We start from the raw sequence: 57,160 nt of genomic DNA, 5'->3' as shown, positions 1-57,160 counted from the left end.
CAGCAATTGCAGGCCGAGATCGAGCGCCGCCGCGCCGAGTTCCAGCAGCGCCTTCAGGAAGAGCAGGAACGCGCCAAGCAGGGCGGCGAATAGCCGCCCCCTGCCCGCCTCAGGCCGCCTTCTTCTGCGCGTCGGCGAGATCGGCCAGCCGCGTCATCAACACGGCCCCGCCGGCCAGCCGCTTGTCGGGCGTCGGCCAGTTGCGCGAGAAAACCACCGACTGGTCGGGCCGGATCCTGGCCAGATCGCCCTGCTCGCCGATCCAGCGCACCAGCCCCGCCGGGTCGGCGAACTCCTTGTTGCGGAACTGCACCACAGCGCCCTTCGGCCCGGCGTCGAGCTTTTCGACATTGGCCCTGCGGCACAGCGCCTTGATGTAGACGATCTTCAGAAGGTGCTCGACCTCCTTGGGCAACGGCCCGAAACGGTCGATCATTTCGGCGCCGAAGGCGTCGATCTCGGCGACGTCCTCCAGCCCGCCGAGCCGGCGATACAGCGATAGGCGCAGCGACAGATCGGCGACATAGCTCTCCGGGATCATCACCGGCGTGCCGACGGTGATCTGCGGCGACCATTCGCCATGGTCGGCATCGTCCTCGCCCTTGAGTTCGGCGACCGCCTCCTCGAGCATCTGCTGGTAGAGCTCGAACCCCACTTCCTTGATGTGGCCGGACTGCTCCTCGCCCAGAAGGTTGCCGGCGCCGCGAATGTCCAGATCGTGGCTGGCGAGCTGGAAGCCCGCACCGAGCGTGTCGAGCGACTGCAGCACCTTGAGCCGCCGCTCGGCGGTCGCGGTCAGCGGCTTGTTGGCCGGCAGGGTGAACAGCGCATAAGCGCGCAGCTTGGACCGGCCCACCCGGCCGCGCAGCTGGTAGAGCTGGGCAAGGCCGAACATGTCGGCGCGGTGCACGATCAGCGTGTTGGCGGTCGGGATATCGAGCCCGCTCTCGACGATCGTCGTCGACAGCAGCACATCGTAGGAGCCCTCATAGAACGCGTTCATGATGTCTTCGAGTTCGCCGGGCGCCATCTGCCCGTGGGCCACGGCGACCTTCAGCTCCGGCACGTTGTCGTCGAGATAGGCCTTGACATCGGCCAGGTCGGAAATGCGCGGCACGACATAAAAGCTCTGCCCGCCCCTGTACCGCTCGCGCAGCAGCGTCTCGCGGATGACCAGCGGGTCGAAGGGCGAAACGAAGGTGCGCACAGCCAGCCGGTCAACGGGCGGCGTGGTGATCAGCGACAACTCGCGCACGCCGGTCAGCGCCAGTTGCAGCGTGCGCGGGATCGGCGTCGCCGAAAGCGTCAGCACATGCACGTCGGATTTCAGCTCCTTGAGGCGCTCCTTGTGCTTGACGCCGAAATGCTGCTCCTCGTCGACGATCAGAAGGCCCAGATCGGCGAACTTGACGCCTTGGCCCAGCAGCGCGTGCGTGCCGACCACGATGTCGACATGGCCGTCCGCCACGCCCTTCTTGGCCGCCGCCAGCGCCTTGGGTCCGGCGAGCCGCGAGGCATGGGCGATGTTGATCGGCAGGCCGGCAAAGCGCTCGGTGAAAGACTTGTAGTGCTGGCGCGCAAGCAGCGTCGTCGGCACGACAACGGCCACCTGCACACCGTTCATCGCCGCAAGGAACGCCGCGCGCAGGGCGATTTCGGTCTTGCCGAAGCCGACATCGCCGCAGATCAGCCGGTCCATCGGCCGGCCCTTGCCCAGATCCTCCTCGACCGCCTCGATCGCGCCGAGCTGGTCGTCGGTCTCCTCATAGGCAAAGCGCGCGGCGAACTCGTCGTAAAGGCCCTCGGGCGCGCGCAGTTCGGGCGCGGTGCGCATCTGCCGTTCGGCGGCGATGCGGATCAGATCGCCCGCCATCTCCAGCAGGCGCTTCTTCAGCCTGGCCTTGCGCGCCTGCCAGGCGCCGCCGCCGAGCCGGTCGAGCTGCGCCTCGGCCGCGTCCGACCCGTAACGGGACAAAAGCTCGATGTTCTCGACCGGCAGGAACAGCCGGTCATCGCCGTGATAGCGGATTTCCAGGCAGTCATGCGGTGCGCCCGCCGCCTCGATGGTCTTCAGCCCCGCGAACCGGCCGATGCCGTGATCGACATGGACGACCAGGTCGTCGACATTGAGCGAGGCCGCATCCGAAAGCACATCGGCCGACCGCTTCGGGCGTCGCCGCCGCACCAGCCGGTCGCCGAGGATGTCCTGCTCGCCGATGACGAGCGTGTCGCCCCAGGCAAAGCCGTGCTCAATGTTCAGGATCGCCGTGCCGATGACCGAGCGCGGCAAGCCGGCGAGCGCGTCCGCATCGGGCGCAATGCCCGAAAAGCCCTCAAGGCCGTGTTCTTCGAGAATCTGCGTGAGCCGGGTCAGCGAGCCTTCCGACCAGCCCGCAAGGACCGCGCGCGCCCCCTCGGCGCGGCTGTCGGCGATATGGCGCGCGGCGATCTCGAAGACGTTGACGTCCTTTTGCGCCCGTTCGGCGGCGAAGTTGCGCCCGGCGCGACCGCCAAGCGCGATCACCGCGCCGGCGCCCTCGGGCTGGTCGAAGGGCGAAAGCTGCACATGGGTGCGCGCTGCGAGCGCCGCGTCGAGCTCGCCCGGCGCCAGATAGAGCGCCTCGGGCGGCACCGGCTTGTAGGGGGCTGCTTCGCCCGCCGCCTTGCCCTCCAGCTGGTCGAGCCGCGCCCGGTAGTATTCGTCGATCTGCTCGAAACGTTCGGCGGTGGCGTTGCGCGTCAGGTTCTCGAGCACGACCGGCGCGCCGGGCAGCGCGTCGAACAGCGTGACGAGTTCTTCGGCGAAAAGCGGCAGCCAGTGCTCCATGCCGGCGAAGCGATGGCCGGCGACGATCGCCGCATAGAGCGCGTCATCGCGCGCCGGCGCGCCGAAGCGCTCGATGTAGCGCGTGCGAAACCGGGCGACCGAGGCCGGGTCGAGCGGCACCTCGCTCATCGGTCGCATCACGAAGCCCTTGCGCTGGGTGGTGGTGCGCTGGCTGGCCGGATCGAAGCCGCGAATCGTCTCCAGCGTGTCGCCGAAGAAGTCGAGCCGCACCGGTTCGGCCGCGCCGGGCGCGAACAGATCGACGATGCCGCCGCGCACCGCGAACTCGCCCACCTCGCGCACGGTCGGCACGCGTGAGAAGCCCTGGCCGGCAAGCCGGCCGGTCAATGCGTCCATCGCCACCACCTGGCCCGGCCTGAGGCTGAGCGACTGGGCGGCGACCGAGCCCGGTGGCACGATGCGCTGCACCAGCGCATTGGCCGTGGTCAGGATGACGGCGGGCGCGCCGGTCTGGGCAAGCTCGGCGATGCGCGCGAGCGCGTCCAGGCGCTGGGCGACGACCTCGGCGCCGGGGGAGACGCGGTCATAGGGCAGGCAGTCCCAGGCCGGCAGGCTGACCAGGTCGAGTTCGGGCGCGGCAAAGCCGATCACCTGGGCGATATCGGCGGCGCGCGGAGCGTCGCGCGCCACATGGATCACCGGTCGCGCCATGTCGCGCGCCAGATGGGCCAGCACGAAGCCTTCCATGCCGTCGGCGACGCCGGTCAGAACGACCGCGCCGGCATCATCGGGCACGTGCGGCACATCAAAGAGCGTTTCGGCCATGGTCAGGTCAGTTCGATCCGGTGGTGCGCGCATATGGCGCGGAACAGGGCGGTGTCATGGGCGGCCGGGACCGGGCTCTCTCCGGTGAACCATTTGACCAGATCGCGGTCGAGGATCTCCATCAGCGCCTCGAACTCGGCCAGGGCTTGCGCATCCATCGCCGCCACATGCGCATCGGCATAGCCGCCAAGGATCAGGTCCATCTCCTTCATGCCGCGATGCCAGGCGCGGAAGCGCGCGCGGCGGCGGCGGTGGTCGAGACTTGATGGTGCGGTCATCTCAATATGGGCGGACGCTGCATGAAATTGTAGTGCCCGGCGGCACACCGCGCCGCATATAGCGTCGGCACGCCGCGCTGTCAGCCTTGATCTTGGAACGCCGCCCCAACATAACCGGTGCATGCGCCCTTCGGTCCTCGATCCGCTGTTTGCGCCGGTCACCTCGCTCGACGGCGTGGGCTCCAAGCTTGCCGCGCTGATCGGCCAGGTGACGGCCTATGGCGGCGAGCGCGACGTGCCCCATATCGGCGCGCTGTTGTTCCACCTGCCCCATTCGGTGATCGACCGCAGCCACCGGCCGACCATCATGGGCGCGACGCCGGGCACCATCGTCACGCTCGACCTGCATGTCGACCGCTTCCAGCCAGCCCCGTCCGGCAAGTCGAACACGCCGGCGCGTGTCTTCGCCCACGACGCATCCGGCGAGATCGCGCTGACCTTCTTTCACGCCCGGCGAAGCTGGCTCGAACGCGCCCTGCCCGTGGGCGCCGATGTCATCGTTTCGGGCAAGGTGGAGTGGTTCAACGGCCGCGCCTCGATGGTCCATCCCGACCATATGGTGCTTGCCGGAAATGCCGCCGACCTGCCGCTGATCGAGCCTGTCTACCCGCTCACGGCCGGGCTTTCGCCAAAGGTGCTGCGCAAGGCGATCCTGCAGGCGCTCGACCGCCTGCCAAGGCTCGACGACTGGCTCGACCCCACGGTCATTCTCAAGGGCGAGTGGCCGGGCTTTGCCGAGGCGCTGCGCCGCCTGCACAACCCCGAAACGGCCGCGGACATCGCGCTGCAATCGCCCGCCAGACGCCGGCTCGCCTATGACGAACTGCTCGCCGGCCAGCTCGCGCTGGCGGTCGTGCGGCGCCGGATGAAGGTCAAGAAGGGCCGACCGCTCATCGGCGACGGCCATCTGGTCGGCGCCGTCCGCCAGGCATTCGGCCACGAACTGACCGGTGCCCAGCAGCGCGCCTTCGACGAGATCGCCGCCGACATGAGCGTGAGCGCGCGCATGCTGCGCCTGCTGCAGGGCGATGTCGGCTCGGGCAAGACCATCGTCGCGCTGATGGCGCTGGCCCGCGCCGTCGAGGCGGGCACGCAAGGCGCGCTCATGGCGCCCACCGAGGTGCTCGCCCGCCAGCACCATGCCACCATCGCCCCGCTCGCCGAACGCGCCGGCCTGCGCGTGGCGCTGCTCACCGGCCGCGAAAAGGGCGCCCGCCGCGCCCAGATCCTGGGCGCGCTCGCCTCCGGCGACACCGACATCGTGATCGGCACCCACGCGGTGTTTCAGGAAAGCGTCGGCTTTGCCGATCTCGGCCTTGCGATCATCGACGAGCAGCACCGCTTCGGCGTGCACCAACGGCTGATGCTGGCGCGCAAGGGCCAGGCCGTCGACATGCTGGTGATGACCGCAACGCCGATCCCGCGCACGCTGGTGCTCACCGCCTATGGCGACATGGATGTCTCCCGGCTCGACGAGAAGCCCGCCGGCCGCAAGCCGGTGACGACCATCGCCCTGCCCTTCACCCGGCTCGACACGCTGCTCCAGCGCATCGCCACCGCGCTGGCGCGCGGCCACAAGGCCTACTGGATCTGCCCGCTGGTCGAAGACAGCGAGGACCTGCCGGTCACCTCCGCGCAGGACCGCCATCGCGCGCTCGCCGCCCGATTCGGCAGCCAGGTCGGGCTCGTCCATGGCCGCATGCGCGGCGCCGACAAGGACGCGGCCATGGACGCCTTCAAATCGGGGCGCACACGCATTCTGGTCGCCACGACCGTGATCGAGGTCGGCGTCGACGTGCCCGATGCGACGATCATCGTCATCGAGCATGCCGAGCGTTTCGGCCTTTCCCAGCTGCATCAGCTGCGCGGCCGCGTCGGGCGCGGCGAGCGGGCCTCGACCTGCATCCTGCTCTACAAGGAACCGCTCGGCGAGACCGCCCGCGCGCGGCTCAACGTCATGCGCCAGACAGAGGACGGCTTCGTGATCGCCGAGGAGGATCTGCGCCTGCGCGGCGAGGGCGAGATCCTCGGCACGCGGCAATCGGGCATGCCCGGCTTCCGGCTCGCCCGGCTGGAGGCGCATGGCGACCTGCTGGCGACCGCGCGCGTCGATGCGCGGATGGTGCTCGACGCCGACCCCGAACTCGGCCAGCCACGCGGCAAGGCCCTGCGGCCGCTGCTCTACCTGTTCGAGCGCGACACCGCCGTGCAGCTCTTGTCGGCCGGCTGAACAGGTCCGGTCCGAAGGCGTCAACAGACCCTAATCGCTGTCCGCGCGCAGCCGGTCCCTGAGCCCCGAAAAGCGCTGGCGCAGCACCGAGGCGAACCCTTGCTTGTTCTCCTGCCGCGCCCGGCCGAAGCCGACCGAATCGTCTGGCACGGGCCGGGTGATCACGCTGCCCGAGGCGACATAGGCATTGGCGCCGATCTCCACCGGGGCGACCAGCGAGGAATTGGAGCCGATGAAGGCGCCCGCGCCGATCTCGGTGCGATGCTTGTTGTAGCCGTCATAATTGCAGGTGATCGTGCCCGCGCCGATATTGGCCTTCTCGCCGACGGACGCATCGCCGATATAGCTGAGGTGATTGACCTTGGCGCCGGTCTCGATCGCCGCATTCTTGACCTCGACGAAATTGCCCACGCGCGCATCGGCGCCGAGCACCGCACCCGGCCGCAGCCGCGCATAGGGCCCGACGACCGCGCCCGGCCCCACATGGGCGCCCTCGATGTGGCTGAAGGCGCGGATGGTGGCGCCCGCCTGCACCCTCGCGCCCGGGCCGAAGACGACATTCGGCTCGATGCGCGCGCCCGGTGCAATCTGCGTGTCGTGGTTCAGGAACACCGTTTCGGGCGCGGTCATCGCCACGCCCGACAGCATCAGCGCCCGCCGTCGCCGCGCCTGCCAGATCGCTTCGGCATCGGCCAGTTCGACCGGCGTGTTGACGCCGAGCACCTGTTCGACCGGCGCCTCGATGGCGCGCACATCGAGCCCGCGCCCATGGGCGATGGCGACCGCATCGGTCATGTAGTATTCGCCCTTTGCGTTGTCGTTGCCGATCGCATCGAGGAGCGCGCCCATCTGGCGGCCGGCGAACGCCATCAGCCCGCCATTGCACAGGCCGACCGCGCGTTCGGCCGCGCTCGCGTCGCGATGCTCGCGGATGGCCACGAGCTCGCCGTCCCGTTCGATCAGCCGGCCATAGCCATGCGGATCGGCGGGCCGAAAACCGACGACGACCAGATCGGCGCCCTCGGCCAGCCGCGCCCGCGCCGCCGCAAGCGTTTCGGCCTCGATCAGCGGCGTGTCGCCGAACAGCACCACAACGTCATCGGCGCCCTCGTCGATCGCCGCGCGCGCCGCCTGCACCGCATGGGCCGTCCCCAGTTGCGGGGCCTGCTCGAAGAACCGCGCCTCGCCCTCGAGCGCGCCAAGGCCCGCGCGCACCGCATCGGCGCCATGGCCGACGACGACCGCCAGCCGGTCGGCGCCCGCCGCGCGCGCGGCGGCGGTGACATGGGCGACCATGGGCAGCCCGGCAACCTCGTGCAGCACCTTGGGCCGGTCCGACTTCATGCGCGTGCCCGCCCCGGCGGCCAGGACGATGGTCAGACAGGAACGGGCCATGGGCATCCTCCGCTTGCGGGGCCGGTCGATGCGCCCCGCTTAGCGGCAAAACCGTGCCGTTTCCATACGCGGTGTGCGTTTGCCGGCGGCGCGGTTGATTCGTCGTTTCAGCCCAACTGGCCAAGTGCCGGAAAACGCTCGAGCAACCAGAATGCCATGGCCTGCATGCCGCCGGTCAGGAACAGCACGCCCGCAAGCACGAGCAGCACGCCGATCGCCTTTTCCACCGTGCCCAGATGCGTCCGGAAGCGCGTCAGAAAGCGCATGAAGGCGCTCGAGAACATCGCCGCGATCATGAACGGAATGCCCAGCCCGGCCGAATAGACCGCCAGCAGCGCCGCGCCATGGCCGACACTGTCCTGCGCGCCGGCCAGCGTCAGGATCGGCCCGAGCACCGGGCCGATGCACGGCGTCCAGCCGAAGGCGAAGGCCAGCCCCATCAGATAGGCGGCGGCCGGATTGGCCGGGACGCCCTGGGTCTGAAAGCGCGCTTCGCGCGCGAGCAGCCCGATGCGGAACACGCCCAGGAAGTTGAGCCCCATGACGATGATGATGACGCCCGCGACCATGGCGAGTTCGGTCTGCCAGGCGCGCAGGACGCCGCCGATCGTCGACGCGCCCGCCCCGAGCGCCACGAAGACGGTGGTAAAGCCGGCGATGAAGGCAAGCGCCGCGGTGATCAGCGGCAGGCGGACGGCCGCCGCGCGCGCGGTCGCCGCGCCCGATGCGTCCGGCGCGAGCTCGCCGTCGCGAAAATCGTCCATCGACACGCCGGCCATGTAGCACAGATAAGGCGGCACCAATGGCAGCACGCACGGGCTCAGAAAGGAGATCGCCCCCGCCCCGAGGGCCGCCGCAAAGGATACATCGATCGCCATGGCCTCCGCCTTCGCTCTGCCGGCGCGCCGCGCGCGCCCTTGCCTGCCGCCGATCCGCGCCCACCGCCCGCAGCCATGCGGGACCGGACCGACGCACCGCCTATGACATAATCGCTCGGGCCGTCACACGCCAATCACATGCCCGCAAGCGCGACCGATTGACCGGGCCGGACGGAGCGGGGCGGGCGCAACTGGTTCGGTGCCCGCTCCGCCCGCCTGCTCGGCGCGGCCGCCCGGCCCGGGCCGCGCCGCGCGACAATCGCGGTTGACCGGCGCGGGGCATTTGCGTATGCACCGCCTGCCCGCGCCTGGCACACACCGGCGCGGCTTCCCTTGTCGGGAGCGCGTAGCTCAGCTGGTAGAGCAACTGACTTTTAATCAGTAGGTCCAGGGTTCGAGCCCCTGCGCGCTCACCACCGTTCCGCCCCGTCCCGCCGATGCGCAAGGCCCGTGCCGCGGCATTGCTTCGATGCCGTTCAGGCGGCCGGTGGGGCTGGTTCGCGCGGCCGTCTCGTGCCAGCATGTGCCGCAAGGCCGGGAGCGCGTGCCCGCGCCCGACGATCACCTCAGCTCGCAGGAGACTGACAATGGCTGCCATACCACCCGTGTGCGAATTCGGCTGGAAGCCCGTCGACGCCCGCCTTGTGGGCGTGGACGGACAGACCCGCTCGGTGCTCGATCAGGCCGGGCCCAACGGCCTGGTCGTCGTGTTCATCTGCAATCATTGCCCCTATGTGAAGGCGGTCATCGACCGGATCGTGCGCGAAGCCGCCGAGCTCAAGGCGCTCGGCATCGGTTTCGTGGCGGTCTCGTCCAACGACGCCCGGAGCCATCCCGAGGATTCCTTCGACAACATGAAGGCCTTCGCCCAGGCGCATGGCTTCACCTTTCCCTACCTTTACGACGAGGACCAGACGCTGGCGCGCAGCTGGAACGCGGCCTGCACGCCCGACTTCTTCGGCTTCAACGCCGATCTCGAACTGCAATATCGCGGCCGGCTCGATTCGGCGCACAAGACCGCCGGCGCGGTCGATGCCCGCCGCGACCTTTTCGAGGCCATGAAACAGATCGCCGAGACCGGCAAGGGGCCGCGCGAGCAGGTCGCCTCCATGGGGTGCTCGATCAAGTGGAAGGACGCGGCCTGACAATCATGCCGGCACGACCGGCCCGGCCACGGCAGGCCGTCGATGACGGTCAAAAAAAACCCCGCCGGCGATGGCGGGGTCCTGGTGTCGGGCGAGCCGGCCAATGACCGGGCTGCCATCGGCCGGGTGGGCCGGGACGGCGCGAACCGCTCAGGCGGCCGAAAGGTGTTCGGCCGAGCTCTTGCCGGTGCGCGAGTCCTCGACGACTTCGTAATTGACTTTCTGGCCTTCATCGAGGCCATGCATGCCCGAGCGCTGCACTGCCGAGATGTGAACGAACACATCCTTGCCGCCCGTTTCGGGCTCGATGAAGCCGAAACCCTTGGTGGTGTTGAACCACTTGACTGTACCTGTTGCCATGGCGCGTATCCTTTTCAAACGCATGTGACGTGCGGCCAAGCCGGGCCGCTTTCCGATCGAATCGTATTTTGGAAGAGATGACGTCAGCAGCGTGGATAACGCGAGGCCAAAGATCGCCAGGCCAAAATTGGGTCGATACGCGCTGCATACACGACAAATGCGGCCAGGGCAAGATGCGACCGCCCCCGAGTGAGATCACACCAGCCGGCTCTGCGTGACAGCCGCCTCGATGAAGCTGGCGAACAGCGGATGCGGGTCGAACGGGCGCGACTTCAGTTCGGGGTGATACTGCACGCCGATGAACCAGGGATGGTCGGCATATTCGATCGTCTCGGGCAGCACGCCGTCCGGCGACAGGCCGGACACCGTCAGGCCGGCCTCCTCGAGCGCGTCCTTGTATTCGATGTTGACCTCGTAGCGGTGCCTGTGGCGCTCGGAGATCTGCGTGTCGCCATAGATGCCGGCGATCTTCGTCCCCTCGCCCAGTACGGCGCGATAGGCGCCAAGGCGCATCGTACCGCCCAAATCGCCCTCGGCCGTGCGCCTTTCGAGCATGTTGCCCTTCAGCCATTCGGTCATGATCCCGACAACGTTCGTGCCGGGCTTTTCGAATTCCGAGGACACCGCGTCGTCGATGCCGGCAAGGTTGCGCGCCGCATCGAGCACCGCCATCTGCATGCCGTAGCAGATGCCGAAATAAGGCACCTTGCGCTCGCGCGCGAAGGTCGCCGCCTTGATCTTGCCCTCGGCGCCGCGCTCGCCGAACCCACCGGGCACCAGGATGCCGTGCACCTTTTCAAGGTGGGGCGACGGATCCTCGCTGTCGAAGATCTCCGACTCGATCCATTCGAGCCTGACCTTGACCTTGTTGGCGATGCCGCCGTGATGCAGCGCCTCGATCAGCGATTTGTAGGCGTCCTTCAGGCCGGTATACTTGCCGACGACGGCGATCGTCACCTCGCCCTCGGGATTGTGGATGCGCTCGCACACATCGTTCCAGACCGACATGCGCGGCTTGGGCGCCGGCTCAATGCCGAAGGCGGCAAGCACTTCGGCGTCCAGTCCCTCCTCGTGATAGGCCTTGGGCACATCGTAGATGTTGCCGACATCGAGCGCCTGGATGACGGCGCTTTCGCGCACATTGCAGAACAGCGAGAGCTTGCGCCGCTCGGCCTCGGGGATCGGCCGGTCGGCGCGCACCAGCAAGATGTCGGGCGCGATGCCGATCGAGCGCAGTTCCTTGACCGAGTGCTGGGTCGGCTTGGTCTTCAGTTCGCCCGCCGCCGACACGAAGGGCATCAGCGTCAGGTGGACATAGACCGCGTTGCCGCGCGGCAGATCGTTGCCGAGCTGCCGGATCGCCTCCATGAAGGGCATCGCCTCGATGTCGCCGGCCGTGCCGCCGATTTCGCACAGCACGAAATCGTAGCCGTCATTGCCGTCAAGGACGAACTGCTTGATCTCGTCGGTGACGTGCGGGATCACCTGCACGGTCGCGCCCAGATAGTCGCCGCGCCGCTCCTTGGTGATGATGTTCTGGTAGATGCGCCCGGTGGTGATGTTGTCGTATTTGTTGGCCGACCGGCCAGTGAAGCGCTCGTAATGGCCAAGGTCCAGATCGGTCTCGGCCCCGTCATCGGTGACGAACACCTCACCGTGCTGGTACGGGCTCATCGTGCCCGGATCGACGTTCAGATAGGGGTCGAGCTTCTTCAGCCGGACCGAATAGCCGCGCGCCTGCAACAGCGCGCCGAGGGCCGCAGAAGCGATGCCTTTTCCGAGCGATGAGACCACGCCACCGGTGATGAAGACGTACCGTGCCATGGGGCCTCACGCTTAGACGGCGAGCGGCGATTCCGCAAAGGAAAAGATCGCCATGCATGGATCGCCGTGTGGATGGTTGCGGTCCGGCTGCGATATGGCCGCTCGGACGGGCAGGCGCGGCCAGGGTCCCGCCGATCAGTTGTTGGGAACGCCGCCCGACGGGCCGTCATCGGTCGGCACGCCGGTTGCCGGAACCTCGTTTTCGGTGGGAACGCCGCCCGACGGAGCGCTCTCCTCGCCGCCCAGAAGGTCGAGCACGCCATCGCCCGTCGGCACGTCCGCACCGGGCTGGGTCTCGCCGATCGAGGGGATCCGGTCGAGCACGTCGGTCGGGTCCTGCCCGTAGCGGCCCAGAAGCCCCAGCGCCACCGAAGTGACGAAGAACGCCGCCGCCAGGATCGCCGTGGTGCGCGTGAGCGTGTTGGCCGCCCCGCGCGCGCTCATCACATTGCCGCCGCCGCCAATGCCCAGACCGCCGCCTTCGGAACGCTGCAGCAGCACCACCGCCACCAGCGCGATCACGATCAGAAGGTGGATGACGATCAAAATGGTTTCCATCGGGCTCGGCTTTCATCGCGCCGTGCGGGGCGCTTCATGTCACAAACGAACGGGTCTCAGGTGCTGGGGCGCTGACTGACGGGCGTCCTTACATGGCTTGGCCCGGCCTGCCAAGAGGCGCGGGCCGGCCCGTTCACCGCCCCTCGCACGCCGCGCAGATGGCAAGGAAGTCGGCCGATTTCAAGCTCGCTCCACCGACCAGCGCGCCGTCGACGTCGGCGAGCGGGAAGATTTCGCCCGCATTGTCCGGCTTCACCGATCCGCCATACACGATCCGCATGTTGTCGGCTTCCCATTCAAGCGCGCCGGCCAGCTGGCCGCGAATATGGGCGTGCATCTCCTCGATATCGTGCAGCGAGGGCGTCAGCCCCGTGCCGATGGCCCAGACCGGCTCATAGGCGATGACCGTGTTCTCGGCCGTGGCCTGCCTGGGCACCGAGCCGGCCAGTTGCGCGTCGACGACGTCGAACGCCCGGCCCGCCTCGCGCTCCTGGCGCGTTTCGCCCACGCAGATGATCGCGATCAGGCCCGCCTCGATCGCCGCGACCGCCTTGGCGTGCACGTCGACATCGCTCTCGCCGTGATCGGTGCGGCGCTCGGAATGGCCGACGATGACGTGGCTCGCGCCGGCATCGGTCAGCATGCCGGCCGAGATGTCGCCGGTATGGGCGCCCGAGGCGGCGCCGTGGCAGTCCTGCCCGCCAATGCCCAGCGGCGATCCGACCGCGATCCGCACGGCCCGATCGATCAGCGTCGCCGGCAGGCAGATCACCACGTCATAGGGCGAATTGCCGCGCGTGCCCGCCGCACCGTCGGCGATGCGCTTGAGTTCGGGCAGGTCGGCGCCGGTGCCGTTCATCTTCCAGTTGCCGGCGACCAGCTTGCGTCTAGCGTCGGCCATCGATGTCCTCCTTGTGCACTGCCCACGGCCTAGCCGTTTCGGGCCTCGGAAAAAAGCCCCGTGCCGCCGCTTCTTGCATAACGGACCAAGCGTTCATAATAACGGGGCGAAACCAGACAACCCGATTGGCCCGCCATGCTCGATACGCTGCGCCAGGGCGCCCGCACCTGGGTCGCCAAGCTTTTGCTGATACTGCTCATCCTGTCCTTCGCGGTCTGGGGGATTTCCGACCAGATCCTGGGCCGGGCCGGCGGCGACGTGGTGCTGGAAAGCGGCGACACCGCCGTCACCGTCCAGCAATACCGGCTCGCCTATGACCGCCAGCTGGCGCTGGAATCGCAGCGTCTGGGAACGCGCCTGACCCGCGAGCAGGCGCGGCTGTTGGGCGTCGACAATGCGGTTCAGGCGCGCATGGTCGGCTCGGTCGTGCTCGACGAGCAGGCCCGGGTGATGGGCCTTGGCCTGTCCGAGGACCGGCTCGCCGGCCTGATCGCCGAAGATCCGGCATTTCAGGGGCTGGACGGGCGCTTCGACCGCAGCCAGTTCCGCTTCGTGCTCAACCAGGTCGGCATGAGCGAGGCCGATTACATCGTCGACCGGGAGAAGGCCGCGATCCGCCAGCAGGTGGTCGAGGCGGTCTCCGACGGCATCACCGTGCCCGAGACCTTCCTTGATGCGCTGCACCGCTATCAGGGCCAGACCCGCGACATCGCCTTCGTCGAGATCGGGGCCGGCGCCATCGATCCCGTGGGCGAGCCCACCGATCAGGAACTGCAGGCCTATTTCGAGGACAATGCCGAGCGCTACCGCGCACCCGAATATCGCTCGATCCGGTATGTGCTGCTCACGCCCGAGACGATCGCCGATCCCGCCACGGTGAGTGACGCGACCGTGCGCGCCGAATACCAGGACAACCAGGCGCGCTATGCGGTCGCCGAGCAGCGCACCATCCAGCAGCTCGTCTTTTCGGACCGACAGCAGGCCGAGGCGGTGCGCGAGCGCATCGATGCGGGCGCGGATTTCGAGACCATCGCCGCGGAGATGGGTCGCAGCGTCGCCGACATCACGCTTGGCACCTTCACCGAGGATGACGCGCCCGGCGCGGTCGGCGACGCCGCCTTCGCGCTCGACCGGCCCGGCGCGGTGTCGGACGTCGTCGAGGGCCCCTTCGGCCCGGTGCTGGTGCGGGTTTCGGAGATCATTCCCGGCCAGACGCGACCGTTCGAGGAGGTCAGTGCCGAGATCCGCAGCGAACTCGCCCTGCTTGAGGCCCGCGACATCCTGCTCGACATCCATGACGACTACGAGGATGCCCGCGCCGCCGGCGCCACCATGGCCGAGGCGGCCGAGCGCGTGCGCCTCAACGTGCAGACCGTCGATGCGATCGACCGCCAGGGCCAGGACGAACAGGGCGCAGCCGTCACCGACCTGCCCGAGCGCCGGGCCCTGCTCGAGGCGGCGTTCGAGACCGAGATCGGCCAGGAATCGCGCCCGCTCAATGCCGGCCGCGAGGGCTTCTTGTGGTACGAGGTCACCGACATCGAGCCCGACCGCGCCCGCACGCTCGAGGAGGTGCGCGCGCGCGTGATCGAGGACTGGCGCGCCGACCGGACCCAGGCGGCGCTCGATGAACAGGCCGGCTCGGTCGCCGACCGGCTGCGCGATGGCGCGGACCCCGCCGCGATCGCCGAGGCGGACGGCTATCGCGCCGATTCCAAGTTCGGGCTGAGCCGAACCGGCACCGACGCCGATATCGGCGATGCGGCCCTGGCCGAGATCTTCACCGCCGGCCCCGGCGAGGTCGGCGTCGCGCCGGGCGCATCCGACAGCCGCCGCATCGTCTTCCGCATCGAGCAGATTTCCGATCCGGTGGGCGGGGCCGACCAACTCGACGACCGCCTCCCCCAGGCGGTCAGCGGCAGCCTCGCCGACGACCTGCTCAACCAGATGGTCAATCGGCTCCAGCAGGAGTTTCCGGTCACGCTCAACCGCAGCGCGCTCGAGCGCGCCCTGTCGCCGGGTAACTGAGATGGCCGCCGACCCCACCGATCTGCGCGCGCTGCTCGCCAAGGCGGCCTCGGGCGAGCCTCTCAGCGAGGCCGAATCGCGCCAGGCCTTCGACATCATGATGTCGGGCGAGGCCACGCCCAGCCAGATCGGCGGCTTTCTGATGGCGCTGCGCGTGCGCGGCGAGACCGTCGAGGAGATCGCCGGCGCGGTCGCCACCATGCGCGCCAAGATGACGCCGGTCCGGGCGCCCCGGGGCGCCATCGACATCGTCGGTACGGGCGGCGACAACTCGGGCAGCTACAACGTGTCCACGCTCGCCGCGATCGTCGCCGCGGGCGCCGGTGCCCATGTCGCCAAGCACGGCAACCGCTCGCTGTCCTCGCGCTCGGGCGCCGCCGACGCGCTGGCCGAGCTGGGCGTGAACATCGAGGCGAGCCCGGCCATCATCGGCGCCTGCATCGCCGGCGCGCGGCTGGGCTTCATGTTCGCGCCCATGCACCACGCCGCCATGCGCCATGTCGGTCCGAGCCGGGTCGAACTCGGAACGCGCACCATCTTCAACCTGCTCGGTCCGCTGTCCAACCCGGCCGGCGTTGACCGTCAGCTCGTCGGGGTCTTCGCGCCCGAATGGGTCGAGCCGCTCGCCCATGTGCTCAAGGCGCTGGGCTCGACCCATGTCTGGGTCGTCCATGGCGAGGGGCTCGACGAGATCACCACCGCGGGCCAGACCATGGTCGCCGAACTCCGCCACGGTCAGGTGCGCAGCTTCACCCTGACGCCCGAAGAGGTCGGCCTGACGCGGGTTGCGCCCGAAGCGCTCAAGGGCGGCACGCCGGCCGAAAACGCCGCCGCGCTGCGCGCCGTCCTTTCGGGCGAACGCAACGCCTATCGGGACATTGCCTGCCTGAATGCGGGGGCCGGCCTCGTCGTCGCCGGCCTTGCCGGCGATTTGCGCGAGGGCATCGCCAAGGCGTGCGAAGCCATCGATCAGGGCCGGGCCGCGACCGTGCTCGAGCGGGTGGTCGCCATCTCCAATGGCAGGGACGACCCATGAGCGACATTCTGGCGAGGATCGAGGCTTACAAGCGCGAGGAGATCGCCGCCGCCAAGGCGGCCACGCCGCTGGCCGAGCTCAGGGCCGCCATTGCCGATGCCGATCCGCCGCGCGGCTTTGCCGCAGCGCTCGACGCCCGCCGCAAGGCCGGCGAGTACGGGCTGGTCGCCGAGATCAAGAAGGCAAGCCCCTCCAAGGGCCTGATCCGCGCCGACTTCGACCCGCCGGCGCTGGCCCGCGCCTATCAGGCCGGCGGCGCCGCTTGCCTGTCGGTGCTGACCGACACGCCCTCCTTCCAGGGCGCGCCGGCCTATCTGAACGCCGCGCGCGCGGCGACCGCCCTACCCGCCTTGCGCAAGGATTTCCTGTTCGATCCCTATCAGGTCTTCGAGGCCCGCGCCTGGGGCGCCGATGCCATCCTGATCATCCTGGCAAGCGTCGACGACGCCACCGCGCGCGCGCTCGAACAAGCGGCGATGGAGCTGGGCATGGATGCGCTGATCGAGGTTCATGACGAGGCCGAGATGGAGCGCGCCCTGGCGCTTCGCTCGACGCTGATCGGCGTCAACAACCGGAACCTGCGCACCTTCGTCACCGATCTGGCGGTCAGCGAGCGCCTCGCCGCCATGGTCCCGGCCGATCGCCATCTGGTCGGCGAGAGCGGCATTTTCGCGCCGGCCGATTGCGCCCGCCTGGCCCGCGCCGGCATCACCACCTTCCTGGTCGGCGAAAGCCTGATGCGCCAGGCCGACGTGACCGCGGCGACCCGCGCGCTTCTTGCGCGCGAAGGGGCCGAGGCGTGACGGGCGGCGACGCGCTCACCCATCTGGACGCGACCGGCGCGGCCAGCATGGTCGATGTCTCGGACAAGGCCGACACCGTGCGCGAGGCCGTCGCCGAGGGGCGCGTCCTGATGGCGCCGGCAACGCTCGATGCCATTCTTGCGGGCGATGCGGCCAAGGGCGATGTCATCGGCACGGCGCGCATCGCCGGCATCATGGCCGCCAAGAAGACCGCCGACCTGATCCCGCTGTGCCATCCCCTGCCCGTCTCGAAGGTCACCGTCGACATCGCGCCCGACGCGGACGGTGCGCTGCGCGTCACCGCAACCGTCCGCGTCACCGGCAAGACCGGCGTCGAGATGGAGGCGCTGACGGCCGCCAGCATCGCCTGCCTGACGATCTACGACATGGCCAAGGCGCTCGAACGGACCATGCGCATCGCCGATCTGCATCTGGTCTCCAAAAGCGGCGGCAAGTCCGGCGATTTCCGCCGGCCCGGTCCGTGACGGGCATGCTTCCGGTCGCGCAAGCCCTGGCGCGGCTGCTCGCCGATGCGGCTCCGCTCGGTGTCCAGTCCGTGCCGCTCGGCCACGCCGCCGGCCGCGTGCTCGCGAGCGACATCGTCGCCCGGCGCACCCAGCCGCCCTTTTCCGTCTCGGCCATGGACGGCTATGCGGTGCGTGCCGCCGACCTCGCCGAACCGCCGGCAAGGCTCGCCGTGATCGGCGCGGTCGCCGCCGGTGCGGTCTTTGACGGCAAACTCGAACGCGGCCAGGCCGTGCGCATCTTCACCGGCGCGCCGGTGCCCGAAGGCGCCGATACGATCCTCATTCAGGAGGATGCCGCGCCGGCCGAAGACGGCACCGTGACGGCAAGGGCCACGCCCGGACCGGGCGCATACATCCGGCCCGCCGGTCTCGATTTCGCCAAGGGCGATGTGCTGGTCGTTTCAGGCACCTTGCTCGATGCTGGCCATCTGAGCCTTGCCGCCGCCGGCAACCATGCCCGGTTGCCTGTCATCGGCCGGCCCAGGGTCGGCGTGCTGGCGACGGGCGACGAACTCGTTGCGCCCGGCACCGAGCCCGCGACCGGCCAGATCGTCGCCTCGAACGGCTATGGCGTCGCCGCCATCCTTGCCGGCGCCGGCGCCGAGCCGATCGATCTGGGCATTGCCCGCGACAACGCCGCCGCGCTCGAGGAACGGCTCGATGCCGCGCTGGCGGCCGAATGCGACGTGCTGATCACGCTCGGCGGCGCTTCGGTCGGCGATCACGATCTCGTCCGCCCGGTGTTCGGCGCGCGCGGCATGGCCCTCGATTTCTACAAGATCGCGATGCGGCCGGGCAAGCCGATGATGTTCGGCCGGCTCGGCGCCATGCGCGTGCTCGGCCTGCCGGGCAACCCGGTTTCGAGCCTGGTGTGCGCGCATCTGTTCGCCGTGCCGCTGATCGAGCGCCTCGCCGGCCGGCCCGCCAGCCAGCGGCGGACGACTGTGCGCCTTGGCGCGGCGCTGCCCGCAAACGGGCCGCGCGAGCACTATATGCGCGCAACGCTGGAACGCGGCGGCGACGGCACGTTGATCGCCACCGCCTTCGACAATCAGGATTCCTCGCTGTTGCGGCTCTACGCGCAGGCGGGCGCGCTCATCGTCCGTCCGCCCCATGCCGGCGTGCTCGAAAGCGGCGGCGAGGCCGAGGCGATCGTGCTGCGCGAGCCGTGACGGTCACTGCGCGCGCTTGGTCAGCGCCAGCCACATCCCGCCGCCGATCAGGAGTGTCCCCGATACCCGTTCGAGAATGCGCACGTTGCGGCGGTTGAGCAGGCTGCCCGTCTTGCCGGCGGCCAGCGCATAACCGCTGTCCAGCACGGTCGCGATCGCCATGAACACAAGGCCAAGCAAGACCGTCTGCAGCGCCGCGTTGCCCGTCGGCACGATGAATTGCGGGATGAACGCGCCAAAGAACACCAGTGCCTTTGGGTTTGACCAGATGACCAGGAAGCCCTGCCAGAAATAGCCGTGCAGCGAGCGCAGGCGCCGCGATTCGGCATCGGGCGCCGCCAGCGAGCCGTCCGAACGCCACATGCGGATCCCCAGCCAGATCAGATAGGCCGCGCCAACGAACTTGACCCAGACGAAGAGCTCGCCCATCAGCGCGACGACGGTTTCCAGCCCGATCGCCAGAATGGCGATCATGGTCACGAGGCCCGCCTGCGTGCCCGCGACATTGGCAAGCCCGGCACGCGTGCCCGAACGCAGCGAATTGGCGATGATCACCGTGACCGACGGACCGGGCACGATGACGATGACGATGCAGGCGAGGACATAGGCAAGAAGGGTGGCCGGGTCGACCATGACGTGCACTCCGTTGAACCCGGCCCTTGTCGGCCCGCCGGGTCGGCGCGTCAAGCGTCCGTGCCGCCGCCCTGCGCCGTATCGGCGCCTTCGCCGTCCGGCGCCTCGCCATTGCCGTTCTCGGCCTCGGGGATGCGCTCGACCGAGACCACCTTTTCGCCCTGCCGGGTTGCGAAGATCGTCACGCCCTTTGTCGCGCGGCCGGCGAAGCGGATGCCGTCGACCGGTACGCGGATCACCTGGCCGGTGTTGGAGACCAGCATGATCTGGTCGCCATGGCTGACCGGAAACGCCGCCACCAGATCGCCGATCTCGCCGCGCTTGGCGGTATCGGTCGCCCGGATGCCCTTGCCGCCGCGGCCCGAGACCCGGAAGTCGTAGGAGGACGAGCGCTTGCCATAGCCGCGTTCGGAGACGGTCAGCACGAACTGCTCGCGCGCGGCGAGCGCGGTGAAGCGCTCCTCGTCCAGCGAGACATCGAGGTCGGCCCCCTCCTCGGCGCCGGACGTGCCGGCCTCGTCGTCCGGCAGGCCGGCCGCACGGCGCTCGGCCGCCGCCCGGCGCAGATAGGCGTTGCGCTCCTCGGGCGCGGCTTCGGTATGGCTCAGGATCGTCATCGAGATCACGTGATCGCCCTCGCCCAGCGCGATGCCGCGCACCCCGGTCGAGGAGCGGCCGGCAAAGACGCGGATATCGGTGACCGGAAAGCGGATGCACTGGCCACGCGCCGTGGTCAGCAGCACGTCGTCGTCTTCCGAGCAGGTGGCCACGCCCAGGATCGAGTCGGTCGAACCGTCCTCGAACTTCATGGCGATCTTGCCGCCGCGATTGACCTGGACGAAATCGGACAGCTTGTTGCGGCGCACCGAGCCCGAAGTGGTTGCGAACATCACGTTGAGATCGGCCCAGCTGTCCTCGTCCTCGGGCAGCGGCATGATCGTGGTGATGCGCTCGTCGGCCTGAAGCGGCAGCATGTTGCGCAGGAACTTGCCGCGCGATTGCGGGGTGCCGACGGGCAGGCGCCAGACCTTTTCCTTGTAGACGATGCCGCGCGAGGAAAAGAACAGGATCGGCGTGTGCGTGGAGGCGACGAACAGGCGGGTGACGAAGTCCTCCTCCTTGGTCGCCATGCCGGCGCGGCCCTTGCCACCGCGGCGCTGCGCCCGGTAGGTGTCGAGCGGCACGCGCTTGATGTAGCCCTGGTGGGAGAAGGTGACGACCATGTCCTCGCGGGCAATGAGGTCCTCGTCCTCCATGTCCGGCCCGCCCTCAGCAAGCTCGGTGCGGCGCGGCGTGCCGAACTCCTCCTTGACCGCCGAAAGCTCCTGCTTGACGATGTCGAGGATGCGCCGGCGCGAGCCCAGGATCTCCAGATAGTCCTTGATCTGGTCGCCGATTTCATTGAGCTCGTCGGCGATCTCGTCGCGGCCGAGTGCGGTCAGCCGCTGCAGGCGCAGATCGAGGATGGCGCGGGCCTGCTCCTCGGACAGGTTGTAGGTGCCGTCCTCGTTGAGCCGGTGGCGCGGATCGTCGATCAGCGCGACCAGCGGGGCGACGTCCCTGGCCGGCCAGCGCCGCTCCATGAGCTGGGCGCGCGCGGTGGCCGGGTCCGGCGCGGCGCGGATCAGCGCGATCACCTCGTCGATATTGGCGACCGCGATGGCAAGCCCGACCAGCACATGGGCCCGTTCGCGCGCCTTTCTGAGCAGGAACTTGGTGCGCCGGCTGACCACCACCTCGCGGAAGGCGACGAAGGCGCGCAGCAGGTCGAGCAGCGTCATCTGCTCGGGCTTGCCGCCATTGAGCGCGACCATGTTGGCGCCGAACGAGGTCTGCAGCGGCGTGAAGCGATAGAGCTGGTTCAGGATCACGTCGGCATTGGCGTCGCGCTTGAGCTCGATGACCACGCGATAGCCCTGACGGTCGCTTTCGTCGCGAATATCGGAGATGCCCTCGATGCGCTTCTCGCGCACCAGGTCGGCCATCTTCTCGATCATCGCCGCCTTGTTGACCTGGTAGGGCACCTCGGTGACGACGATCGCCTCGCGGTCGCCCGGGCGCTGCTCGACATGGGTCTTGCCGCGCATGACGATGGAGCCGCGCCCGGTCTCATAGGCCGACTTGATGCCGCCGCGGCCCAGAACAATGGCACCGGTCGGAAAGTCCGGCCCAGGCACGAACTGCATCATCTCGATCAGCGAAATGGCGGGGTTGTCGATCAGCGCGATGCAGCCATCGATCACCTCGCCCAGATTGTGCGGGGGGATGTTGGTCGCCATGCCCACGGCGATGCCGCCCGAGCCGTTGACCAGCAGGTTGGGGAACCGCGCCGGCAGCACCACCGGTTCGCTGTCCGAGGAATCGTAGTTCTCCTGAAAGTCGACGGTCTGCTTGTCGATGTCCTCGAGCAGGTCGTGCGCGACCTTGTCGAGCCGCGACTCGGTGTAGCGCATCGCCGCGGGCGGATCGCCGTCGATGGAACCGAAATTGCCCTGCCCGTCGACCAGCGGCACCCGCATCGACCAGTCCTGCGCCATGCGCACCATGGCGTCGTAGATGGCCGCATCGCCATGGGGGTGGTACTTACCCATGACATCGCCGACGATGCGCGAGGACTTCACATATTTGCGGTTGTAGTGATAACCGCTCTCATGCATCGCATACAGAATGCGCCGGTGCACGGGCTTGAGCCCGTCGCGCACGTCCGGCAGCGCCCGGCTGACGATCACGCTCATCGCGTAATCGAGATAGGAGCGCTGCATCTCCTCGAGGATGGAAATCGGCTCGATGCCGTCGCCAGCACCGCCGCCGGGAGGGGTCTCGTCGTTCAAGAGGATGGCTTCCTGTTACAGAATCGCGTGTCCTCAACATAGTGTTCCAGAGCCCGAAAACCAAGCATTTGAAACCATTTGCACCGGTTTTCGTCGCTGTTTTGCGCGATTTGGCGGGCAGGCGGAGCCGGCCTGAACCCGGCCGCATCGGCGTTGCGCCGCAGCGCTCGTGCACGCCCCGATTGCCGCCCGCGCCGCCCGGTGTTAGGCCGCCATTCGGAGGGCATCGCCATGACCGCCGACATGACCGCCGACATGATCGTCAACGCGATCGTCACCCTGGTCGTGACGATCGACCCGGTGGGTCTTGCCCCGCTCTTCCTGGCGGTCACGGTCGGCATGGACCGGGGTCAGCGGCGCGAGGTCGGCACGCGCGCCATTGCGATCGCTTTTGCCATCATGGTGCTGTTCGCCGTTCTGGGCACGGCCATCCTTGCCATTTTCGGCGTCACTCTGGCCGCCTTTCGCGTCGCCGGCGGGCTGCTGCTGTTCGCCATCGCCTTCGAGATGATCTTCGAAAAGCGCCAGGAGCGGCACGAGAACACCGCCACGCGCGCGGTGACCAATGACCGGCTGCGCTCGGTCGCCGTCTTTCCGCTGGCCATTCCGCTGATCGCCGGCCCCGGCGCCATCTCCGCTGTCGTTCTGCTTTCAGGCGATTTCGCCGGCCCCCTCGCCCGGCTCGCGCTGATCGCCATCGTCGCCGGGATCCTCACCGTCACCTGGGCGGTCTTCATCCTTGCCGAGCGCGTCGATCGGCTGTTGGGTGAAACCGGCCGCTCGGTGCTCACGCGCCTGCTCGGCGTCATCCTGTCCGCGCTCGCGGTACAGTTCGTCGCCGACGGGGTCAGGACGCTCATGGCGGCATAGCCGTGGCCCATTGAAGCCGGCAGGTGCACCGAAACGGTGACGCAGTGTTCACCGGCACGAACCTTTCGCCGGCCGCCGGCAGCCCCACCTCGATGGAGAGGGCAATGCCCGTTTCGGCCCACAGGCGAACAGGGAGTACCGCCATGACCAGCCGCTACCGCCGTACCAACAAGGCGCTCGATCTGGCACGCATGATGATCAAGCAGGCCAAGCTTCTCAAGAATGCCGGCCTGATCGCGGAAGCGCGCGAACTCGCCCGACGCGCCATCGCCATCAACGGCCTGGGCCATCACGCCGCCCGGCTCGAGCCGGCGCGCATCGCTGGCCCGCGCCACTGACATCGGCGGACGCGCCCTTCGGGCTGCCCTCGGTCGCGGTCAGCCGGAGCCCTCCAGCGTCTCCTTGACTTTTGTTGCCAGTTGCTTGAGCGAGAACGGCTTCGGCAGGAAGCCGAACTGCGCGCCTTCGGGCAGGTTCTTGGCGAAGGCATCCTCGGCATAGCCGGACACGAAGATGAACTTGATGTCGGGATGGGTCTTGCGCACCTCGCGCAAAAGCGATGGGCCGTCCATCTCCGGCATCACCACGTCCGAGACGACGATGTCGACCCCGGCCTCGGCTTGCTCGAGGACCTCGAGCGCCTCCAGGCCGTCGGCCGCCTCCAGAACGGTGTAGCCGCGCGACGTCAGCGCACGCACGCCGCCCATGCGCACCGCATCCTCGTCCTCGACCAGCAGAACCGTCGCGGAACCCGAAAGGTCGCGCGTCCTGACATCCTCGGCCGCCTCCTTGCGCACCGGCGCCCGCGTCGCCTCGGCGACATGGCGCGGCAGCAGGATGGTGAACGTCGTCCCCCTGCCCACTTCCGAGGTCGCGTGGATCGACCCGCCCGTCTGCTTGACGATGCCGTAGACCATGGAAAGGCCCAGACCGGTGCCCTTGCCCACCTCCTTGGTGGTGAAGAACGGCTCGAAGATCTTCTCCAGCACGTCCGCCTCGATGCCCACGCCCGTGTCGGTCACCTCGATCGACACGTAGTCGCCCGGCTCGATGCCCGTCGCGCCGCTTTCGGCGACCGCGTCGGCCGCCAGATTGCGCGTGCGGATGGTCAACTCGCCGCCATCGGGCATGGCATCGCGCGAATTGACCGCCAGATTGACGATCACCTGCTCGAACTGGCCCAGATCGGCCTTGACCGGCCACAGATCGCGGCCATGCTCGATGGTCAGCTTGATCTCGTTGCCGATCAGCCGGCTGAGCAGCATGCGCAGATCGGCCAGAACGTCGGTGAGCGACAGCACTTCGGGCCGCAGCGTCTGCCGGCGCGAGAACGCCAGGAGCTGCCGCACCAGGGAGGCGGCCCGATTGGCGTTCTGCTTGATGTTCATGATGTCCGGAAAGGACGGATCGGACGGCCGATGCGTGGTCAGAAGCAGGTCCGAGGCCATGATGATGGCGGTCAGCACATTGTTGAAGTCGTGCGCGATGCCGCCGGCGAGCTGACCGACCGCCTGCATCTTCTGGCTCTGCGCCATCTGCGCCTCGAGCGCCTTCTGCTCGGTTGTGTCCATGGCGTGCACGATCGCCGCCTCGTCGCCGCCAGCCGCCTCCACCGGACTGGTCACCGCATTGACGAAGATGCGCACGTGTCGCTGCTCGCCCTCGCCATGGATCACCGTGTCGAAGGGGTCGATCTTGGCGCGATTGGCCTTGGCCGCGGCAAAGGCCTTTTCGAACCGGTCGCGGTCGTTTTCATGGATGATGCTGGCGAACCTGACCTGCCGGGCGATGGCGTCGTGGTCGGCGAGCGGCGCGAACAGGCCCGCAAAGGACGCATTGGTGCGCAGGATGCGCCCCTCGGCATCGAGCGCGGCGATGGCCATGGGCGTCGAATTGAAGAAGCGGTTGAAGCGAACCTCGGCGCTGCGCAGATCCTGCGCGCTTTCGGCTCCCTCGCCGCGGTGAATGACGATGGTGCGGGTCGGACCGAGCAAGCCGTCGCGCGCGGTCTGCACGCGATGGACCAGTTGCACCGGCAGCCGCTCGCCATTGACCTTGGCCAGATCGACATCGACGATGGCGCTCCGCACCGTGCCGGGGTCGGCCTTGATGCCGGTGAGCAGCGACAGGCCCTCGCCGGCAACCAGATCCTCGAGCTTGCGTTCGCCGGGCACGAAATCGGTCAGGTCGAGGCCCAGCCATTCGGCGAGCGTGGCATTGACATACTGGATGCGCCCGGCCCCGTCGGCCGCGAAGAACCCGACCGGTGCGCGGTCGAGATGGTCGATCGCCTTTTGCAGTTCGAGGAAATACTCTTCCTGCTCCTCGCGTTCGCCGGTGATGTCGGCGATGCGCCAGGCCTTCAACGGCTTGTCGGCGCGCTGCGTGGGCACCGGATGCACGCTCGCGCGATACCAGCGGGGCGCGCTCGCCTGCGGGCCGAGCCCGTTGAGCAGCCGGAACTCCTCTTCGGCCTCGGCGCCGCGCGCGGCGCTGTTGGCCAGCCGATAGAGCGCGTTCGCCGCATCGTCATGGCGCGACAGCACCGCTTCGGGCGTCTGCACGGCAACATCGCCGGTGGCTCCGATCAGCGTGCGATAGGCCTGGTTGGTGTAGACGACGGCGTCGCTCTCGTCGGTGATGCATACGCCATCGCCAAGGCTTTCGGCGAACGCGTTGACGATCTCGGCATCGCGCCATTGGCCCGAGAACTCGACAAGCCCGATCAGCGAGGCAAACAGGTAGAACACGCCCACCATGGCCAGAATGCCGAGCAGCGCCAGAAGAAAGCCCTCGTCGATACCGTCGCGGTAGAAGAACAGGAAGGCGGCGACGCCCAGCGACACGATGCCAACGATCATCAGACGCGCGGCGGTGGACGGGCCCGTGCCGGCTCTTGCGGCAATGCCTCGGCGGCCCGCCCCCTGCGCTGCCTTGGCCATCAATCGCGTCCCATCATCCCAGCCCTTCGTCCCGCAATCGTTGAATCACAATCGATGAAAGCGGAAAAGCCCCGGCCCCGAAAAATTTGTGTTGTGGGGGCTTGTTACCCGCCGGTGTGGATGGTTTGGGAGCGTGCTATGTTCACCCCGTATCGTCACCGTCAAAAGGGCCGGCCGCGCCCGTGACCGCGGCCCGGCCGGAGAAATCGCCATGAACTGGCTGACCGGACTGTTCACCGACAGCGCCACCGCACCGGCTGCCTGGGGGCTGGCCATTCTTGTGGTGATCCTGCTGGTCATCATAGGCTTCGCCCGGGTGAGACGCCTGCGCGACGGCTTGTTCATGTCCGGTGGTCGCCAGCGGCGCCACCGGCTGGCGGTGCTCGACGCCACCGCCATCGACAACCGCCGCCGGCTTGTCCTTGTGCGTCGCGACGATGTCGAACATCTGATTTTGATCGGCGGCAGCAATGACGTCATCGTCGAGGCCGGCATCGAACCGGCGGCCGCGCAACCACGCCAGTCCGGCCAGCCCGCGGCGCATCCCGCACCGGCGCCCGGCGGCGGCGAAAGGCACGCCGAAGCCCAACGCCGGCAGCCGGCACCGGCCGTGCAACGGCCGACCTCGCGGCCCGCCGGCGGACCGGGCGACAAGGCAACGCCGCCGGCCGCCGCCGCGAGCGGGACAGCACGGCAAGACGCGGCCGGCTCCGAGCAAGGCGCCGGACCCGCCGCCGGCACGCCGGCTTCGTCGGCGGGCGCGACCTTCGCCGCAGTGGGCGCCGCCGGTGCGGGTGCGGCAGCCGCCATGCCCGGACCCTCCGAACAGGCCGCCAGCCGGAAGCCGGCCGCTTCCGCGCAGGCTGAAAGGCCGGCGCCCGACGCGCTTCCGCCAGACGAGCCGCCGGCGACGTCGGCTCCTCGTCGGCCCGGTCGGGAGGTGGAGGGACAGGGGATGCCCGACGCATCGGCCGACGCGCTTGCGCCGCCATCGGCACTGTCAGAGCCCGAGCCGCGACAGCAAGGCGCGGCCCCTCCGTCCGTAGAGTCCGCCAAAGCGCCCGCCCCGTCCGCAACGAGCACCAGGCCCGAGCCGGAGCGGCCCGAACCGGCGTCGCAGACGCCTGCATTCGACATCGCCGCCATGCAGTCCGACATTGCGGGGCGGCACGAGGAGGATCTCATCGCCCCGCCCGAGCGGACGTTCGCGGCGCCCGAACCGGCCGACGCCAACGAGGATGCGCCACGCCAGGACCCGCGCCGGCCGGAGGCCGGACCACAGGCGCCGGCGCCGCTCACGACCAGCGAACCCGCGCCCCCCGCCGGCCAGGACGACGGTCGCCCCGCGCCCTTTGAACCGGTCTCCTCCCTGCCGTCGCAACGCCAAGACACGCAGGCCGGACCTGCAGGCCCGGCAGAGCCGCCCGAACAGCACAGCCAGGCCGAACCGCAAGAGCAAGCGCCTGCCCCGACCGAAGACCGGTCCGAGGCGGCGCCGGAGATCCGGCCGCCGGAAGAGCCGGCCAAGGATCGCCCTGACGATCTGGAAAGCGAGATGGAACGCCTGCTCGATCAGCTTGTGACGGCCACGCGCAGCAAGAACTGACGGCGCCGCCCGCGAAGTCGGTTGCATTCGTGCTCCGGCCTTGAGCGAAGCCCGGCCGTGAAAGGCCGCGGGCAGACCGTTCAATGCCGTGCGAACGGGATGTGAAGCCGGTTTCCGGGCCTGCCGCCAAGCGTGCGAAGGTCTTCAAGTCCGGCACCCGCGCGGGACGGATTTGCCCTTAAAGGCCCGGCTCGCCCTGCGCTCGAGATCCGATCGTGAACCTCGAAGGTTCACGCAGATCAACGCGTCATCTGCGGTCCCGCGATCCCGGCATTTGCAGACCTGGATGATACCCGTGGGATGCAAATGCCGGAATCGGACCGCTAGCCCAGATTGCCGCTTATATGGGCCAGCATGGTGTAGACCTTGCCCGTATCCGAAGTCAGGTAGGTCTGCACCGTCGTGCCGTCGCGGTCGGTGCGCTCGACATCCTTCAGCAGGCGCTCGAAGTCTTGCACATAGCGGTCGACCGAGGCCTTGAAGCCGGCATCGTTGCCATAGCGGGCCTTGATCTCGTCGAACGTCCTCTGGCCGTTGAGCGTGTAGAGCCGCCGGGTGAACACGCCACGCTCGCCATTGCGATGGCGCTGCCATGCATGGGCGGCGGTGTCGTGATCGATCGCCCGCGTGATGTCCTGGGACAGCGAGTTCAACGAGCCGGCCTCGTTCGCCGCCGCCGGTTGCACATCCTCCTGGCTGGAGGCGCGGCGCAACAGGTCGCGAACCCAGCCGCCCGAGTCCTGACCATTGCCCGACGCCGGCGCGCTGCGCGTCGTCGTCACCGGGGCGGACGCCGCCCGTGAAACCTGCGCCAAGCCGGTCGCCGGCCCATGCGTGCCGGTCATCGACCCGCGCAGTTCGACGGTCTCGTTGCGCTGTGCTGTGGCGGCCGGTGCGGCGGCAGCGGCAGCGATCTGTCCGGACGGTGCGGCATTGCCGCCATCATCCGCCCGGACCTGCGACTTTTTTCCCGCCGATCGGTCCCCCCTGTCAAAGGCGCGGCCCGATTCGTCGACGATGCGCGACAACTCCTTGAGCGCGTTGATCTGCTCGGTCACCGCCTTGCGCATGGCGTTGGCGCTTTCGCGGGTTTCCTCGGGCAGTTCGAGCACGCCGCGCTTGACCTCCTTGCGGGTGGCCTCCAGGTCGCTGCGTATGTCGGTGGAGGCGCGCCGCATGTCCTCGGTCGCCTTGACGAATTGCTGGACGGCCGTCTCGGTCGTCTTGCGCAGTTCGCCGGACAGGCGTTCGGTGGAATCCTTGGCTGTCTTGCCGATCGAGCCCACCGACTTGGTGATGACGCCTTCCAGCGAGCCGAGCAGTTTCTGGATCTCCTCGGACTTGTTCAAAAGCCCCGAAGCGAGCCGCTCGAGCGCCTTGCCGCGATCCTCCAGCTGCCCGTTCAGATTGGACTGGGCCTTGCCGAGCAGGTCGGAGGCCGATTCGAGCACCTTGGAATGCTCGTTGAACCGCTCGGCAATGGCGCCCACATCGGTCAGCGTGCGCGAGGAGACGACATCGAGCTTGTCGGCATTGGTGCCCAGAAGCGAGACCGACGCGCCCAGATTCTCGGCGATCTTGCCGATCCGGGTGTCGAGATTGCGCGTCTGTTCACCGAGCCTGCCCTCCAGCGAGCCCAGATTGGTCGATGCGGTCTCGATCAGCGAGCCCAGTTCGCCATTGGACGCCTGAAGGCGCTGCAGCAGATCGTCGACCTTGCTGCTCAGATTGCCCTGCATCGTCTCGACGGCGGTAATCGTGTCCACCGTCTGGTTGGCGAGCGCGGTGACCAGGGCCTCGTTTTCGCTCTTGAGCCGCTCGGCGGCGGCCTGTGTGGCCTGGCCGAGCTGGGCGGCGACCTTTTCGCCATCGGCGCCCAACTGCTCGATCAGCGGCGCCGCCGTCGTCTCCAGCGTCTTCTGGATCGCTTCGGCGTGGGTCGCGATCTCCCGGTCATAGCGCGCGACATCCTCGCTCAGGGCCGCCTGGTGGCGTGCCAGGATCTCGCCCAGCCGTGCGGCGATCGACTCGCCCTGCTCGGCGCCAAGTTCGGCGACGCGGTCTGTCTCCTCCCTGATCGCCTTGCGCGTTTCGGCCACGCGCTCGCGCAGGATACCGGCCAGATCGCCGGCACTGCTTTCGAGCACGCGGCGCACGTGATCGACGCCCACCGACAACGCGTTCTGCATCGTGCTCGTGCGCTCGTCGATGACGCCGGCCTGCTCGCCGATCGCCTGTTCGAGCGCGCCGGCCGAGGCCCGAAGCCGCTCGATCGTCTCGTTGGTGCGCGCATCGACGGCCTCGGCGATCTCGCGGCTGATGCCGTCGAGCTGCCGGGCCAGTTCGTCGGTCTTGGCGTTCAGTTCGCTGGCCGGTGCGTCAAGCGCGGCGGTGAGCTGCTCGGACGTGGCGATGACCGCGCCATGAATGGCCGCGGTGCGCTGCTCGAGCCGGCGCAGGAAGGTGTTGGCGTTGTCGTTGACCGCGCTGACCGTCCTTTCGGTCTGGTCGGTCAGTGCCGCCAGCACGTTCTCGTTTTCCGTGCGCAGCCGGTCGGCGGCCGACTGGGCGACGTTGGACAGCATCGAAGCGATCTCGGCGCCCTCGGTGCCCAGCCGCTCGGTCGCGGCCTGCGCCACCTCGTTGAGCATGGTCGCGATCTGCGCGCTGTCGGTCCCCAGCCGGTCGGTGGCCGACTGCGAGACCTCGTTGAGCAGGTCGGTGATCTGCCGGCCGTCATTGGTCAGCTGTTCGGACGCGGCCTGGGCGATCTCGGCCAGCTTCTGGGCCATCTGGGCGCTTTCCGTGCCCAGCCGCTCGGTCGTCCGCTGGCTGACCTCGCCGAACATCTCGGTGACCTGCAGGCTCTCGGTCGAGAGCTTTTCGGTGGCCGACTGGGCCAGTTCCGTCAGCCGTTCTGCGATCAGCGCGCTGTCGGTGGTCAACTGGCCGGTCAGGCGCTGGGTGACCTCGCTGAACAGTTCGGTCACCTGGGCGCTGTCATTGGTCAGGCGCTCGGAAGCGGTTTGCGTCAGCTCGCTCAGACGGTCGGCGACCTGCGAGGTCTCGCCGGTGAGCTGGGCCGTCGCGCGGCTGGTCACCTCGTTGAAACGCCCGGTGATCTCGTCGCTTTCGGTGGTCAGCTTCTCGACCGCCGAGCGTGTGATCTCCGTCAGGCGGTCGGCGATATGGGCGCTGTCGGCGCCGAACCGCTCGGCCGTCTTGTTGGCGACCTCGCCGAACATGTCGGTGATCTGCGCACTGTCGGCGCTCAGCCGCTCGGTGGCCGTCTGCGCCACTTCCGCCATGCGGGTGGTGATATGCGCGCTGTCGCTGCCCAGCCGCTCGGTCGCGCGCTGGGTCACCTCGGCGAACAGATCGGTGATCTGCGCGCTCTGGGTCGACAGCGTCTCGGTGGCGGTCTGGGTCACGTCGTTGAGCCGCTCGACCACCTGGGCGCTGTCGCCCGCCAGCCGGTCTATGGCACTTTGTGCGACCTCGTTGAACAGGTCGGAGACCTGGACGCTGTCGGCTCCGAGGCGCTCGCTGGCCGCGCGCGCGACCTCCGACAAGCGGGCGGTGATCTGCTCGCTGTCCTCGCTGAGCCGGTCGGCGGCGGCCTGTGACACCTCGGCCAGACGCGAGGTGATGCGCTCGCCATCGGCACCCAGGCGCTCGATCATCGGCCCGGCCGTCTCCTCCAGCGTCTGACGGATCGAGGCGGCATGTTCGTTGATCTGCCGGTCATAGGCGGCGATGTCGTCGCTCAGTCTGCGCTGATGATCGGCAAGGATCTCGCCCAGCGATTGCGAGAGCTGCGCGTTCTGATCGGCGCCGAGCGCCGCGACGCGCTCGGTCTCCTCCTTGATCATGCGATGGGTTTCCAGCGCCCGTTCGCGCAGCGAATTGGCGAGCTGGCCCGCGCTGTCCTCGAGCACGCGACGCACATTGTCGATGCCCATGGTCAGCGCTTCCTGCATGGTCACGGTACGCTCGTCGATGACGTTGGCGTGATCGGAGAAGACCCGCTCCATCGTCGAGGTGGAATCGCGCATGGTCTCGATCGCCGCATTGGTGCGCACCTTGACCGTTTCGGTGATCTCGCCCGAAACCTCGCTCAGGCGCTGGGCGAGGATCTCGCCCTTGGCCTCCAGGTCGTTGGCCGGCGCGTTGAGCGCCCCGGTCAACCGGTCGGTGGTGGCTGTCACCGCGCCGTAAAGCGCAACCGTCTTCTCGTCGAGCCGGCGCAGGAAGTCGTCGACGTTCTCGTTGACCTTCTCGGCAGTCGTGTTGCCGGCGGTCATGACCTTGGAGGCCATGTCCTCGGTGCGCCGTTCGAGCGAGGTGGTCTGCTCCTCGATCGCGCCGGTCAGCTTCTGGACGTTGTAGAAAGCGGCGTTGTAGACTGCCTCGGTCTTTTCGTCGACGCGCGCGGCGAACTGGTCGGCGTCAAGGCTCAACCGCTCGATGCTGCGCTCTGTGGCCGCCTTGAACCGGTCGGCCAGGCCTTCGGTGCGCACATCGATCTCTTGGCCGAGCTGGTCGGCGACGCCGTCAAGCGACTTGGCGAAGCTCGCCGCCCGCTCGTCCAGCGTCTTGGCGAGCGCGGTCTGGATCTCGCCGGTCTGGCGGGCAACGCCGGTACGCGCCTCTTCGGCCGATTCGATGATCGCGCTGACACCGCCCGACAGCGTCTGGGCGATGGCGCGCGTGCGCTCGACCAGGGTCTCGTTGAGCTGGCGCGAGCGCGTATCGAGCGCCGCATTGAGCCGCTCGGTGCCGGTGTTGACCGCCGAGATCCGTGTCTCGAACTCCTCGAGCAGGTGCCCGCCGCGCTTGTCCAGCGTGGTCTCGAGGCCCGCCATGCGCGCATCGAACTCGTTGGTGAGCGTGCGCGAGGCCTCGCTGACATGCAGCACGAACTCGGTCGCGCGCGCTTCGAGCGCCTCGGACAGGCGCTGCGAAGCGGTCTCGGTCTCGTGGTTGAGATTGGCGATACGGGTGTCGAGCATGCTCGCGAACGTCTCGCCCGAGGACGTAATCTGCTTGGAGACGTTCTCGAGCCGCTCGGCAATCGCGGTGTTGATGGCAACGCCGCTGTCGTTGATCGACCCGATCAGGCTCTCGCCGGACCGGTTCAGTGTCGCGGTGAGCTGGGTGGAGGCGTTCAGCACGTTCTCGCGGATCACGTCGGCGGCACCGGCCAGTTCCTCCCGCAACTGGTCGTGCGTGCCCGCGATCGACCCGCGCAGCCGTTCGGCATGGGCGATCATGCCCTCGCGCTCATTGCCGAGATCGGTCAGCAGCGCGCGCATCTTCACCTCGTTGTCGGTGTAGACGCGCTCGAGTTCGGACACCTCGTTCTGCATGAGCACTTCGAGTTCGGAGGCGCGCGCGATGGTGCGTTCGATCCCCTCGCTCATCGCCGCGACCTCGCGGCGAACGGCCTGACCGACCATGGCGACGCGCCCCTGGGCGATGTTCTCGGGCGCGGCCAGCCGATAGGCGATCTCGCTCATCGACTTGGCGGTGGCGCGCATCTCGTTGGCGCGGCGCACCATCACCGCAAAGGCGAAGAACACGAGAATCGGGAAGACGATGCCGATCACAAGGCTCATCACGCCCGGCATCGCCCGCAGATCGCGCAGCGAGGACATCTGCCAGATCTCGGGCGCATAGAGCATCTGCATGAGGGCCAGGCCGATCAGCGCCCACACCGCGCTGACGCCGGCCGCCCAGTACAGCGGCAGGTTCGACGAGCCCGACTTTATGCCGGACAGGATGCGGGCATATTCGCGGTCCGAATTGTCGTCATTGGCCGGGCGGAAGCCGGCAAAGCCGGTGGTTTCCTCGTCCTCACCGGCCGAAACCGGCGGTGGCGGCGCCTCTGCCTTGAAGCTCGGCGCCGGTGCGGGCTCGGGCGCGCGCGCCGGCTTGCGGGCCCTTGCAGCGCTGGCGCCGCGGGTCGCGGCCGGCTTGTCGCCGTCGGAGAGCTTGCTGGCGGCCTCGGAGATCTGCGCTTCGAAATCGTCAAGCGACAATTCGGAATCGAGATCGAGGTCGAGCGCGCCATCGCTGGCCGACGCCAGTTCGGCGTCCAGCGCATCGTGCAACGCCTGTTCGGTGTCGCGATCGCGGCTCGCTGCTTTCTTCTTGACAGCCATCAAAACCTCACCTGCTACTCGACCCGGGACGATGCCCGGTCATGACGCCTGCGCCACATGGATCATGCCTGTCCGACGCCCCGGAACGCAGGGCGCACTTATGGCGCTATCTGTTTGAATTGCATCGTAAAGGGACAGGTGCCAGAATGGAACAGCATATTGGCCGCGCCCTCGAAACTTTAAACATAGAGTTAACGCAAGGTGTGATGGCGGCATTTTTTGTTCGTTTTTAGGCCACTGCTAACCATCGCCCGGTGCGGCCGGCATTAACCGTTTGGCCATGATTTCGCGTCACGCTGGATCATCCCATCGTCGGGCCAATCTGGGTGACGCGCAATGCCCGCAAGCGAACGACCGGCCTTTTATCCACCTCAAAGCGAACCCGAGCCCTTACGCGGCGGCCGCCCGGTCGATCTTGCCCAGCTTGCCCGCCAGACAGGAGGTGATCGGGGCCTCGAAGAGGAGGTTTTGCGGCTGTTCCTGCGCCAGTCCGCCGCGATCGCCCGAACGGTGCGCGGCCAGGCCGATGCCGAATCGCGGCGCCGGAACGCGCATACGCTCAAGGGCGCCGCACGGGCCGTCGGTGCCCGCAAGGTCGCCGAGCGGGCGAGCGCGCTCGAACACGCCCCGCACGAGACGAGGGCCCTGCGCGCGCTGCTGCGCGAGATCGACAGGACCTGCGACTACATCAATTCGCTCCTGCGCTGAGCGGTGCGCCGGCTGCGGCACGATGGCCAAGCGGCCCATCCTTCTTGACAATCGGAGGCGAGCGGCTAAGTCGCGGGGCTGTTTGATTGTGCGCTGCGGCGCACCTCCTGCCGGAGACCGGAATGCCCAAGCTGACGCTCGTCGCCTTTGACGGAACACGGTTCGAACTGGATGCCGAGACGGGTTCAACGGTGATGGAGAACGCCATCCGCAACGCGGTGCCCGGCATCGAGGCCGAGTGCGGCGGTGCCTGTGCCTGCGCCACCTGCCATGTCTATGTCGACGACGCCTGGACCGAAAAGGTCGGCCAGCCCGACATCATGGAGGAGGACATGCTCGACTTCGCCTACGAGCCCAAGCCGACCTCGCGCCTGTCCTGCCAGATCAAGATGAGCGACGAACTCGACGGACTCGTCGTCCACGTTCCCGAGCAGCAGGCTTGAGCGGCGGACGCGCGCAGGGCGCATGGCGAGCCCGGTGAGCGCGATCTTCGCACCGCGCCTGTGGCGGATCGGCGGCGGACGCACCCTGCCCCTAGGCCCGCGCGGTCACCTGATGGGCATCGTCAACCTGACGCCTGACAGCTTTTCCGACGGCGGCCGGTTCGCCGACCATTCCGGCGCGATCGCCGCCGCGCGCGCCATGCCCGCCCAGGGCGCGAGCCTGGTCGATCTGGGCGCCGAGAGCACCAGGCCCGGCGCCGCTCCGATCGACGGCGAGACCGAACGCGCCCGGCTCATGCCGGTGCTGCGGGGCGTGCTCGCCGCACTGCCCGACACGCCCGTTTCGGTCGACACCTATCGCGCCGACACGGCACGGGCGGCGCTGATGGCCGGCGCCCATATCGTCAACGATGTCTGGGGCTTGCAGAAGGATCCTGAGCTGGCGCGCATGGTCGCCGACCATGGCGCCGGCATCGTGCTCATGCACACCGGACGCGAGCGCCACCCCCTGCCCGACCCGATCGACGATCAGCGCGCCTTCCTGTCGCGCTCGGTCGAGACCGCCCTGGCGGCCGGGATCGCCGAGGACCGGATCGTGCTCGACCCCGGCTTCGGCTTTGCCAAGGACGCCGCGCACAATCTGGCGCTGATGGCGCGTTTTGAAGAACTGCACGCGCTCGGCTTTGCGCTGATGGCGGGCACCAGCCGCAAGCGCTTCATCGGCCATGTCACCGGCCGCGAGGCGCCCGCGCGCGATATCGGAACCGCGGCGACGACAGCGCTGTTGCGCTACAAGGGCGCGGCGCTGCTGCGCGTGCACGATGTTGCGGCGAACATGGATGCGCTGTCGATGACCGATGCGATGCTCGCCGCAGACGGGACGTTCGGCCCCGATGTATGAGATCCGGATGATCAATTGCGCGTTCTTTGCGCGTCACGGCGTGTTCGACCAGGAGGAGTTCCTGGGCCAGCGCTTTTATGTCGACGCGGTGATGCATGTCGAACCGAGCGGGGCGCTGGAGGACGATCGGATCGCCGATACCGTCGATTACGGCATTGCCTATGCCGAGATCGAACGCATCATCACCGGCAGGCGGCGCTTTCTGATCGAGGCATTGGCGCTCGACATCGCCAAGGCGCTGTGCGCCCGTTTCGCGCAGGTCCGCCGCGCGGAGATCACCCTGCGCAAGCCCCACGCGCCGGTGCAGGGCGTGCTCGACCATATCGAGGTGCGCGTTGCCCATGATGCGTGAGCCCGTGCGGGTGCTCGTCGGTCTTGGCGGCAATGTCGGCGACGTTCCGGCGACAATGCAGGCCGCGCTCGACGCACTCGACGACCGCGCCGATTGCACGGTCGCGGCCGTCTCGCCGGTCTATTCGACCCCGCCCTGGGGCATCACCGACCAGGCGCGCTTCCTGAACGCCTGCGCGGCGCTCGAAACCCGGCTGACGCCGCACGCCCTCATGGATGTCGTCCTGCAGATCGAGCGCGGCGCCGGCCGGGAGCGAACCGAACGCTGGGGGCCGCGCACGCTCGATATCGACATTCTGGTCTATGGCGCGCTGACGGTGACGACCGACCGGCTCACCATTCCCCATCCGCGCATGTTCGATCGCGGCTTCGTGCTGGTGCCGCTGGCCGACATCGCCGGCGACCGCGTGATCGCCGGCCACCGCATCGGCGATGCGGCCGACCGCATCGATCGCACCGGAATCGTCAGGACGCAGCATCGGCTGGAAGTGCCGCGGGCAAGCTGACCGCGCCGGCCATGACGCGACATCGCCGCGGAGACCGGAACGCGACCGCCCTGGAAGGTGCGCGCACCGGCCACCGGGCATCCGGAGCGACCGCCCTGTCCGGCGCCCGCCCGGTCCGCCCGGTCCGCTCGGTCAGTCGATGGAGCCGACGCGCACGCCGTCGAGCCGATCGAGGCTCATGCCGATCACCGGCACCAGTTCGTCGCCCACATGCACCGACACGGTGATGTTGAGCGTGTCCTGGTCGGCGAGACGGGCGAGCATGGCGCCCTTGAGGTCGTTGCGGTTGAGCGTCAGCGCCACACGGTCGGTGCTGACATTGCCGGCGGTGACATCGAGCCCCTCGCCGTCCGCCCCGTCAAGAAAGGTGCCGCGATAGCTGCGGCCCTGGCGCCTGACGCTGGCCGACATTTTCTGCGTGAACACGCCGACCCGGCAGCCGCCATCGAGCGACATGCCGATATCGGCGGCCGGCGTTGCGCCGTCGAACTCGCAGATGAACTTGGTGCCCTTGTATTTGCCGGCGACGATCTCGCCCGGACCGCGCCACTTGCCCTCGATCTTCTGGAAGAACTTGGCATCGCGCGTGGTATCCGCTTGGGCCGAAGGGATGGCGCTCAAAGCTGCGCCGAGAACGAGAAACGACAATGCCAGGCGTTGCAACATGAAACACACTTTCCAGGAGATCCGGTCGGCCGGGATCATCGCCGCGAATGGTTAATGCATCCTTTTGCAACCTTACCGGCTCGCCGGGAATCAATCAACCTTGGTGGTTCCGTCGCGCGTGCCGGCAACGGCGGTCAGCGCGCCGACGAAATCGCCGATCCGCGGCCTGTTGAGCGCGTGGAACGGCGCCGGCCGGCACACATCGATCGCCGCCAGCCCGATCCGCGCCGTCATCAGCCCGTTGACGACACCCTCGCCCAGCCGTGCCGATAGCCGGGCGGCGAGGCCGTGGCCGAGCATTTGCTGGACCAGCCCGTCGCCGATGGCAATCGTGCCGGTGACGGCCAGATGCGTGATCACGCGGCGCACCAGCGCGATGGTGCCGAAGGTGCCTGTGCGCCCGCCATAGTGCTGGGCGATGATGCGGATCAGGCGCACGTTCTCATAGAGCACGTAGCCGATGTCGACGAGCGCGCGCGGCGACACGGCCGTGACGATGGACACCCGTTTGGCCGCATTCATCACCTGCCCGCGCGCCTCGGCGTCCAGCCCCTTGAGCAGTTCGGTCTCGACCAGCGCCAGGCGGTCGTCCGCATCGATGATGTCCTCGTCCAGTTCGGCGAGCCGCGCCCGCCCGCTGGCGGTCTTCGGATGATGGGCGAAATGGCCCTCCAGGCGCCGCGTCGCCTCGGCAAGGTCGCGCCGGTTGCCGGCGGCGAGCGCGGTGGCGATGTCCTGGCGCAGCCCGGCGATTGAGCGCAGCTTGACGATGGCGGAAACCTCGCGCGCGACGAAGGCGATGAGTGCCAAAACCAGAACGCCGATGGCGACCAGCGCCGCCTGGCCAAGCACCGGATTGCGCCCGAACAATTCGCGCACCAGCGCCTCGAACCACAGCCCCAGCGCCAGCGCGACGATGAAGCCGAAGGCCGATGCGGCGATCGGCACGAGCTTCGGCCCGCGCCGGCGCGGAGCCTCGGGCACGGGCGGCGGCGTGGTGCCCTCCTCGGGATGTTCGGAGGCGAAATAGTCCTCCTCGGCCAGTTCGATCCGGTCCGGCTCGCTGATCGCGCGCGGTCTGCGCGGCGCGGTGCGTTCGGTCTTCGGCGTCGCTTCGGGCGCTTCGGGCGCTTCGGGCGCCTCGGGCTTCACCGAAAAGGCGCGTGGCGGCCGGCCCTGTCGCTCCTCGCTCATTGCAGCCGGTCTCCGAGCAGGAACTGAAGCGCCTTGTCCAGGCGAATATGGGGCAGCGACAGCGTCACCCCCTCGGCGGTGGTCTCCAGTCTGGGCGGGCGCATGCGCACGAAGCGCTGGCCCGGCTCGGCCCGCTGCGCATAGAGCTGTTCGGGGTCCTCGGGCAGATCGCCGGGGAAGATCGCCGTCTCGCGCTCGCCGTCGAATGTGTCCTCGCCGATGGTCTCGCCGGCGATCGGCGTGCCGACCACCACCGGCAGCGTCTCGCCGTCCTCGGTGACGGTGGCTTCGCGGGTCGCGCGCACCGCGGCCATCGCCACGGTCTTGACCGAGGCGCCCGACAGCCCGGCGCGCTTCGTTGCCCGCTCGGTCAGCCGCTCGACGATGCGCTCGAGCCGGTCATGGCTTTCGTGATGCAGATGGTCGGCCTTGGTCGCCGCGACCAGGATGCGATCGATGCGCCGCCGCCACAGCGAGGTCAGCAGGTTGCCCGCGCCGGGCCGGAAGCATTCCAGGATCTCGGTCAGCGCCCGCTCCAGATCGGCCACCGATTCGCTGCCCGCATTGATCGCCGCCATGGCGTCGATCAGCACGATCTGCCGGTCCAGCCGGGTGATGTGCCTGCGGAAGAACGGCTTGACGACCAGCGTCTTGTAGGCCTCGTAGCGGCGCGCCATCATGGCCTGCATGGAGCCCGGTCTTGCGCGCGATGCGACATGCTTGAGCGGCGCGAAGGTGAGCGCCGGCGAGCCTTCCATGTCGCCGGGCATCAGGAACCGTCCCGGTGGCAGGGTCGACATGGCGAGCCCTTCGGCCCGGCAGGCGGCGAGGTAGTCGCGGAAGGCGTCGGACAATTGCTGCACCCGCAGCTCGTCGGCCTCCTCATGCGGGTCGAACGCATCGGCGATGGCGAGCCACTCGCCCGCCACGTCCGCGCGCCGGCCCTGCCCGGCCCGTTCCAGCGCCTCGGCGCTGAAGGTGGTGAAATCCTTGCCCAACAGCGGCAGGTCGAGCAGCCATTCGCCCGGATAGTCGACGATGTCGACATGCAGATTGCCGCGCGAGAACATCCGTCCCCAGCCCGACGCGCTCTCGTAGTCGAGCGTCAGCCGCAGCTGGCTGATCGAGCGCGTCGATTCCGGCCACACGCGATCGTCGACCAGCGCCTTGATGTGGTCCTCATAGGCAAAGCGCGGCACGCCGTGATCGGGCTGCGGCTCGAGAAAGGCGCGCGCCAGCCGCCCCGAGCGCACGACGTCGAACATCGGCAGCCGCCCGCCATGGATGAGGTTGTGCACGAGCGCGGTGATGAAGATCGTCTTGCCCGCGCGCGACAGGCCGGTCACGCCGAGCCGGACATTGGGGTTGACCAGCGCGTTCGCCCGGCCGGCCGCCGTATCAAGGGCGATCAGGGCTTCATCGCCCAGCGATGTCAGGCCAGCCAATGGGTCTCGTCCCCGTCCTTGCCGGTTGTCGTTGCGCGCCATATAGGCGCCGCATCGCGCCCGTGAAAGCCCGGCGCGAAACGGGCCTCAAAGATCGGCCGGTGTCAGATAGACCTCGAGCCGGCCGCGCGCCGTTTCGACCGCGCCCATCGGCCCGTCAAGGGCAATGATCGCAAGCCCGGCGGTCCTGAACCCCATGTTGAGATGTTCGATCGCCTCGGCTTCGCCCTCGGCCGCCAGTGCCACGGCGACGTCCTCGAGCATCGGATTGTGGCCGACCAGCATCAGATCGCCGTTGAAACCCGAGCGCGCGGCGACCTCCAGATAGCCCGGCGCGTCGGTGCCATAAAGGTTCTGCTCGAATTCGGTCACCGACGACAGGTCGTGCGCCTGGTTGATGGCATCCATCGTCTGGCGCGCCCGGGCGGCGGTCGAGCAGATCACGCGCTGCGGGGTGAGCCCGCGGGCGGCCATCGCCGCGCCCATGGCTCTTGCCTCCTCGACGCCCCAGGGCGAAAGGGCGCGGTCGAAATCGCGCTGACCGGGCTCGGCCCATTCGGCCTTGGCGTGGCGCAGCAAAAACAGCCTGCTCATATGGCTTCCCCCGGCAGATCGGCGCCCTTTCGCATAACGTGCCGGGGCGGCGCGCGCAATCGCGACGATCGGCGGGCAAGTTGCCGAAAAGTCAGGCGATTCGCCGTGCTCCACAAGCGCACCCCTGTCCATCCCCGCCGCCGGACAATTCACGCAATTGCAACTTGTGGCGCAGCGGTCAGCCGACTATACAGCGGCCAATCCTGCTGCAGGGAACACACCATGACCGACCAAATCACGATCAATGGATATGTGCCCAGCGAGAACGAACCGTTCATGAACGATCGCATGCGGGCCTATTTCCGCGAGAAGCTGATCGCCTGGAAGAACGACCTTTTGGACGAATCGCGCGAGACCCTGGAAAACCTGGCGCGCGACAGCTCGAACCACCCCGACCTTGCCGACCGTGCCACCTCCGAGACCGACCGGGCGATCGAACTGCGCGCCCGCGACCGCCAGCGCAAGCTGATCAAGAAGATCGACATGGCGATCAGGCGGATCGACGATGGCACCTACGGATTCTGCGAGGAAACCGGCGACCCCATCGGGGTCAAGCGGCTCGATGCGCGTCCGATCGCGACGCTTTCGCTGGAAGCTCAGGAGCGCCACGAACGGCGTGAGAAGGTGTATCGCGACGATTGACGATTCTTGACGCAAATTCAGCGGTTTGCGGCATGAAGGCCAGCCGGTGCGGCAACCGTCGCGCCGCCTGTGCACCCACCGTTCATATCCGCCGCGTCACCCACACGACGATCTCCTGGGCGACTTCGGCGAATGCGGCATTGAGCGCGGCGATATAGGCGCGATTGCTGGAATTTGGCGCCACTGCCATGCTCGCCGAGAAGGTTCGGTCGGAGACGATGTTGCCCGTGCGGTCGTCGAGCAGCTTGACCTCCAGCGTCACCTCGGCGGCACCGGCCAGCGCGTCGATGCCGAACTGGCGGATCTCCGAGACGATCTGATAGTCGATGGCCAGCCCCTGCCCCGGCAGGCCGACGCCGGCGAACCGGTCGGCGCTGTCGAAGGCCGTCGCCAGGCGACGCTGCACCAGCCTGGGCAGGCGGTCACCCCATTGCGCCCCGCCCAGATACTGGATCTCGAAGGGCGACACCTCGACGACGATGTTCTCCGAATCGATGGCCTTGAGCGCCGCCGGCTCGGCCACCAGGATCTGTGCGCCACGGCGCACCGGCTGCGCGCCCACCACGTCGGGGGCGTTCAGGTCGAAGGTATCCGGATCGGGCCGCAACCCGGCCAGCACGCTGCAGCCCGACGCGGACAGGACGATACCGATGGCGGCGATGGAGCCGGCCAGCGCGCGGCGCGTGACGGCCGATCCGTTCGGCCGGCCCGCGCATCGTCGCTCGGCGGGCATGCGTGTCGGGCGCTCACTCACAACAGGGACCTTCTCTGACGGCCGCTGCTGTGGGGCATTGGCCTTAACATTTCGCCCGCGCAACGATTATCAGCGTCGCACGCGACCGTCAAAGCGCTTGACGCCGTCATCCCCGCCGAAGATCAGGCGCTGCGGGTCGCGTTCGAGCGCGGTGATGGCCTGTTCGATGCGGGTGATCGACCGGCGCGTCTCGTTGACCAGCGATTCGACATCGCGCAGCCCGCGTTCCGAGAACCGCTCGATGCCGGAGGCGATGCCGTCCATGCGCGCATTGAGCGTATCGGCCACCTGACGGAAAGCGCGCAGCGTCTCGCCCGCATCGGCCACCAGCGTGCCGGCATCGCCCTCGCCCAGAAAGCCGTCGAGCTTGGCCAGCACGCCGTCGACCCGCACCGAGGCGGCGTTCAGGCGCTCGGACATCTCGGTGACATTGGCGAAGATGGCGTCGATGTCCGCCTCCCGGCCCTCCAGCGCCCCGGTCAGTTCGGAGACGTCGCTGGCGGCCTGCTGCGCGGCGCGGCCGGCCTGGGCAAAGCCGTTCACCGCCTCGTTGACCGCTTGCGGATCGACCGCGCCGATCAGCGTATCCACCCGGTCGAAGGAGCCGTCGACCCGCGCCCCGATTGTCTCCAGCCCCTCGAGCGTCTTGCGCGCCGAGGCGACCATGGCGTCCAGTTCGCCCGAGGTTTCGCTCAGATTGCCGGTGAAGCGGCGCACGTCGCCGACGATGGCATCGACCTCGGCCGGATCGACGGCCGCGATCAGCCGGTCGGCGCCCGACAGCGTCTTTTCGAGCGCCACCGCCAGCGTGTCGAGCGAGCCGCCCAGTTCGCCCATGCCCGACAGGAACTCGTCGAGCTGGCCGGCATTGGCCGCCAGCGCGTCGGTGACTTCCGTGACATTGTTGACCGCGCGGGTCAGCGGCGTGCGCGCTTCGGCCACGAAGCCCTCGAATTCCGACAGGATGCTGTCGGCGCGGTCGGCGATGTCCTGGGCCGTCGCCAGAAGGTCGTTGACCGCCGAGGGGTCGGCGGTGATCGTCGCCACCTCGCCGCGCCGCTCGGCCAGGGTAAAGACATTGGGCTGGTCGGCATCGCCCCCTTCCAGTTCGATATGGGCGATGCCGGTCAGCCCGGTGAACGACAGCACGGCCTTGGTCGACCGCGTGATCGGCAGGTCGCGGCGCACCTGGGCTTCGGCGATGACGATGCGCGGATTGGAGGCATCGAAGGAAAGCCGCGTCACCTTGCCCACATCGATGCCGTTGAACTTGACGAAGCTGCCCTGGGCCAGGCCCGTCACCGAGCCCTCGATGACGATGTTCAGCCTTGCGGTCTCCCCGCCCGTATCGACCCGCGCCACCCAGTAGACGAAGGCGAAGGCGGCGGCGAACACCAGCACCGTGAACGCGCCCACTGCAACGTAATTTGCCTTTGTTTCCATGATCGCCCTCAGCTCGCCCGCGCCGGCATGAGCCGCGCCCGCTTGCCACGGAAATAGGACTTGATCCAGGCATTATCGTGTTCGAGCATGTCCTCGATCGTCCCGGTGGCGATCACCCGCCCCTGGCCGAGCACGGCGACCCGGTCGGCCGCCGTGAACAGGCTGTCGAGGTCGTGCGTGACCATGTAGACGGTCAGTCCCATCGTGTCGCGCAGCTTGACGATCAGCTCGTCGAACTCGGCCGCCCCGATCGGGTCGAGCCCGGAGGTCGGCTCGTCGAGGAAGACGATGTCCGGATCGAGCGCCAGCGCACGGGCCAGCGCCGCCCGCTTGATCATGCCGCCCGACAATTCGGAGGGATACTTGTCGGCATCGGCCGCCTTCAGCCCCACCATCTCCAGCTTGACGATGGCAAGCTCGCGCATCAGCGCCTTGGGCAGGCGCACATATTCGCGCATCGGAACCTCGATGTTTTCGGCGACCGTGAGCGCCGAGAACAGCGCGCCGTGCTGAAACAGCACGCCCAGCCGCATGTCGACGGCGATGCGCTCGTCCTCGTCCAGGCGCTCGACATCGCGGCCGAAGATCAGGATCTGGCCGTTCTGCATCGGCGTCAGGCCCAAAATGGCGCGCATCAGCACCGACTTTCCAGTGCCCGACGCCCCGACGAATCCAAGGATTTCCCCGCGCAGGACATCGAGATCGAGATCGTGCAGCACCACCGACTCGCCGAACTGGACATGAACGTCCCTGGCGCTTATCACAACTTCCTGGTGCTCTCCCATCAAAAATCAACCGCCGCGAAGAACATGGCGAAGGCCCCGTCGACGACGATCACCACGAAGATCGCCTTGACGACCGAAGCCGTCACCCGCGTGCCCAGAGATTCGGCGCTGCCGCCCACCTTCATGCCCTCCACCGAGGCGATGATGCCGATGATGATGGCCATGAACGGGGCCTTGATCACCCCCGCATAGAATGTGCTCAGATCGATGGCATCGCGTGTGCGCGTGATGAAGGCATCCGGCGAGATGCCCGAATAGGTCTGGGCGACGAACATCGCACCGCCCAGCGCGGCCATATTGGCGATAAAGGTCAAAAGCGGCAGCGCGATGACGAGCGCGACCAGCCGCGGAAACACGAGCACGCCGATCGGGTTGAGCCCGATCACGGTCAGCGCGTCGACCTCCTCGCGCATCTTCATCGAGCCGATCTCGGCGGTGATGGCGCTGCCGGAACGCCCGGCGATCATGATCGCGGTCAAGAGCACGCCGATCTCGCGCAGCACCAGGATGGCGACGAGATCGACAACGAAGATCTCGGCGCCGAAGTAACGCAATTGGAACGCGCCCTGCTGGGCGATGATCGCGCCGATGATCGTCGACATCAGGACGATGATCGGAATGGCGCGAATGCCCATGCGGTCGATCTGGTTGACGATCGGCGCCAGCGGCAGCGGATTGCGATGGCCCGACTTCATCTGGCTGCCGCGCACCGCCGCGCCCAGCATGTGAAGGCCCATCACCGCATCGCCGCGCAATTCGACCATCGCCCGGCCGACCGCCGCCAGCCCCTGGACGATCCAGCCCGGCCGCCGCGCCGGCGCGGGCGCGGCGCGCTCCGACACCGAATGCGCCACCTCGTCGACCAGCGCCTGGGCCGACGCCGAAATGCCGATCAGCCGCACGGTCTGCCCGCGCGCCTGCGCCGCTCGGATCGTGCGCACGATCAGCCAGGCGCCGGCCGTGTCGACCTTGGTCAGCGCCTTTGCGTCGAGCGCAAGGACCGGACGCTTGGCCGTCTCCGTGAACGCGCGCAGCAGCGGTCCGTCGACCGCGCCGACCGTTCCGGTCAGCCACGCCCCTTCCAGCACGATCGAGGCATGCTGGCGCTCCAGGCGTGATTCCACGCGCGCATGGTCGCGCACCAGCGGGACATCGGACCCGTTGCGATGGCTTGACGCATCCTTCATCGTGCCTGTTTAACCCCGCCTGCCCGGCACGTCAGCAGCAATCGGGCAACACCGCGCCGCTTATCGATGCGGGCCGCCACGCCCTTGCCGGGAGAAGCCGATGCCGTCAGCCCTGGCGATCAGCGCCGAACGTTGCACCTTTCCGATCGCCGGCGCCTTCCGGATCGCCCGTGGCGCAAGGGCGGCGGCCGAGACGGTGGTGTGCACGGTCGGCGACGGCATCGCCGCCGGCCGCGGCGAATGCGTGCCCTATGCGCGCTATGGCGAGAGCGTCGACAGCGTGCTCGGCCAGATCGCCGCCCTGCCCCCGATCGATGCGGCCCAGGCCGATCCGCATGCCCGGCTGTCGCGCCTGCTGGCGCCGGGCGCGGCACGCAACGCGCTCGACTGCGCGCTGTGGGACTGGCGTGCCAAACGCGCCGGCGTCCCGGTGCATGCGCTCGCCGGCCTGCCGGCGCCGCATCCCGTGCCGACGGCGCTGACGATCTCGCTCGATGCGCCGGCCGCCATGGCCGAGGCCACGCGCAAGGCGCGCGGTCATGAACTCCTCAAGCTCAAGCTCGGCGGCGATGGCGGCGACATCGCCCGCATGCGCGCGGTCGCCGAACACGCCGCCGGCGCGCGCCTGATCGTCGATGCCAATGAAAGCTGGACGGCCGCCGAATTGCCCGCCCTGATGGACGAGGCCGCCCGGCTCGGCGTGGCGCTGATCGAGCAGCCGCTGCCGGCCGGCGCGGACATGGCGCTCGCCGGCCTCGACCGCAAGGTGCCGGTCTGCGCCGACGAAAGCGCCCATGACAGCGCCGACCTCGCCGCGCTGCGCGCGCGCTACGACGTCGTCAACATCAAGCTGGACAAGACCGGCGGGCTCACCGAAGCCATCGTCATGCGCGAACGCGCGCGAGCCCTCGGCTTCGGCGTCATGGTCGGCTGCATGCTCGGCTCGTCGCTGGCCATGGCGCCAGCCGTGCTTGTCGCCCGCGACGCCGATTTCGTCGATCTCGACGGCCCGCTGCTGCTCGCCGCCGACCTCGCGCCGGCGTTGCGCTATGATGGCGGCATGGTGCACCCGCCCGAGCCGGCCCTGTGGGGCTGAACCTGCGGGCGATTGACCTTGCGCGCCAGGCGTTTACACCGGTTTGCGGAATCAGGAAGGGAGATCGGCCATGGATCTGGGACTGAAGGGCAGGAAAGCCATCGTGTGCGCGTCGAGCCGCGGTCTTGGCCGCGGCTGCGCCGAGGCGCTCGCCCGCGAGGGCGTCGACCTGACCATCAACGGACGCAACGAAGCCACGACCGACCAGACCGCCGAGCAATTGCGCGCCCATGGCGTGAACGTGCAGGTGGTGCTCGGCGACGTCTCGCTCAAGGCGACGCAGGACGCCCTGCTCGACGCCTGCCCGGAACCCGACATCCTGGTCAACAACAATGGCGGCCCGCCGCTCCGCGACTTTCGCGAACTCGACCGCCAGGCCCTGCTCGAGGGCGTCACGCAGAACATGGTCACCCCCATCGAGATGATCCAGCGCACCGTCGACGGCATGGCCGAGCGCGGCTTCGGCCGCATCGTCAACATCACCTCGCTTTCGGTCTATCAGCCGATCCTCGGGCTCGACCTGTCCTCGGGCGCGCGCGCCGGCCTGACGGCGTTCCTCGCAGGCATCGCCCGTTCGGTCGCCGCAAGGAACGTGACGATCAACAACCTGCTGCCGGGCAAGTTCGACACCGACCGCATCCGGCAGACCATCGCCTTCGCCGCCGAAAAGAACGGCGTGAGCGCCGAGGAGGAAGCGACGCGGCAGGAACAGCTCATCCCCGCGGGGCGCCTGGGCTCGCCGCACGAATTCGGCGCCACATGCGCGTTCCTGTGCTCGGCGCATGCCGGCTACATGACCGGCCGCAACATCCTTCTCGATGGCGGGGTGTATTCGAGCGCGTTCTGACCGGCGCCCCGCGCCGCGGGCGTGAAGCTGTTTTGACGCATTGCCACTCGACGCGGCCATGGCGCTGCGCTACCGCTCACCGCCACGGACAGGAAAGGAAGCGGCCATGAACCGCCAGGATGCAGCCGCGCCGGGCTCGGGCGCGTCGGATTTCGAGGAGAATGCGCTCTTCTTCCACCAGCATCCGGTGCCCGGCAAGCTGGAGATCCGCGCCACCAAGCCGCTGGGCAACCAGCGCGATCTGGCGCTGGCCTATTCGCCCGGCGTCGCCGCGCCCTGTCTTGCCATTGCCGACGAGCCGATGCGCGCGGCCGACTACACCGCGCGCGGCAATCTGGTTGCCGTCATCTCCAACGGTTCGGCCGTGCTCGGCCTTGGCGATATCGGCCCGCTCGCCTCCAAGCCGGTCATGGAGGGCAAGGCGGTGCTGTTCAAGAAGTTCGCCGGCATCGACGTCTTCGACATCGAGATCGATGCCAGGGCGGTCGACCGCATGGTCGATGTCATCGGCGCGCTCGAGCCGACCTTCGGCGGCATCAATCTCGAGGACATCAAGTCGCCCGAATGCTTCGAGCTCGAAGAGCGTCTGCGCGCGAAGATGAACATTCCGGTCTTTCACGACGACCAGCACGGCACCGCGATCATCGTCGCCGCCGGCATCGTCAACGGGCTCGAACTGGCCGGCAAGACGCTCGAAAAGGCGCGCATCGTCACCTCGGGCGCCGGCGCGGCGGCGATCGCCTGCCTGAACCTGCTCGTCGCCATGGGCGCCCGGCGCGAGAACATCCTCGTCACCGATCTCGAAGGCGTCGTGCACACCGGGCGCACCGGCCATCTGGACAAGTGGAAGGCGGTTTATGCCCGCGACACGCAATGCCGGACGCTGCAGGAGGCCATCGACGGCGCCGACGTGTTTTTGGGCCTGTCGGCGGCGGGCGTGCTCAAGCCCGACTATCTGGACAAGATGGCCGACAAGCCGCTGATCATGGCGCTCGCCAACCCCGTGCCCGAGATCATGCCCGACGAGGCCCGCGCCGCCCGGCCCGACGCGATGATCTGCACCGGCCGGTCGGACTTTCCCAACCAGGTCAACAACGTCCTGTGCTTTCCCTATATCTTCCGCGGCGCCCTCGACTGCGGCGCCCGCACCATCAACGAGGCGATGAAGACCGCGGCCGTTCAGGCCATCGCCCAGCTTGCCCGCGAGGAGCCCTCCGACGTTGCCGCGCGCGCCTATTCGGGCGAAACGCCGATCTTCGGGCCGGACTATCTCATCCCCTCGCCCTTCGACCAGCGCCTGATCCTGCGCATCGCGCCGGCCGTCGCCAAGGCGGCCATGGACAGCGGCGTCGCCGCCCGGCCGATCGAGGACATGGACGCCTATCGCGACCGGCTCAACCGCTTCGTCTTCCGCTCCGGCCTGGTCATGAAGCCGATCATCTCGGCCGCCCAGAGCGCCGGCATGCAGCGGGTCATCTATGCCGATGGCGAGGATGAGCGGGTGCTGCGCGCCGCCCAGATCGTGCTCGAGGATCGGATCGCCCAGCCGATCCTGGTCGGCCGGCCCGAAGTGGTCGATGTGCGTCTGCGCCGCTACGGCCTGCGCATCCGCCCCGGCACGGATTTCGAGCTCATCAACCCGCAGGACGATCCGCGCTACCGCGCCTATGTCGACCATCTGATCGAGGTTGGCGGCCGGCTCGGCTACACGCCCGATTTCGCGCGCACGCTGGTGCGCACCAATGCCACCGTCATTTCGGCGATCGCGCTGATGCGCGGCGAGGCCGACGCGATGATCTGCGGGCTCGACGGGCGCTATGAGCGGCATCTGCGCACCGTGCGCCATATCGTCGGCATCAGCGAGCAGGCGCGCGACCTGTCGGCGCTGTCGTTGCTGATCTCCGGGCGCGGCGTGACCTTCTACACCGACACCTATGTATCGATCGAACCGAACGCCGAGGAACTTGCCGAGATGACCGTGCTCGCCGCCGCCGAGATCCGGCGCTTTGGCATCGAGCCCAAGGCGGCGCTGCTCTCGCACTCCAATTTCGGCTCGCGCGACAGCGCCTCGGCGGCCAAGATGCGCAAGGCAACCGAAATCCTGCACCGGATTGCGCCCGATCTGTGCGTGGACGGCGAAATGCATGCCGACAGCGCGCTGAGCCCGGAACTGCGTGCCCGCGTGCTGCCCCATTCGATCCTTCAGGGCGAGGCCAACCTGATGGTCTTCCCCGATCTGGACGCAGCCAACATCACGCTCAACGCGGTCAAGACGATGACCGACGCGCTGCATGTCGGGCCCATCCTTCTGGGCACGGCCCGTCCCGCCCACGTGCTGACCACCTCGGTGACCTCGCGCGGCGTGGTGAACATGTCGGCCATCGCCGCCGTCGAGGCCAGCCAGAGCGCCCAGACGCAGACCCGCGCCGCGCACGCCTGAACCTCATCCTTCGTTAACGTTCATCTTCAATTCAGCCCGCACGCGCCATGCTTGCGGGCGTATCTTAATCGTCCGCTGGCGTTTGTCCGCCATCATGGTGGCGGGGAGACGGTGTATCGATGGTCCGTGCGTTCACAGTGTTGTCGCGCCCTTGCGCGTTGCTTGCCATTGCCGCGGCGGTGGCCGTCGTCACGATCCTCGGCGGCGCCGGGCCGGCCATGGCGCAATCGTGCCGCGGCCTTCAGGCGGAACTGGCTTCGGCCCTGCGCGGCGGCGGCAATGCAGCGCAATATCGCCGTTTTTCCGACGCGGTCCGCCGCCAGACCCGCGAGATCGCCATTGCCGAACGCGACTATCGCCGCCTTGGCTGCGCCCGTTCGCGCGACCGCCAGTGCCGCACCATCGCGGCCGCGCTGGGCGACATGCAGTCCAATCTGAGTCGCCTGACACGGCTGCGCGACAGCCATGCCGGCGGCGCCTCGCGCCGCGAGATCGCCCGCCTGCGCCAGGCGGTGTCGCGCGCCTGCGATTCCGGCCGGCAGACGCGCACCGCCTCGATCCGCCGCGAGACCGGCACCCGCACGCCGGTGCGCCCGCAGATCGCGACGCCGCGCCGCACGCCGGGTCCGTTGCCGAGCGGCCCGGACCGGCTGGGCACGATGTGCGTGCGCACCTGCGACGGCTATTTCTTTCCGATTTCCTTTGCCACCGGGCGCGACACGCTCGAGCGCGACCGGGCGGTCTGCGCGGCGCTGTGCCCGGCCGCGCCGACCAGGCTGTTCGCCCATCCAAGCGGCGCCGACAATGCCCCGATGTCGATGATCGCCCTCGACGGCACGGCCTATACCGACCTTGAGACCGCCTTCGAGTTCCGCGACAAGCCGCGCCGAGCCGATTGCACTTGCGGCCGCCCGGACCCCGGCGCCATCGGCGTTGCCGGCATCATCGCGCCCGGCAAGCAGGCCGATGCGCCGGCCGGCGAGCCGCTTGCCGACATGCCGCGCCCGCAGGGCCGGCCCGATCTGGCCGCCGATCCCGAAACCGCGACGATGACCCGGCACACCATGACGCCCGGGCTTCTGGCCGACATCGCGCGCACGGTCGAGGTTGGCGAGGTCTACGACGTGGCCGACCGGCGCGAGGACATCAGGGTCGTCGGCGGGCAATTTCTTCCCGACCCAGAAGAGGCAATAGATCTGCGAGCTCCGGACCGGCGGTCCGGCCCGTGATCGCGACCCTGAGCGGCATGAACAGCGCCCGCCCCTTGCGGCCGGTCTGCGCCTTCACCGCATCGGTCCACGCCTTCCAGGTCTCGCCATCGACATTGCCCGGGGGCAAAAGGTCGAAGGCCTTCCGCGTATAGGCGAGATCCTCGCCTTCGAGCGCGGCCTCCTTCGCCGGCCCCTGGGTGAGGATCGGCCACCAGGCGCCCGCCTCGGCGACCTTCTTCACGTTGCGGCGTATCAGCCGCCAGAACGGCGCGGCGCGCCGATCGTCCACGTCGACGCCCGCGGCGGCGAGCCGCTCGCGCACCGCCTCGAACGGCAGATCGTGCACCAGCGTCTCGTTGAGCCCGTCCAGATCGGCCGGATCGAACTTCGCCGCCGAACGCGAGGTGGCGGTGATGTCGAACGCGGCGGCCAGCGCCGCCATGTCGGGCACGGCCGAAACGGCGGCCGAACTGCCCGTGAGCACCGCCAGGCTCGCCACCGCCATCGGCTCGTAGCCGGCCTCGGCCAGCGCGCGGATCGACAGCGCGCCGGTGCGCTTGGAAAGCCCCTCGCCGGTCGCCGTCGTCAGCAGGTTGTGGTGACCGAAGGCCGGCGCGCCAGCGCCCAGTGCCTCGAACAGGGCGATCTGCACGCCGGTATTGGTGACATGGTCGTCGCCGCGAATGACGTGGCTGACGCCCATCTCGATGTCGTCGACCACCGACGGCAGGGTGTACAGATAGCTGCCGTCGGCGCGGATGAGCACCGGGTCCGACATCGAGGCCAGATCGACCGCCTGCTCCCCGCGCACCACATCGTCCCAGCGCCTTTCGGTGCGCTGCGGCGCGAACGGATCGTCGGCGAAATTGGGCAGCACAAAGCGCCAGTGCGGCCGGCGCCCCTCGGCTTCGAGCGCCGCCTTTTCGTCGTCGGTCAGCTTCAGCGCCTCGCGGCCATAGACCGGCGGCAGCTTGCGCGACAGGCGGATCTTGCGCCGCCGCTCGAGTTCCTCGGGCGTCTCGTAGCAGGCATAGAGCAGGCCGGCTTTCTTCAGCGTCTCGGCCGCCGCGTCATAGGCGGCCATGCGCTGCGACTGATGGACGATCCGGTCGGGCGCGATGCCCAGCCAGCGCAGATCGGCCTCGATCTGGGCGGCGTATTCGGCCTTCGAGCGCGCCACGTCCGTGTCGTCGAAGCGCAGGATGAACCGCCCGTCGCGCTGGCGTGCGAAAAGCCAGTTGAACAGCGCCGTGCGGGCATTGCCGATATGGATATGGCCGGTCGGCGACGGCGCGAAGCGGACGGTGACACTCATGGCGCCCGCTTACGGAACCGTCGGCTGGTTGGCAAGCGCGTGCGCATCGCGCCGCGCGACCAGCCTTCGCGAGACGATCAGCATGACCGCCGAGATTGCCAGGCAATAAAACCCCATGGCGACGATCTGGCCCGGATAGCTGACGCCAAGATCGATCAGCGTGCCCGTCACGCCCGGCCCCATGGCGGTTGCGAACACCATGAAGGCGACCACGATCGCCCGGATCGCGCCGAGCCGGGCGGTGCCGTAGGCTTCGGGCCAGATCGCGCCCATCATCGTCGAGGAGAGCCCGTAGGACACGCCCAGCAGCCCCATGAACACGAAGGCGGTCCATTGCGCCTCGGCGAGGCCGAGCGCGAAACAGGCCGCCGCGAGCGGCAGCAGGAAGAACGGCAGCAGCGCCAGCGCCGAAAACCGGTCGATCAGCGCGCCGGTCATCAGCGCAAAGACGATCGTCGTCACGCTCATCAGCGCGAAGGAGGAGGCAAAGACCGACAGCGACCAGCCGCGCAGTTCGACCAGATAGACCTGATGGAAGAAGATGGTGGTGCCGATGAAGGCCGGCGCCAGAACGCCGGTCAGCAGCAGCCAGAACGCCGCATCGCGCAGCACCTCGCCGCGCGTCCAGTCGCGCACCGGCACGGCCTTTTCGTCGGGCGCGTCCGACAGCGGCTCGCGCTCGCGCGCCAGAAGCGCGGTGATGACCGGCAGCGCGACGGCGACGAGCACCACGGCCGCGACGATCCACGCCTGGCGCCAGCCGAGCGCCGCCGCCAGCGCGACGAAGGCGAACGGGAACACCGCTTCGCCGGCATTGTGCCCCAGCGTGACCAGCGAGACCGCCCGTCCCCGGTTGGCTGCGAACCATCGCCCCGTCGCCGTAAGCGCGTTCTGCGTCATCATGCCCTGTCCGAATAGGCGAAGCGCATAGATGACGATCACCAGCATCAGCACATGGGTCGACATCGCCATGCCCAGCGCGCCCGCGGCCAGAAGCGGCACGATGATCAGCGTCACTTTGGCAGCGCCGTATCGGTCGACGATTCGGCCCAGCCATGGCAGCGTCAGCGCGCTGGCGAGCGTCGATGCCATGTAAAGGATGCCGAACTCGCCATGGCTGAGCCCGTATTCGGCGCGGATCTCGCCAGCCGACAGGGAGATGAAGAAAGTCTGGCCGAAGGCCGAAAAAAATGTGAGCAGGAAGCCGCCGACGATCCAACGGGCATTGTTGGCAACGAAAGAGATGAAGGACATCGGGAAGGGCCTTGGGCGAAGGATGCCGCCTGCGGCCTTGCTAACGCGTCGCCGCTGGCATGGCAACAACGCCGCAGGCGGCTGCGCCGATCGGGGAACGAAGATGAACCAGCTCGAACACGACCATCATCCAACGGCCATTCGCAGGCGGCTCGCCGCGGGCGCAAGGCCCAACTATCTGCGCGACTGGGTCTATGGCGGCATTGACGGTGCGGTGACCACCTTCGCCATCGTGGCCGGCGTCGTCGGCGCGGCCCTTTCGGCGAACATCGTCATCATACTGGGCCTTGCCAATCTGATCGCCGACGGCGTGTCGATGGCCGCGGGCAACTATTCGGCGACCAAGACCGAGCATGACGAACTCGAACGCACCCGCGAGATGGAAGTCCGGCACATCGCCGCCGACCCCGACGGCGAGCGCGAGGAGATCCGCCAGATCTTCGCCGCCAAGGGTTTTGAGGGCGAAACGCTCGAGCGGGCCGTCGAGGCGATCACCGCCGACCGGGAGCGCTGGATCTCCACAATGGTGACCGAGGAGTTCGGCCTGAGCGAGAATGTGCGCGATCCGCGAGCCGCGGCGCTGGCGACCTTTGCCGCCTTCGTTGCGTGCGGTGCGGTACCGCTCGTCCCCTATTTTCTGTTCGAAGCCGGCCGTGCCAGCCCCATCGCGCTCGTGATGACCGCCTCGGTGTTCTTTCTGATCGGCTCGATCAAGAGCCGCTGGTCGGTGCAGCGCTGGTGGGTTTCCGGGCTGGAGACGCTGACGATCGGGCTGGGCGCGGCGCTCATCGCCTATCTTATCGGCTATGCGCTGCGCGGCATGGTGCCGGCGTGACCGATCGAGGCACAGCGGAAAATGCGTGAACCGCCAGTTGGCTACGTCCGGTCACCGAATCGGTTCGTGATCGCACAGCGGCTGTCGCCGACGCTTGGCCGGTCAGTCCTTGAGGCGCCCTTCCACATATTTGTGGATCAGCGAATTGATCAGGGTCTGGTAGGCGATCCCCTCCTCCGATGCGCGCGCCTTCAGCTTCACGAGGTCCCGTTCGGGAACCGCGATCGAGATGCGTTTGCGTTTCGGATTGAGCGTATTGCGCGCCGCCGCCCCGAGCCATGCTTTCCATTCATCGACATTGTCGACACTTTTCCATTCACCGGCTTCGGTCGTGGCAGTCAACTCCGCCTCCTGTTCCGGCGTCATGTCTTCCGTCTCTGCGGGCAAACGCGCCATCAATTCGAACCCCTTCCCAGATAGGCCGCCGTGGCCTTTCGTGACGGATACAGCGTCTTCAGAAAAAGGCCATCGTCATGGACAACGCACGGGACCACGAAAACATAACCGTCGATCTCGACCAAAAGCTGCAACTGGTGACCGTAGGGCCTTGTGTCGGGATGCCGCCGCATATCCAGAAAACCACCGTTTTCGATTGCGCTGACGACATCGGAAAATCCGATACCATGGCGCTCCATAAGCTCCCGGTTCTTCCGGTCGCTCCAATGCAGCCGCCTGCTCGAAGGTAATGCATACTCCATATATATTCAAGTTCGGTCCCGGAACCGGTTCGTGATCGGATAGCGGCGGTCGCGGCCGAAATTCTTGCGCGTGATCTTCACGCCCGGCGCCGATTGCCGGCGCTTGTATTCGGCGATGTACAGCAGGTTCTCGATGCGGTGGACCAGCGCCCGGTCGTGCCCGCGCGCGACGATGGCGTCGACCGCCATCTCATTTTCCACCAGGCACTCGAGGATGTCGTCCAGCACCTCATAGGGCGGCAGCGAATCCTGGTCGGTCTGGTCGGGTCGCAATTCGGCCGAGGGCGCCTTTTCGATGACGTGGACCGGGATCACCTCGCCTTCGGGCCCCAGCCCCCCGTCCGGCCGGTGCGCGTTGCGCCAGCGCGCCAGCGCATAGACCTCCATCTTGTAGACGTCCTTGATCGGATTGAACCCGCCATTCATGTCGCCGTAGAGCGTGGCATAACCGACGCTCATCTCGCTCTTGTTGCCGGTGGTCACCAGCATCGAGCCGAACTTGTTGGAGATCGCCATCAGGATTGTCCCGCGCGTCCGGCTTTGCAGGTTCTCCTCGGTCACGCCTTCATCGGTGCCGGCGAACATGGCCGAAAGCGCGGCGCGGAAACCTTCGACCGGCGCGTGGATCGGCACGACATCGTAGCGGCAGCCGAGCGCCTTCGCGCAGCCTTCCGCATCGGCGATCGATTCCGGCGCGGTGTACGCGTAGGGCATCATCACGCAATGCACGCGCTCCCGGCCGAGCGCGTCGACCGCCAGTGCCGCGCACAGCGCCGAGTCGATGCCGCCCGACAGCCCCAGCACCACATCGGAAAAGCCGTTCTTGTTCACATAATCGCGCAAGCCAAGCATGCAGGCTTGGTAATCCGCTTTGAGGGTCTCGGGCAGCGGCGCCATCGGCCCGTCCGTGCAGGCCCATCCGGTGTCGCCGCGGCGCCAGGTGGTCACCGCCACCTGCTCGATGAACTGGGGCATCTGGAAGGCGAGCCGGCGATCGGCATTGAAGGCGAAGGACGCCCCGTCGAAGACCAGATCGTCCTGCCCGCCGACCTGGTTGGCATAGATCATTGGCGCATCGCTCTCGATGACCTGGCGCAGGACGACCTGGTGGCGCACATCCATCTTGCCGCGATAGTAGGGCGAGCCGTTCGGCACCAGCAGGATCTCCGCCCCGCTCTCGGCCAGCGTCTCGCACACGCCCTTGTCGCCCCAGATGTCCTCGCAGATCGGAATGCCGATGCGCACCCCGCGAAAATCGACCGGCCCGCGCATCGGCCCGGGCACAAAGACGCGCTTTTCGTCGAACTCGCCGTAATTGGGCAGATCGACCTTGAACCATTCCGAGGTCACCGCCCCACCGTCGAGCACGCAGACCGCATTGTGCAGCCCGTCGGCGCGCGCGAGCGGCAGGCCGACGATCACGCCCGGCCCGCCATCGGCGGTATCGGCCGCAAGCGTGCGCATCGCCGCCTCGCATGCGGCGATGAAGGCGGATTTGAACACCAGATCCTCGGGCGGATAGCCCGACAGGAACAGTTCGGTCAGCAGCACCAGATCGGCGCCCTGGGCGGCCGCCGCGGCGCGCGCGGCCCGCGCCCTTTCGAGGTTGCCGGCAATGTCGCCGACGACCGGATTGATCTGGGCGACGGCGATGCGCAGGACGTCGGGGGCGGTGCTCATCACGCCTGTCCATCCACGAAACGAGGGAACTGCGGCGCCGCAAGGGCGCCGCGGCCGGTGTCGACCGGTGGCGCGGGGCCTACTGGTTTACCGCCACCTTGGGCGCATCGGCCTTGCGGCCGTCCTTCAGCCTTTCGGCCACCAGGAAAGCCAGTTCGAGCGCCTGGTCGGCATTCAGGCGCGGGTCGCAATGGGTGTGGTAGCGATCCTGGAGCTGCTCCTCGGTCACCGCGCGCGCCCCGCCCATGCATTCGGTCACGTCCTTGCCGGTCATCTCGATGTGGATGCCGCCCGGATAGGTGCCCTCGGCCTCGTGCACGTCGAAGAACGCGCTCACCTCGCCGAGCACGCGGTCGAAGGGCCGCGTCTTG

General features: G+C 68.2%; 48 protein-coding genes and 1 tRNA gene (2 of these 49 cut by a window edge). 23 read left to right on the top strand and 26 right to left on the bottom strand.

Annotated features, from left to right (window positions below; all coding sequences use genetic code 11):
• Positions 1-93, top strand: the 3' portion of a protein-coding gene (locus RBB34_RS11605; protein ID WP_306119387.1) for an invasion associated locus B family protein. 525 nt of this gene lie to the left of the window's left edge; only the last 93 of its 618 coding nucleotides appear in the window; its start codon lies off the left edge, out of view; it ends in the stop codon at positions 91-93.
• 16 nt (positions 94-109) lie between these two features.
• On the opposite strand, the gene mfd is transcribed toward RBB34_RS11605, so the two are convergent.
• The gene (mfd, locus tag RBB34_RS11600; protein ID WP_306119386.1) at positions 110-3,613 is read right to left on the bottom strand and encodes a transcription-repair coupling factor; all 3,504 of its coding nucleotides are present in this window, start codon (positions 3,611-3,613) and stop codon (positions 110-112) included.
• 2 nt (positions 3,614-3,615) lie between these two features.
• Positions 3,616-3,891, bottom strand: coding sequence for a succinate dehydrogenase assembly factor 2 (locus RBB34_RS11595; protein ID WP_306119385.1), 276 nt, complete (start codon positions 3,889-3,891; stop codon positions 3,616-3,618).
• Positions 3,892-4,012: 121 nt separating this feature from the next.
• Here RBB34_RS11595 and recG point away from each other — a divergent pair, with 121 nt between their 5' ends.
• Positions 4,013-6,121: an ATP-dependent DNA helicase RecG gene (gene recG / locus RBB34_RS11590; protein WP_306119384.1), complete on the top strand. Its 2,109-nt coding sequence runs from the start codon at positions 4,013-4,015 to the stop codon at positions 6,119-6,121.
• A gap of 30 nt (positions 6,122-6,151) precedes the next feature.
• Here recG and glmU read toward each other — a convergent pair whose 3' ends face one another.
• Positions 6,152-7,516: a bifunctional UDP-N-acetylglucosamine diphosphorylase/glucosamine-1-phosphate N-acetyltransferase GlmU gene (glmU, locus tag RBB34_RS11585; protein ID WP_306119383.1), complete on the bottom strand. Its 1,365-nt coding sequence runs from the start codon at positions 7,514-7,516 to the stop codon at positions 6,152-6,154.
• 107 nt (positions 7,517-7,623) lie between these two features.
• The gene (locus RBB34_RS11580) at positions 7,624-8,394 is read right to left on the bottom strand and encodes a cytochrome c biogenesis protein CcdA (protein ID WP_306119382.1); all 771 of its coding nucleotides are present in this window, start codon (positions 8,392-8,394) and stop codon (positions 7,624-7,626) included.
• A gap of 340 nt (positions 8,395-8,734) precedes the next feature.
• Here RBB34_RS11580 and RBB34_RS11575 point away from each other — a divergent pair.
• Both RBB34_RS11575 and RBB34_RS11570 read left to right on the top strand, forming a co-directional pair.
• Positions 8,735-8,810, top strand: a tRNA-Lys gene (locus RBB34_RS11575).
• Positions 8,811-8,981: 171 nt separating this feature from the next.
• Positions 8,982-9,539, top strand: coding sequence for a thioredoxin family protein (locus RBB34_RS11570; protein WP_306119381.1), 558 nt, complete (start codon positions 8,982-8,984; stop codon positions 9,537-9,539).
• Positions 9,540-9,689: 150 nt separating this feature from the next.
• On the opposite strand, the gene RBB34_RS11565 is transcribed toward RBB34_RS11570, so the two are convergent.
• The 4 genes from RBB34_RS11565 to tpiA form a co-directional block, all read right to left on the bottom strand.
• Positions 9,690-9,899: a cold-shock protein gene (locus RBB34_RS11565; RefSeq protein ID WP_306119380.1), complete on the bottom strand. Its 210-nt coding sequence runs from the start codon at positions 9,897-9,899 to the stop codon at positions 9,690-9,692.
• Positions 9,900-10,094: 195 nt separating this feature from the next.
• Positions 10,095-11,723 carry a CTP synthase gene (locus RBB34_RS11560; RefSeq protein ID WP_306119379.1) on the bottom strand — a complete coding sequence of 543 codons (1,629 nt, stop codon included), beginning with the start codon at positions 11,721-11,723 and terminating at the stop codon, positions 10,095-10,097.
• Positions 11,724-11,858: 135 nt separating this feature from the next.
• Positions 11,859-12,281: a preprotein translocase subunit SecG gene (gene secG / locus RBB34_RS11555; protein ID WP_306119378.1), complete on the bottom strand. Its 423-nt coding sequence runs from the start codon at positions 12,279-12,281 to the stop codon at positions 11,859-11,861.
• Between the two features lie 133 nt (positions 12,282-12,414).
• Entirely contained in the window at positions 12,415-13,182 is a 768-nt protein-coding gene (gene tpiA / locus RBB34_RS11550) for a triose-phosphate isomerase (RefSeq protein ID WP_306119377.1), read from the bottom strand.
• A 135-nt stretch (positions 13,183-13,317) separates the two neighbouring features.
• Here tpiA and RBB34_RS11545 point away from each other — a divergent pair, with 135 nt between their 5' ends.
• From RBB34_RS11545 to glp, 5 genes are read left to right on the top strand one after another with little or no spacing between them, the layout of a single operon-like run.
• Complete coding sequence (locus RBB34_RS11545) at positions 13,318-15,210, top strand: peptidyl-prolyl cis-trans isomerase (protein WP_306119376.1); 1,893 nt, start codon at positions 13,318-13,320, stop codon at positions 15,208-15,210.
• 1 nt (position 15,211) lies between these two features.
• The gene (trpD, locus tag RBB34_RS11540) at positions 15,212-16,246 is read left to right on the top strand and encodes an anthranilate phosphoribosyltransferase (RefSeq protein ID WP_306119375.1); all 1,035 of its coding nucleotides are present in this window, start codon (positions 15,212-15,214) and stop codon (positions 16,244-16,246) included.
• Positions 16,243-17,049: an indole-3-glycerol phosphate synthase TrpC gene (gene trpC, locus RBB34_RS11535; RefSeq protein WP_306119374.1), complete on the top strand. Its 807-nt coding sequence runs from the start codon at positions 16,243-16,245 to the stop codon at positions 17,047-17,049. The genes trpD and trpC overlap by 4 nt, the downstream gene beginning before the upstream one ends.
• On the top strand, positions 17,046-17,534 hold the full coding sequence (gene moaC, locus RBB34_RS11530) for a cyclic pyranopterin monophosphate synthase MoaC (RefSeq protein WP_306119373.1): 489 nt from the start codon (positions 17,046-17,048) through the stop codon (positions 17,532-17,534). The genes trpC and moaC overlap by 4 nt, the downstream gene beginning before the upstream one ends.
• Before the next feature lie 5 nt (positions 17,535-17,539).
• Complete coding sequence (glp, locus tag RBB34_RS11525; protein ID WP_306119391.1) at positions 17,540-18,748, top strand: gephyrin-like molybdotransferase Glp; 1,209 nt, start codon at positions 17,540-17,542, stop codon at positions 18,746-18,748.
• 3 nt (positions 18,749-18,751) lie between these two features.
• On the opposite strand, the gene RBB34_RS11520 is transcribed toward glp, so the two are convergent.
• Both RBB34_RS11520 and gyrA read right to left on the bottom strand, forming a co-directional pair.
• Positions 18,752-19,381: a LysE family translocator gene (locus tag RBB34_RS11520; RefSeq protein WP_306119372.1), complete on the bottom strand. Its 630-nt coding sequence runs from the start codon at positions 19,379-19,381 to the stop codon at positions 18,752-18,754.
• A 50-nt stretch (positions 19,382-19,431) separates the two neighbouring features.
• Positions 19,432-22,212, bottom strand: a complete 2,781-nt coding sequence (gene gyrA, locus RBB34_RS11515) for a DNA gyrase subunit A (RefSeq protein ID WP_306119371.1) — start codon at positions 22,210-22,212, stop codon at positions 19,432-19,434.
• A 231-nt stretch (positions 22,213-22,443) separates the two neighbouring features.
• On the opposite strand from gyrA, the gene RBB34_RS11510 reads away from it, so the two are divergent.
• Both RBB34_RS11510 and RBB34_RS11505 read left to right on the top strand, forming a co-directional pair.
• Entirely contained in the window at positions 22,444-23,082 is a 639-nt protein-coding gene (locus RBB34_RS11510) for a MarC family protein (RefSeq protein ID WP_306119370.1), read from the top strand.
• Positions 23,083-23,225: 143 nt separating this feature from the next.
• Positions 23,226-23,420, top strand: coding sequence for a hypothetical protein (locus RBB34_RS11505; RefSeq protein WP_306119369.1), 195 nt, complete (start codon positions 23,226-23,228; stop codon positions 23,418-23,420).
• Between the two features lie 39 nt (positions 23,421-23,459).
• Here the strand turns inward: RBB34_RS11505 and RBB34_RS11500 are convergent, their stop codons facing one another.
• Positions 23,460-26,024 (bottom strand): ATP-binding protein, encoded by a 2,565-nt coding sequence (locus tag RBB34_RS11500; protein WP_306119368.1) that lies wholly within the window; start codon positions 26,022-26,024, stop codon positions 23,460-23,462.
• A 211-nt stretch (positions 26,025-26,235) separates the two neighbouring features.
• On the opposite strand from RBB34_RS11500, the gene RBB34_RS11495 reads away from it, so the two are divergent.
• Positions 26,236-27,630 carry a flagellar biosynthetic protein FliO gene (locus tag RBB34_RS11495; RefSeq protein ID WP_306119367.1) on the top strand — a complete coding sequence of 465 codons (1,395 nt, stop codon included), beginning with the start codon at positions 26,236-26,238 and terminating at the stop codon, positions 27,628-27,630.
• Between the two features lie 323 nt (positions 27,631-27,953).
• On the opposite strand, the gene RBB34_RS11490 is transcribed toward RBB34_RS11495, so the two are convergent.
• A complete protein-coding gene (locus tag RBB34_RS11490) occupies positions 27,954-33,794 on the bottom strand; it encodes a hypothetical protein (protein WP_306119366.1) in 5,841 nt (1,946 codons plus the stop codon).
• 336 nt (positions 33,795-34,130) lie between these two features.
• Here RBB34_RS11490 and RBB34_RS11485 point away from each other — a divergent pair, with 336 nt between their 5' ends.
• From RBB34_RS11485 to folK, 5 genes are all read left to right on the top strand, one after another.
• Positions 34,131-34,502 carry an Hpt domain-containing protein gene (locus tag RBB34_RS11485; protein WP_306119365.1) on the top strand — a complete coding sequence of 124 codons (372 nt, stop codon included), beginning with the start codon at positions 34,131-34,133 and terminating at the stop codon, positions 34,500-34,502.
• Between the two features lie 122 nt (positions 34,503-34,624).
• Positions 34,625-34,945, top strand: coding sequence for a 2Fe-2S iron-sulfur cluster-binding protein (locus tag RBB34_RS11480; RefSeq protein ID WP_306119364.1), 321 nt, complete (start codon positions 34,625-34,627; stop codon positions 34,943-34,945).
• Between the two features lie 22 nt (positions 34,946-34,967).
• On the top strand, positions 34,968-35,846 hold the full coding sequence (gene folP, locus RBB34_RS11475; protein WP_306119363.1) for a dihydropteroate synthase: 879 nt from the start codon (positions 34,968-34,970) through the stop codon (positions 35,844-35,846).
• Positions 35,839-36,198: a dihydroneopterin aldolase gene (gene folB / locus RBB34_RS11470; protein WP_306119362.1), complete on the top strand. Its 360-nt coding sequence runs from the start codon at positions 35,839-35,841 to the stop codon at positions 36,196-36,198. The genes folP and folB overlap by 8 nt, the downstream gene beginning before the upstream one ends.
• Positions 36,188-36,703, top strand: a complete 516-nt coding sequence (folK, locus tag RBB34_RS11465) for a 2-amino-4-hydroxy-6-hydroxymethyldihydropteridine diphosphokinase (RefSeq protein WP_306119361.1) — start codon at positions 36,188-36,190, stop codon at positions 36,701-36,703. The genes folB and folK overlap by 11 nt, the downstream gene beginning before the upstream one ends.
• 132 nt (positions 36,704-36,835) lie before the next feature.
• Here the strand turns inward: folK and RBB34_RS11460 are convergent, their stop codons facing one another.
• From RBB34_RS11460 to RBB34_RS11445, 4 genes are all read right to left on the bottom strand, one after another.
• Complete coding sequence (locus tag RBB34_RS11460; RefSeq protein ID WP_306119360.1) at positions 36,836-37,369, bottom strand: hypothetical protein; 534 nt, start codon at positions 37,367-37,369, stop codon at positions 36,836-36,838.
• 90 nt (positions 37,370-37,459) lie between these two features.
• Positions 37,460-38,563: a TIGR01620 family protein gene (locus tag RBB34_RS11455; protein WP_306119359.1), complete on the bottom strand. Its 1,104-nt coding sequence runs from the start codon at positions 38,561-38,563 to the stop codon at positions 37,460-37,462.
• Positions 38,560-40,008: a YcjX family protein gene (locus tag RBB34_RS11450; RefSeq protein ID WP_306119358.1), complete on the bottom strand. Its 1,449-nt coding sequence runs from the start codon at positions 40,006-40,008 to the stop codon at positions 38,560-38,562. Before RBB34_RS11450 ends, RBB34_RS11455 begins: the two co-directional genes overlap by 4 nt.
• Before the next feature lie 87 nt (positions 40,009-40,095).
• Positions 40,096-40,602: a histidine phosphatase family protein gene (locus tag RBB34_RS11445; RefSeq protein WP_306119357.1), complete on the bottom strand. Its 507-nt coding sequence runs from the start codon at positions 40,600-40,602 to the stop codon at positions 40,096-40,098.
• A gap of 222 nt (positions 40,603-40,824) precedes the next feature.
• On the opposite strand from RBB34_RS11445, the gene dksA reads away from it, so the two are divergent.
• The gene (gene dksA, locus RBB34_RS11440; RefSeq protein ID WP_306119356.1) at positions 40,825-41,244 is read left to right on the top strand and encodes an RNA polymerase-binding protein DksA; all 420 of its coding nucleotides are present in this window, start codon (positions 40,825-40,827) and stop codon (positions 41,242-41,244) included.
• Between the two features lie 82 nt (positions 41,245-41,326).
• On the opposite strand, the gene RBB34_RS11435 is transcribed toward dksA, so the two are convergent.
• The 4 genes from RBB34_RS11435 to RBB34_RS11420 all read right to left on the bottom strand — a co-directional run bounded on the left by RBB34_RS11435 (position 41,327) and on the right by RBB34_RS11420 (position 45,413).
• Complete coding sequence (locus RBB34_RS11435; RefSeq protein ID WP_306119355.1) at positions 41,327-41,998, bottom strand: ABC-type transport auxiliary lipoprotein family protein; 672 nt, start codon at positions 41,996-41,998, stop codon at positions 41,327-41,329.
• 69 nt (positions 41,999-42,067) lie between these two features.
• Entirely contained in the window at positions 42,068-43,441 is a 1,374-nt protein-coding gene (locus tag RBB34_RS11430; RefSeq protein ID WP_306119354.1) for an MlaD family protein, read from the bottom strand.
• An 8-nt stretch (positions 43,442-43,449) separates the two neighbouring features.
• A complete protein-coding gene (locus tag RBB34_RS11425) occupies positions 43,450-44,226 on the bottom strand; it encodes an ABC transporter ATP-binding protein (protein WP_306119353.1) in 777 nt (258 codons plus the stop codon).
• On the bottom strand, positions 44,226-45,413 hold the full coding sequence (locus tag RBB34_RS11420; protein ID WP_306119352.1) for an ABC transporter permease: 1,188 nt from the start codon (positions 45,411-45,413) through the stop codon (positions 44,226-44,228). Before RBB34_RS11420 ends, RBB34_RS11425 begins: the two co-directional genes overlap by 1 nt.
• A gap of 100 nt (positions 45,414-45,513) precedes the next feature.
• Between RBB34_RS11420 and dgcA the strand changes: the two genes are divergently transcribed.
• From dgcA to RBB34_RS11400, 4 genes are all read left to right on the top strand, one after another.
• Positions 45,514-46,509: an N-acetyl-D-Glu racemase DgcA gene (gene dgcA / locus RBB34_RS11415; protein WP_306119351.1), complete on the top strand. Its 996-nt coding sequence runs from the start codon at positions 45,514-45,516 to the stop codon at positions 46,507-46,509.
• A 70-nt stretch (positions 46,510-46,579) separates the two neighbouring features.
• Positions 46,580-47,356: an SDR family oxidoreductase gene (locus tag RBB34_RS11410; RefSeq protein ID WP_306119350.1), complete on the top strand. Its 777-nt coding sequence runs from the start codon at positions 46,580-46,582 to the stop codon at positions 47,354-47,356.
• A 106-nt stretch (positions 47,357-47,462) separates the two neighbouring features.
• The gene (locus tag RBB34_RS11405) at positions 47,463-49,796 is read left to right on the top strand and encodes an NADP-dependent malic enzyme (protein WP_306119349.1); all 2,334 of its coding nucleotides are present in this window, start codon (positions 47,463-47,465) and stop codon (positions 49,794-49,796) included.
• A 119-nt stretch (positions 49,797-49,915) separates the two neighbouring features.
• Entirely contained in the window at positions 49,916-51,025 is a 1,110-nt protein-coding gene (locus RBB34_RS11400; protein ID WP_306119348.1) for a DUF2865 domain-containing protein, read from the top strand.
• On the opposite strand, the gene gltX is transcribed toward RBB34_RS11400, so the two are convergent.
• Together gltX and RBB34_RS11390 are read right to left on the bottom strand one after the other, a co-directional pair.
• On the bottom strand, positions 50,943-52,322 hold the full coding sequence (gene gltX, locus RBB34_RS11395; RefSeq protein ID WP_306119347.1) for a glutamate--tRNA ligase: 1,380 nt from the start codon (positions 52,320-52,322) through the stop codon (positions 50,943-50,945). The two genes, RBB34_RS11400 and gltX, sit on opposite strands and share 83 nt — an antisense overlap.
• Before the next feature lie 9 nt (positions 52,323-52,331).
• Positions 52,332-53,576 (bottom strand): MFS transporter, encoded by a 1,245-nt coding sequence (locus RBB34_RS11390; protein ID WP_306119346.1) that lies wholly within the window; start codon positions 53,574-53,576, stop codon positions 52,332-52,334.
• Between the two features lie 103 nt (positions 53,577-53,679).
• Between RBB34_RS11390 and RBB34_RS11385 the strand changes: the two genes are divergently transcribed.
• The gene (locus RBB34_RS11385) at positions 53,680-54,411 is read left to right on the top strand and encodes a VIT1/CCC1 transporter family protein (RefSeq protein ID WP_306119345.1); all 732 of its coding nucleotides are present in this window, start codon (positions 53,680-53,682) and stop codon (positions 54,409-54,411) included.
• A 102-nt stretch (positions 54,412-54,513) separates the two neighbouring features.
• Here the strand turns inward: RBB34_RS11385 and RBB34_RS11380 are convergent, their stop codons facing one another.
• The 4 genes from RBB34_RS11380 to RBB34_RS11365 form a co-directional block, all read right to left on the bottom strand.
• The gene (locus RBB34_RS11380; RefSeq protein WP_306119344.1) at positions 54,514-54,807 is read right to left on the bottom strand and encodes a CopG family antitoxin; all 294 of its coding nucleotides are present in this window, start codon (positions 54,805-54,807) and stop codon (positions 54,514-54,516) included.
• Positions 54,807-55,109: a DUF4258 domain-containing protein gene (locus RBB34_RS11375; protein WP_306119343.1), complete on the bottom strand. Its 303-nt coding sequence runs from the start codon at positions 55,107-55,109 to the stop codon at positions 54,807-54,809. Before RBB34_RS11375 ends, RBB34_RS11380 begins: the two co-directional genes overlap by 1 nt.
• Before the next feature lie 6 nt (positions 55,110-55,115).
• Complete coding sequence (locus RBB34_RS11370) at positions 55,116-56,789, bottom strand: NAD+ synthase (RefSeq protein WP_306119342.1); 1,674 nt, start codon at positions 56,787-56,789, stop codon at positions 55,116-55,118.
• A 79-nt stretch (positions 56,790-56,868) separates the two neighbouring features.
• Positions 56,869-57,160 carry the final stretch of a 3-deoxy-7-phosphoheptulonate synthase class II gene (locus RBB34_RS11365; RefSeq protein WP_306119341.1) on the bottom strand. The gene runs 1,088 nt beyond the window's last position, so the window shows 292 of its 1,380 coding nt (coding positions 1,089-1,380); its start codon lies beyond the right edge, outside the window — the gene reads right to left on this strand; it ends in the stop codon at positions 56,869-56,871.

The sequence above is a fragment of the Roseitalea sp. MMSF_3546 genome (assembly GCF_030732865.1).
Taxonomy (GTDB): Bacteria; Pseudomonadota; Alphaproteobacteria; order Rhizobiales; family Rhizobiaceae; genus Roseitalea.
This window is presented reverse-complemented; position numbering and strand designations above follow the sequence as displayed.

Coding starts and splice junctions, on each gene's coding strand:
- mfd (WP_306119386.1), bottom strand. CDS start 3,613: ATGGCCGAAACGCTCTTTGATGTGCCGCACGTGCCCGATGATGCCGGC.
- RBB34_RS11595 (WP_306119385.1), bottom strand. CDS start 3,891: ATGACCGCACCATCAAGTCTCGACCACCGCCGCCGCCGCGCGCGCTTC.
- recG (WP_306119384.1), top strand. CDS start 4,013: ATGCGCCCTTCGGTCCTCGATCCGCTGTTTGCGCCGGTCACCTCGCTC.
- glmU (WP_306119383.1), bottom strand. CDS start 7,516: ATGGCCCGTTCCTGTCTGACCATCGTCCTGGCCGCCGGGGCGGGCACG.
- RBB34_RS11580 (WP_306119382.1), bottom strand. CDS start 8,394: ATGGCGATCGATGTATCCTTTGCGGCGGCCCTCGGGGCGGGGGCGATC.
- RBB34_RS11570 (WP_306119381.1), top strand. CDS start 8,982: ATGGCTGCCATACCACCCGTGTGCGAATTCGGCTGGAAGCCCGTCGAC.
- RBB34_RS11565 (WP_306119380.1), bottom strand. CDS start 9,899: ATGGCAACAGGTACAGTCAAGTGGTTCAACACCACCAAGGGTTTCGGC.
- RBB34_RS11560 (WP_306119379.1), bottom strand. CDS start 11,723: ATGGCACGGTACGTCTTCATCACCGGTGGCGTGGTCTCATCGCTCGGA.
- secG (WP_306119378.1), bottom strand. CDS start 12,281: ATGGAAACCATTTTGATCGTCATCCACCTTCTGATCGTGATCGCGCTG.
- tpiA (WP_306119377.1), bottom strand. CDS start 13,182: ATGGCCGACGCTAGACGCAAGCTGGTCGCCGGCAACTGGAAGATGAAC.
- RBB34_RS11545 (WP_306119376.1), top strand. CDS start 13,318: ATGCTCGATACGCTGCGCCAGGGCGCCCGCACCTGGGTCGCCAAGCTT.
- trpD (WP_306119375.1), top strand. CDS start 15,212: ATGGCCGCCGACCCCACCGATCTGCGCGCGCTGCTCGCCAAGGCGGCC.
- trpC (WP_306119374.1), top strand. CDS start 16,243: ATGAGCGACATTCTGGCGAGGATCGAGGCTTACAAGCGCGAGGAGATC.
- glp (WP_306119391.1), top strand. CDS start 17,540: ATGCTTCCGGTCGCGCAAGCCCTGGCGCGGCTGCTCGCCGATGCGGCT.
- RBB34_RS11520 (WP_306119372.1), bottom strand. CDS start 19,381: ATGGTCGACCCGGCCACCCTTCTTGCCTATGTCCTCGCCTGCATCGTC.
- RBB34_RS11510 (WP_306119370.1), top strand. CDS start 22,444: ATGACCGCCGACATGACCGCCGACATGATCGTCAACGCGATCGTCACC.
- RBB34_RS11505 (WP_306119369.1), top strand. CDS start 23,226: ATGACCAGCCGCTACCGCCGTACCAACAAGGCGCTCGATCTGGCACGC.
- RBB34_RS11500 (WP_306119368.1), bottom strand. CDS start 26,024: ATGGCCAAGGCAGCGCAGGGGGCGGGCCGCCGAGGCATTGCCGCAAGA.
- RBB34_RS11495 (WP_306119367.1), top strand. CDS start 26,236: ATGAACTGGCTGACCGGACTGTTCACCGACAGCGCCACCGCACCGGCT.
- RBB34_RS11490 (WP_306119366.1), bottom strand. CDS start 33,794: ATGGCTGTCAAGAAGAAAGCAGCGAGCCGCGATCGCGACACCGAACAG.
- RBB34_RS11485 (WP_306119365.1), top strand. CDS start 34,131: ATGCCCGCAAGCGAACGACCGGCCTTTTATCCACCTCAAAGCGAACCC.
- RBB34_RS11480 (WP_306119364.1), top strand. CDS start 34,625: ATGCCCAAGCTGACGCTCGTCGCCTTTGACGGAACACGGTTCGAACTG.
- folP (WP_306119363.1), top strand. CDS start 34,968: ATGGCGAGCCCGGTGAGCGCGATCTTCGCACCGCGCCTGTGGCGGATC.
- folB (WP_306119362.1), top strand. CDS start 35,839: ATGTATGAGATCCGGATGATCAATTGCGCGTTCTTTGCGCGTCACGGC.
- folK (WP_306119361.1), top strand. CDS start 36,188: ATGATGCGTGAGCCCGTGCGGGTGCTCGTCGGTCTTGGCGGCAATGTC.
- RBB34_RS11460 (WP_306119360.1), bottom strand. CDS start 37,369: ATGTTGCAACGCCTGGCATTGTCGTTTCTCGTTCTCGGCGCAGCTTTG.
- RBB34_RS11455 (WP_306119359.1), bottom strand. CDS start 38,563: ATGAGCGAGGAGCGACAGGGCCGGCCGCCACGCGCCTTTTCGGTGAAG.
- RBB34_RS11445 (WP_306119357.1), bottom strand. CDS start 40,602: ATGAGCAGGCTGTTTTTGCTGCGCCACGCCAAGGCCGAATGGGCCGAG.
- dksA (WP_306119356.1), top strand. CDS start 40,825: ATGACCGACCAAATCACGATCAATGGATATGTGCCCAGCGAGAACGAA.
- RBB34_RS11430 (WP_306119354.1), bottom strand. CDS start 43,441: ATGGAAACAAAGGCAAATTACGTTGCAGTGGGCGCGTTCACGGTGCTG.
- RBB34_RS11425 (WP_306119353.1), bottom strand. CDS start 44,226: ATGGGAGAGCACCAGGAAGTTGTGATAAGCGCCAGGGACGTTCATGTC.
- RBB34_RS11420 (WP_306119352.1), bottom strand. CDS start 45,413: ATGAAGGATGCGTCAAGCCATCGCAACGGGTCCGATGTCCCGCTGGTG.
- dgcA (WP_306119351.1), top strand. CDS start 45,514: ATGCCGTCAGCCCTGGCGATCAGCGCCGAACGTTGCACCTTTCCGATC.
- RBB34_RS11410 (WP_306119350.1), top strand. CDS start 46,580: ATGGATCTGGGACTGAAGGGCAGGAAAGCCATCGTGTGCGCGTCGAGC.
- RBB34_RS11405 (WP_306119349.1), top strand. CDS start 47,463: ATGAACCGCCAGGATGCAGCCGCGCCGGGCTCGGGCGCGTCGGATTTC.
- RBB34_RS11400 (WP_306119348.1), top strand. CDS start 49,916: ATGGTCCGTGCGTTCACAGTGTTGTCGCGCCCTTGCGCGTTGCTTGCC.
- gltX (WP_306119347.1), bottom strand. CDS start 52,322: ATGAGTGTCACCGTCCGCTTCGCGCCGTCGCCGACCGGCCATATCCAT.
- RBB34_RS11390 (WP_306119346.1), bottom strand. CDS start 53,576: ATGTCCTTCATCTCTTTCGTTGCCAACAATGCCCGTTGGATCGTCGGC.
- RBB34_RS11385 (WP_306119345.1), top strand. CDS start 53,680: ATGAACCAGCTCGAACACGACCATCATCCAACGGCCATTCGCAGGCGG.
- RBB34_RS11380 (WP_306119344.1), bottom strand. CDS start 54,807: ATGGCGCGTTTGCCCGCAGAGACGGAAGACATGACGCCGGAACAGGAG.
- RBB34_RS11375 (WP_306119343.1), bottom strand. CDS start 55,109: ATGGAGTATGCATTACCTTCGAGCAGGCGGCTGCATTGGAGCGACCGG.
- RBB34_RS11370 (WP_306119342.1), bottom strand. CDS start 56,789: ATGAGCACCGCCCCCGACGTCCTGCGCATCGCCGTCGCCCAGATCAAT.